A 57,671-nucleotide genomic window follows, 5' to 3' on the forward strand; every position below is an offset into this window, starting at 1 on the left:
TAAAGATCACATCATTCATGGCGCTGGCTGGCGTTTTAGTAACGAGCGTTGCGGTTGCTGAGCCAGAACGGTTTGTATTGGATGAAAGCCATCTGAGCATTGGTTTTATTGTGGGTCATGCGCAATATGCGGGTGTGTTAGGGCAGTTTACCGAGGCCGAAGGTGAATTTGTGTATGACGAAACAAATCAGGTATTACATTCAGGGCGCGTAGTGGTTGATGCCGCCAGCGTGTTTAGTGGGCATAAACGGCGTGATGAACATGTACGCAATGCCGATTTTCTACATGTTGATGAACACCCGCAGATTGTTTTTGAAGCCACCGAGTTTCGACCGGCCTCAGCAAACACCGGCGAGTTGGTAGGGGAGCTCACGATGCTGGGCGTCACTCAGCCCTTAACCCTGGATGTCGTGATTAATCAGCGTGCCCCTCACCCAATTGGTGGTGCCGATACCTTAGGTGTTTCGGCCCGCGGTGCACTGCTGAGGAGCGAATTCGGCATGGATTATGCGCTTGAGGGCGAGCTGGTGGGTGACGAGGTAGAGCTTATTATCGAATTGGAAGCGATTCACGATGACTGATGCACCGCGTATCGGACTAGCGCTGGGCGGCGGTGCTGCCAGAGGATGGGCGCATATCGGCGTGATTCGGGGCCTTGAGGCCCAGGGTATTCGCCCGGATTTAATTGCCGGCACTTCGGTGGGTGCCATTGTGGGGGCAATGGCATGCAATGGGCATTTTGACGACTTTGAGGCTTGGGTGCGCAAATTAACGCGTCGTGATGTGCTGGCCCATATGGACTTTGCGCTTGGCAATGGAGGTTTTATTCAGGGAGAGCGACTACTCGAGCGGTTTCGAGAGACCTTTGGCCTAAAAACCTTTAAAGACCTTCAGCAGCCGCTAGGCGTGGTAGCAACCTCGTTATACACCGGCCAAGAGCGCTGGCTTCGTGACGGTGATGTGGTAACGGCCATGCGCGCTTCCATGGCTTTGCCCGGTATGTTCACCCCAGTCCATCACGAAGGGGAATGGCTAGTGGATGGGGGGTTGGTTAATCCCGTGCCGGTGTCGCTGTGCCATGCCATGGGCGCGGACTTTGTGATTGCGGTCAATTTGAGTGATGGCTTGATCGGTCGGCATTTTATAGAGCGTGAGCATCGCTCGGCCGTGGCAGATTCTGTGGAGAGTGGAGATGCTAAAAGCTGGATCGAGCGGCTGAGTATGGGCTTTAAAGAAGGCTTTAAGGATGGTGCTGATTTGCTCCAACGACAGTTTGAGCGAGGGGATCATGAAACCTCACCCGGTGTATTTGATGTAATCGCTTCGTCGGTCACGATTATGCAGGATCGTATTACCCGCAGCCGTATGGCGGGCGACCCCCCCGATGTTTTAATTGCGCCGCAATTGGCCCATATCGGTTTACTGGAGCTTTATCGTGGATCAGACGCGATTGAAGAGGGCTATCAAGCCGTTGAGCGGATCAAACCGGCGCTTGAGTCCTTTAAACAGCGTTTGTAGGTGTGGCCAAATGGCCTAAAAACGGCCACGCCACCAGCATTTGGGCAAATCGAATGGTAGGGGGTAGTGCTTGTGACGCGGTGGTTGTGGCAGGTGCTGCGGGCTTGCCAATAAATTGCCGAATTTCATTTTCTAGTGTGTCTAGCGCGGCCAGTGGCATGTGCCCATCGACGTGTAGCACGTTCACACCATGCCCCTGAAAACGACTGGGTATCATCGCCAGCATAAATGGCAGCGCTTCTTGTCGCGTCATCGTGCTTAAATCAACGGGAAAATACAGCGAGCCCTGACTTAACTGATTAGGGGTGACGATGACCTCGATGTGGTAGCAAGTATCATTGCAGTCATCTTCCACACCATCGAGTGCTAAGGTGCCAAGCGTGCTCGGATGGATGCGCACAACCACATCCGCCGCGTATTGTTGATCAGCCAGCCATTTTTCAAACTCATCAGCTCGTGAAGCAATCTGTGATTCTGCCTCGGTATCGGCATAACCTCGCTCTTGAGTGTCGCGCGTAAATTTCCACTCACGCTTCACGCGCACATCAGAATCCACAAAGATCCGAAAATCTAGCAACGATTGAAACTCTGGATACAGGGTATGCAATCCCTCAATTAGGATGACGGGGGTTGGGGTGTGACGCCTTGGTGGTAAAAACTGCCCCTGCCGATGATCATAACGCGGGATATCAACGGCAATGCCTTGTTGTAATTGCGCTAAATCTGCCGCTGCTTGGGCTAGATGATTCGCGTTAGGGTCTAAGGGCGAAGCACCAGATTGACGCCGCGTAGCACGATCTTCTTTATGATAACCATCGAGGCTGATTTGGCTGACCAGATCGGCACCCAAAAGCCACTCTATACCCTCGGTATAAGTGGTTTTGCCGCTGCCGCTATCGCCCGCTACACCCACCAGCAAAGGGCGTTGGCCGCGATCAAAACGATCGCGCAGCGCATGAGCAAGACTGCCCTCGGCAAAGCGTGGCGGTTGTGCGTTTTCCATTAGATACTCAAAGGCTGTTTAGGCGCTCTATTCTGCGCTCGCCAAAGGTGGTGTCAAATACAAAGCGCGAATGGGTTGCTAACCGCGCGGCGGAGGGTTAGCGTTATTCATTGATTTATAAAGGAGATATCGATGGCCATTAAGACCAGCGATTTATGCGATGAGCACGAAGATGAGCTGCAGATTTTAGCACCCCTATTTAGTAACTACGGGGGGCGGCATAACTTTTCTGGCATTATCGAAACGGTTAAGACATTTGAAGACAACACACAGGTTCGCGCGCTGCTTGAGCAGCCGGGAGACGGCCGGGTATTAGTTGTTGATGGGGCCGCTTCGCTGCGCTGTGCACTGCTGGGCGATCAACTCGGTGCGTTGGCACGGGATAATGGCTGGAGCGGCGTGGTTGTGTACGGCTGTGTGCGTGATGCCGCGGATTTGGCGGAAATCGACATTGGGGTTAAGGCACTCAACACACATCCGCGGCGCAGTATGAAGGGGGATGGCGGCGAAATCGGTGTGCCGGTGACGTTGGCGGGGGTAACACTCACCCCAGGGCAGTGGTTATGCGCCGATCGGGATGGGATTGTGGTTGCCGAGACGCCGCTAGGATGAATGCAGAGGTTTCGGTACGGCTTGATCGCTGGCTATGGGCCGCTCGGTTTTTTAAAACCCGGCGGCTAGCAGCCGATGCCATTCGCGCTGGCAAGGTGAGTGTTGATGGGGTGCGTGCCAAGCCAGCACGCGCCATTCGGGTAGGGCAACGTGTTGTGGTGGGCAAGGGCCCAGTGGTGTTTGAAGTGGATGTGCTGGGGTTAAGCGAGCAACGGGGGCCGGCGTCAGTTGCACAGCAGCTGTATGCAGAAACCGCAGAAAGTACGGCAAAAAGAGAGGAGCAGCGGCTAACGCAGCGGGCAAGCATGGCGGCGCAGCCCCGGCCCGAGCATCGACCTGAGCGCCGCGACCGCCGTGAGCTTGCCGCCTTTAAGCGTCAGTCTAATTAGTCGGGCGTATCGATACCTGACTGATAGCCTGCGGCCTGAATGCCAGCAACGGCGCATTCTTCATCTGCATCAGAGGTATCGCCACTGATGCCAACCGCACCAATCGCTACGCCATCTTCTAATACTAAGACGCCACCTGCTACGGGAATAAACTGCCCATCGGCAGCGGTTGCAAGCGCGGCTAAAAACGCTTCGCGACCTTGGTTACGCTCGCCAATCGTGCGGCTAGAAATGCCCAAGCCTAGAGCGCCACGCGCCTTGCCCTGTGCGATTTGCTGACGCACATTACCCGCGCCGTCTTCGCGCGCCATGGCAACAATATGCCCACCACTATCCATGACAACCACGGTTAGCGGCATAAAGCCGCGCTCCCGGCCTTTTGCCAGTGCAGACTCAATGATTTGGTTGGCTTTTGCTAGGGGTAGGTCGACCCGCACGGGAAAAATGGAACTTTTAGGCATATTGCTTTCCTTTACTAGTTAACGGTTTTGAAATTCTGCCAAGAGCCGGCCCGTTTGTGAGGCCGCTTTGCGCATGACTTGCTCAGGTGTGCCTTCAGCAACAATCTTGCCACCGGCATCGCCGCCCTCGGGGCCCAAATCAATGAGCCAATCGGCCTCGGCAATTAAATCGAGGTTGTGTTCGATAATGACCACACTATGGCCAGCATCCACCAGTCGATGCAGGATACGAATTAGACGTTCTACATCCGCAATATGCAAGCCGACGGTGGGTTCATCCAAAATATAAAGCGTTTTGGGTTGTTTGCCGCGGCTGCCGGCGGGCCGGGCCTTGGCAAGCTCGCTGACCAGTTTGATGCGCTGTGCCTCACCGCCCGATAAGGTGGGGCTGGGCTGGCCGAGTGTCAGATAGCCTAAGCCGGTATCACGTAGTAGCCCAAGGGCATGATGGAGCTTGGGTTGGGCGGCAAAAAAATCGACTGCCGTTTCAATATCCATGTTGAGCACATCACCAATGGAATGATCGCGCCAAGTAACCGCCAGCGTTTCTGCACTAAACCGCTGGCCATGGCAGACATCGCAGGGCAGGGTAACATCGGGCAGAAAACTCATTTCGATGCGTTTAACACCTTGGCCTTCGCACTCTGGGCATCGCCCCTCACGAGTGTTAAACGAAAATCGACTCGGGCCGTAGCCGCGAATGCGCGCTTCTTCGGTTTCGGCAAACAAGCGGCGAATATCATCATAAAGCCCAACATACGTGGCCGGGCAGGAGCGTGGTGTTTTGCCAATGGGCGTTTGGTCTACTTCAAGCACGCGATCAATTGGCTGCGCTTTGGCCGTTTCACGATCTGCCAGTCGACGTTTAAGCTCGCTATGCAGTACCTCGCGAATGAGCGTGCTTTTGCCAGATCCAGAGACACCGCTGACCACGGTCAGGCACTCCAGAGGAAGGCGAAGATTTACGTCTTTAAGGTTGTTGGCTTGCGCCTTGTTAATCACAATTGCCTCGGCATTGGCTGCATCTCGGCGTTTGCCAAGGCTTGGGTGGGCAAGCGGCTGCGCCAGCGCTCGCCCGGTTACCGAGTGGGGGTTAGCCAGTAGCTCATCAAGCGTACCCTCGGCAACCACCCGGCCGCCCCTGATGCCGGCGCCTGGGCCCAAGTCGATGACATGCGCGGCACGCCGAATCGTGTCTTCGTCATGCTCCACCACTAGCAGCGTGTTGCCCTTTTGCTCCAGTTTCTCGAGCGTATCGAGTAATAAACGATTATCCCGTGCGTGCAGACCTATCGTGGGTTCATCCAAAATGTAGCAGACCCCCTGTAGGTTAGAGCCCAGTTGAGCTGCCAGCCGAATTCGCTGCGCTTCGCCGCCGGATAGCGTGGGCGCGGCGCGATCAAGGGTGAGATAGCCTAGACCCACGTCTTGCAGAAAACCCAAACGGTTTTGCAGCTCGGGCAAGATGTCTCTGGCAATCGCGGCATCACGACCCTCTAAGGTGAGGTCAGCAAATAAGGCCTTGGCAGCGCTCACGGAAAGCGCACCATATTCTGCAATGCCGCGGCCAATAAACCGGACTGCTAGGGCCTCGGGCCGCAGACGATGTCCATTGCATAGCGGGCAGGTTTCTGGCTCCTCGGGGGGTTCAACTTGAGTGCGGCCCGTGCCCAAACAACCGGGGCACCAACCATGCGCGGTGTTGTAGGAAAAAAGCCGCGGATCCAGCGGGTTAAAGCTGCGTGCACAACCTGGGCAGGCGCGCTCGGTGGAGTACAGTGTTGAACTGCCGTTTGCCGTGGACACACGGACTTGCCCCTTGCCATAGGCGAGGGCTTGGTCAAGCGCGGCCAGCAGGCCAGCTTCATCCGCTGGGTTTGGGGTAAGAGTGATGACCGGCAGGTCAATATCATGCTCACGAAAGCGATCAAGCCGTGGCCACTGCTCAGTGGGCTGATCTTGGCCATCTACGCGGAGTTTTTCAAAGCCTTTGTTGGCGGCCCATTGTGCTAAATCGGTGTAATAGCCTTTGCGGGCAATAACCAGCGGTGCCAATAGCTCGATGGGCTGCCCCCGGTGTGTATTGAGTAAATGCTCGGCAATCGCCTCGCGGCTGCGCTCGGTAATGGGTAAATCACAATCAGGGCAATACTGGGTGCCGAGCTTAACAAACAGCAAACGTAAAAAGTGATGAAGCTCAGTGAGCGTGCCGACCGTGCTCTTATGGCCGCCACGACTGGTGCGCTGCTCAATGGCCACGGTAGGGGGTATGCCGGTAACCGCATCAACATCGGGTTTGGCGGCCGGTTGCACAAACTGCCGCGCATACGCATTAAGTGATTCTAAATACCGGCGCTGCCCTTCATTAAACACAATATCGAAAGCCACGGTGCTTTTGCCTGAGCCCGATAACCCGGTGATCACGCTCATGCGGTTGCGCGGGATGCGCAGATCAATGCCGCGCAGATTATGCTCACGCGCATTGTGAATCATAATGGCCTGATCGGGGTTGGCAGCTTGCCGGGCCGGAGGGGGTTCGGCCACTTGCAATGCTGCACTTGGCTCGAGGGCGGCCACATGGCGGCGCAAGGCAGCCCCCGTGGCGCTGTGCGCTGCGGCATCCATGAGTGCATCGGGTGAGCCCTGAGCGATAACCTGCCCGCCGGCATCGCCGCCTTCCGGGCCAAGGTCAATTAACCAGTCTGCGGCATGCATTACATCGAGGTTGTGCTCAATCACAATAATCGAATGCCCGGCATCAAGCAGCCTTTCCAGCGCGGTCAGTAATACGCGGATATCATCAAAATGCAGCCCGGTGGTCGGCTCATCAAATAAAAATAAAGTGTGACCCGCTTTTTTGCGCTTTGCCTTGGCCAAATGCCCGGCAAGTTTAAGGCGCTGGGCCTCACCGCCTGATAGTGTAGGCACGGGCTGACCGAGGCGCAGGTACCCCAAACCCACCGCTTCTAGTGGCTCGAGTCCACGCAGGATGTCGGGCTTGTTGGCAAAAAACACCTTCGCTTGGGCAACCGTCATCTCTAAACAATCTGCTATTGAGGCAGGCAGGGCATCGCAGCCGGGCGCAGGCGGCAATCGAACATCTAATACGGCATCACGGTAACGCCGCCCATCGCAGTCAACGCAGCGTAAATACACATCGGAGAGGAACTGCATTTCCACATGCTCAAAGCCATTACCCCCACAAGTGGGGCAGCGCCCATTGCCGCTATTAAAGCTAAAGGTGCTGGCGGTATAGCCGCGCTCAATGGCTAGTGGCTCACGCGCAAAGGCCTTGCGGAGTGGGTCGAGCACACCCACATGACTGGCGGGGTTAGATCGGGTGGTGCGCCCAATGGCGCTTTGATCTACCAGGATTACCTCATCAATCGACTCATGCCCGGTAAAGCCAGCAAAGGCACCGGGTGGGTCTACCGCTTCGCCCAAATGCTTGCGCAGGCCACGATAAAGAATCGATTCAAGCAGTGTGGATTTGCCAGACCCGGAGACACCCGTTAAGCAGACTAAACGCTGCAGCGGCAGCGCCACGTCAATATTTTGTAGGTTATGTTCGGTAGCGCCGAGTACGTTAAGCCACTGTTCTGGCGCAGGCCGGCGGGTGCGATGCTCAGCTTGAACGCGGGTTTCGCCACGCAGGTAAGCGCCGGTCAGGCTTTTTTGATCGGCCAGTAGTTCGGGGAGGGTGCCGTTAAAAACAATGTTTCCGCCGCGCTCTCCCGGGCCAGGGCCAATGTCTAAAACCCGATCGGCGGCACGGATTATGTCGGGATCATGCTCCACCACTAACAGCGTGTTGCCGGCATCGCGCAGCCGCTGCATGACGCCGGTAATTCGGTCGATATCCCGCGGATGTAAGCCAATGCTGGGCTCATCTAATACAAACAGCGTGTTGACCAGCGAGGTACCTAACGCCGTGGTGAGGTTAATGCGTTGCACCTCGCCACCCGAGAGGGTGCGAGATTGCCGATCAAGGGTCAGGTAACCCACGCCAACGGCCTCTAGAAAACCAAGCCGGTCGCGAATGGCCTCTAAGACCAGGGGCACCGCTTCATCAAGCGGCGGGGGTAGGGTGAGATGATTAAAAAAATCGGTGGCTCGGCTGAGCGGCAGGGTCATAATTTCGTGCAGATTGAGGGCCTGATCGCCCTCGCCAAGTCGCCAAAGTAGCGCTTCTGGTTTTAGCCGTGCGCCTTGGCAATCAGGGCAGAGGTCGTAGCTGCGGTACTTCGATAGCAGCACGCGCACATGCATTTTATAGCTTTTTGCCTCAAGCCAGTCGAAAAAACCCTTGATGCCATACCATTTGCCGCGGCCTTTGCCTTCGCCGTTGAGCACCCACTCCCGGTCTGCTTCGGGCAGGTCCTCCCACGGGATATCCATGGCGATGTTTTTTGCGGCGGCATGCCGGGCCAGATCTTTTTGACAATCTGCCGAGCGGCCTGACTGCCACGGCCGAATGGCACCGCCGGCCAGTGTTTTGCGCGGATCAGGGATGACCAACCCATAGTCGATGCCCATGACGCGGCCGAACCCGCGGCAGGTGTCGCAGGCGCCCATGGGTGAGTTAAAAGAAAATAAGCTTGGCAGTGGGTCTTGATAATGACGATTACAATCGGGGCAGTGTAAATCGCTAGAGAAACGATGCTCGGCGGTGGCTTCACGTTCGTCGTTGAGTGTTTCGATAACAACCTGCCCGCGGCCATGTCGCAGTGCGGCTTCAACGGCCTCAACCAGACGATCGCGGCGGCTTTCCTGCGCTTTGATGCGATCTTGAGTGACCCGCAGTTGGCCGGCTTTTAAGGTGGCGATGCGGGTATAGCCTTGGGCCTGAAGTAATTGACGAATTTCTGTTTCGTCATACGGCGCGGGCACGGGGATGTCAAAGTTGATGCTTAGTCTTTCGCCAGCGCAGCGGGTAAGCATGCGCTCGGCAATGCCATCTGGCGTGTCGCGACTAACCTGACGGCCGCAGCCGCCGCAATAGAGCCGTGCCGCCCGGGCAAAGAGCAGCTTAAGATGATCATTGAGTTCGGTCATCGTGCCAACGGTGGAGCGCGAGGTACGGACTGGGTTGGTTTGATCAATGGCAATGGCCGGTGGAATACCTTCGACCTTATCTGTGGCAGGCCGATCCATTCGGTCTAAAAACTGCCGAGCATAGGGCGAGAAGGTTTCTACATAGCGGCGTTGACCCTCGGCATAAATGGTATCGAAGGCCAGCGAAGACTTGCCGGAGCCGGAAACACCGGTCACCACAATCAGCTCACCAATCGGTAGATCAAGGTTAAGGTTGCGTAGGTTGTTTTGACGCGCCCCACGAATGCGAATGCATCCTGTATTCATCCCACTAGTTTAGCATTGTCGCCGCCCATTCACGCAGCGAATTTAGGTATTCGCGCTGGCCGGTAAAGCCATATTGCTTGGCGAGTGGGGCGAGCGCTTGGGGCTGCGCCAGTGCGGCGCTCACCCAATCAGGCGGTGGTGTCGCGGCTGTTGATAAACTGCGCTGCAGGGCGCCCACGCTATCCAGCCATGGCCGATGCCCGGTAGCAAACGCAATGCGATCTTGGGTGTCGATGGCGGCAGGATCCGCTATAGGCAGGGCATGCTGCAAGCGTTGCAGTAAATCAGGCGGTAATGCGGGCTGGGCGTGTTTGATTTGATCGGGCAGATGCACGGCAAAGCGCTCACGAGCCTGAGTCATCAAGTGCTGGCCAGCTTTGCTTAAGCCTTTGAGCATAATCACCGCGCGGGCGCCCCCATGGGGGTCAAATCGTTGGCCTAAGCGCACCGGCATAAGCCCCGTAGACTGCCAAAAATCCAGCAATTCAGGGGTGGCCGAAAAACTGGTACCAAACCAATCGCAACCGTGAGATTGCGCATACGTTTGCATGGCGGCAATCAGTTGCTGACCAATGCCGCCTCGCCGATAGACGCTTTGAATGGCAATGCGTTGTAAGCGCAGACCAGACAGGTTGCTAGCGCCTTGAATGCCCGCATGAAAGGTTAAAGACTGCGCAATCAGATGCCCCATTGGCCGACGCTGCCCCAGCCAAATGGGTTGCGCTAGCGCCGGATCAAGCCCGCCCTCTAATTTTGCCATGGCAACACCCACCAGCAGATTAGCCCTGAACGCAGCCGCAATTTTGAGTGTGGGGTCTTCTAAAAGCTGCTGTAAATCACGCGGGCGGGTTTGATAATGGCTTTCAATCAGTAGGCTGAAAATCGCTGCTAGGCGGTCTGGATTATCGATGAGCTGTTGCTGGTCTATCCACTCGATGTTGACGGGCTGATCAGCATGGGGCTGATGGGTGGCTGGGCTGAGCGGTGGTGTTTTAAATAAAAGCAACTGATTAATCAACGCTTCAAGGGGGTCGTTCTCCGCCCAGCGTACGGGTTGCTGGAGGGTAACGCGGTTTGTTGGTATGCGTAATTCTAGCCCGCGCCCGCTGCCTTCATAGCCATGAATGGTGCCCGCTAGCACGCAGCAAGGGTTCTCGCGAATGAGCTTTTCCAGTAATCCGAGTGGTAAGGCGGCGGCCTCGTCAATAATTAGCGGATCAGTGGCTGGGGTAATGTCTTCGGGGGCTAGAAATTTGGGCGGATAATTCCCTGCATGCTTAATGACTTCAGCCACCGCTGCGCGTGAGGGGCCGGTCAGACGTGCGTTTGGGCAAATACCTGTGGCAAGGGCTAGGCCGAGCGCGGTGGATTTGCCCCGCCCGCGATCGGCGGTAATTAATAGTGGATGGGGTTGCGGTACGGATACCGCCGTTTGGCAGGCTTGAATGGCTTTTTGCTGATCAGCCGTGGGTTGAATTGCAGGCTCAGTTAGCACCGAGTTTGGCGTAATGGCCTCAGGTAGCGAATCATCAGCCAATACGGTTTCCACCCAAGAGCAGGCGGCAGCCAGTGTTAGCAAACGCTGCAAAAATCCCGCATGTGGCGGCGGAGGCACGAGTACGATGAGTGCGCCGCCCGCAATCAGGGTGCCGCTGATTGCGCCTAAATCTTCAGCGTTTAGCGAAGGATGTGCGTCGATAACCGCCGCTGCAAGCGTTTGCCCGAGGTGCTGCCGCCCGCGGCCGGGTTGATCAATCCATTGGGCTTGTTCAGGGGGTAAGGGGGCGAGCAGAGTTTGTGCGCGCGCCACCGCACGGGCGTGATCGCCGTGAATTAAAATCAGGCGACGTGGTTGCATGGCTACTGATATCCCGCGGCCTGTAATTCAAACAAGGTGGCGTATTTGCCACCCGCCGCCACTAAATCGGCATGGCTGCCCTGCTCGGTAATGCGGCCGTTTTCGAGCACTAAAATCTCATCGGCAATTCGTACGGTTGAGAAGCGATGCGAGATTAAAATGGCCATGCGATCTTTCGTGAGCTCGCTGAAATGCGCAAAGATTTCAGCTTCGGCGGCCGCATCCATGGCCGCAGTGGGTTCATCAAGCACCAAAATATCGGCACTCTCACGCATAAATGCCCGGGCCATCGCAATTTTTTGCCATTGCCCACCTGATAGCTCCCGGCCGTCTTTAAACCAGCGGCCCAGTTGGGCATGGTATTTGCCAGGAATCTCCTCAATAAAACGCTCCGCGAGGCCACGCTCGGCGGCCTTTTGCCAGCGTGCTTCATCGCTAAAGTGTTGGATATCGCCGCTTCCAATGTTCTCACCCACGGGTAGTTGGTAGCGCATAAAATCCTGAAAAATAATGCCGATGCGCCGTCGCAGCGCTTCTGGTTGCCAGTCTTGCAGAGAGCTACCGTCAAGCAACACGCGCCCTTCGTAAGGTTTATACAGACCGGCTAATAGCTTAATGAGTGTGGTTTTGCCGGAGCCGTTTTCGCCCACAAGCGCAAGGCTATGGCCGGGTTGTAAGTGAAAGCTGATTTGGCTAAGGGCATCCACTTCACTGCCGGGGTAGCGAAAGCTGACTTTCTCAAAACGCAGTCCATCACCGGGCGTCGTGCCCTGAGTAAGCGTGCCGGTGGATGCCTCAACGGGCTGCTCGAGATATTCATACAGGTTAGAAAGATAGAGGTTGTCTTCATACATGCCGCCAATGGCACTGAGGCTGGCGCTAACGGCTGCCTGGCCTTGCCGAAACACCACCAAATACATGGTCATTTGCCCCAGCGTGATGGCGCCCGCCACCGTGGTTGCGACAATCCAGCCGTAGGTTGCATAAAAGGCAAGGGTAGCAATTAAGCCTAAAATAAATCCCCATGTTTCACGGCGCAGTGTGAGGTTGCGGTCTTCTTTATACAGTCGCTCAAAAATGCCGCGGTACCGATCAAGCAATAGTGGGCCAAGCTCAAAGAGCTTGACCTCTTTAGCGCTATCTTCCCGAGCTAAAACGGTTTCAAGATACATTTGCTGACGGGTATCAGGGCTGCGCCAGCGAAAAAGCCGAAACGCATCGCCTGAGAATTTGGCTTCAGAAAAGAACTGCGGCAAGCCAGCCGCCAGTAAAATAACCACTGCCCACGGCGAGAATCCAATTAATAACCCCGCAAAACTGGCCAGCGAAATCCCGTTTTGCAAAAGGCCAAAGGTGCGGTTAACCAGGCTTAATGGCCGAGTTGATGCTTCACGCCGGGCCCGGGTGAGCTTGTCGTAAAATTCTGAGTCTTCAAAATCCACCAGCTGCAGCGTTTGAGCCTTGTCTAAAATCATGACATTGACGCGCTGGCCAAGCTGGGCGCGCAGCAAAGACTGAGCCGTTTGCAGCGCTCGCTGAGCCGCGGCAATGCCGGCAATGATGCCGCCTTCCAGCGCAACCAGCCAGAGCAGTGCGTTGGGTACACCGGCGTTTGCATCGATAGCGGCAACAACCCCATCTACGATGAGCTGACCCACCCAGGCCGCCGCGGCCGGCAATAACCCAGCCACCAGCGTTGCGCCCGCTAATACAAGCGTAAGCGGTTTAGAGGTTTGCCAAACTAAGCCGATGGCCCGTTGGCTGTAACGAAAAACGCCAAGATATTGGCGCCAAGATTGACTGTGCTCTGCCATTAGACCGCTAAGGGTAGCAGAAAAAACAAAGGCCCCTGACGGGGCCTTTGGATAACGTCATTTAAGACGCGGGGTGCTTAGAAGACCACCTGTACGCCGAAGCTAAGGATGTCTTCGCCGTCGTTGATGCCGTCATCAGACGAAGAGAAACCGGCAAAACCGGTAACACCGCTGCCGAAAGCGTAGGCAGCTTCTGCGGCCATGGAGCTATCGTCGCCAGCTTCTAAGTCACGATCGGTATAGGCGGCTTTGAGCGTAAGCTCTTCAGTCGCGCTAACCGTGGCAACCACCTCGTAAGGGGTACCGTTATCGTTGTAGGAGCCAACACCATCATTGTCAGACATGGAGCCTGCGAGGGTGAACATGCCGAAATCATAGCTAGCAGCAAATGCTGTTGCTTCGGAGCTGTTCTCGTCGTCAGCTTCCATATAGGTTGCGGACACATAGAGGTCGCCGAAGGAGTAACGGGCTGACACAGTCATTGTGTCGAACTCATCACTGCTATCGTCGGATGCCAGCATGTTGCCACCGACTGCGATGTCAAGACCGCCGAGGGAAGGTGCATAGTAGAAGATCGCACCGTCTTGCCGGAAGACAAAGTCTGTGGAACGGGCGCCAGTGTAAGCACCACTGGTGAACACGTCGGTGGTAGCGGTGGTCCAGAGGTAACCTGGGTTCCACTGACTACCGATGCGCACGGAACCAAAATCACCGCTCAGCGCAGCATTGGCCAAACGAATACCAGGACCTTCGCCCTGTGCCTTGGTGACACCGTACTCAAGCTGTGCATCGCCAGTCACGGCACCGAATTCACGGCTGCCACGAATGCCGAAGCGGCTTGGGGAGTTACCGTTTCCGGTGGCATCCCATTCAGTACCATTGTCCTGAACTTCAGCAGTGATCCAGCCGTAAACGGACATGGATGCGTGGTCGTCAGCCATGACAGGCGTGGCGGCTAGGGCCAGCGCGCTGGTTGCGGCTGCTGCAAGATAAACTTTCTTCATTTTTTAATCTCCCAATCAAATTTGATGGATCCGGTGTTTGGCCAATTGTTGCGAAAGTGCAACAGGTGTGGCGTTCAAACACTGTGGCAATTTTATGACAATTTTATGTAATTGCAAGTTTTTGGTGATGCGTGGATACAACAGGTGTTGTCTTTTGGTTACCGCGGCATTGGCAAAGTCGTCAGAGTTTCTAAAAATGCCGTGCCATATTTGGTTAACTTATGGGTACCAACGCCAGGCACGCTCGATAATTCATCCAGGCTTTGCGGGCGTTGCTCAAGCATGGCCAGCAGGGTGGCATCATGAAAAATCACGTAGGGCGGAACGCCTTCTGCTTCGGCCAAATGGCGCCGTTTGGCGCGCAGGGCGGCCCAGGCTTCTGGGTCAACGGCTACCTCGCTGGCCCTAACGCGCGGCGTGCGCTGAGTGGCGCCGCTGCTAGGCGGCAGGCTGTCTTTGCGCAAGGTAAGCTTATCCTCACCGCGCAACAGGGCTCGGCAGTCTGGTGATAGAGCTAAGCCACCATGCCCTGCGGGATCAGGTATGAGTAAACCTCGACCGAGTAACTGGCGAATAACAGAAAACCAAAGGGTGCGTGAATGTGCCTTGCCAATGCCAAAAGTGCTCAGCGTATGGTGTGAGCGAGCTGTTATGCGCTCATTTTGATGGCCAAGTAATACATCAACAATATGGGTGGCCCCAAAGCGCTGACCGGTGCGGTAAATACAAGATAGTGCGATGCGGGCCGCTTCAGTGGCATCCCATTGCTCGGGCGGTGCTAGGCAATTGTCGCAATGGTTGCAATGGCCGGGGTGGCTCTCATTAAAGTGCCTGAGCAAAAGGGCGCGGCGGCACTCAGTGGTTTCGCAAAACGCCAATAGGGCCTCTAGCCGGGCGCGTTCGTCTTGTTTATCAGTGGTCATTTGGCGCAGGCGATAAATATCTTGTAAGCCATAAACAAGCCAGGCTTCGGCGGGTAAGCCATCACGGCCGGCGCGGCCGGTTTCCTGATAATAGGCCTCTAGTGTTTTGGGCAGATCAAGATGTACCACAAAACGCACATCGGGCTTATCGATACCCATCCCGAATGCCACCGTGGCTACCATCACAAGGCCATCTTCACGAATAAATCGGGCTTGATGGTCTCGGCGTTGACTGGCCTCTAGGCCGGCGTGGTAAGCCAATGCGGGTATATCGCGTGCGTTTAGGTAATCGGCAATTTCTTCAGTGGCCCGGCGTGACATGCAATAAACGATGCCGGAATGGCCTACATGATTTTGCCGAATGAACTGTAAAAGCTGCTCACGCGGGCGTTGTTTTAAACCCACACGGTAACGAATGTTGGGTCGGTCAAAGCTGGAAACGAAGGTTTGTGCCGAGTTGGGTAGCAGGTGACGCTCAATTTCAGCGCGGGTGCGCTGATCGGCGGTGGCGGTAAGTGCAACGCGCGGTACATTAGGAAAGCGCTCGCCTAATACGCTGAGCTTTAAATACTCGGGCCGAAAGTCATGCCCCCATTGCGAAACGCAATGCGCCTCATCAATTGCAAATAGGGCAATATCGATTTGGGTAAGTCGCTGCATCAGATTGCCGCTGAGCAATCGCTCAGGTGCCACATAAAGCAGATCAAGCTGGCCTGTGTGTAAGTCGCGCTCTACCTGTTGGCGCTCTTCGGGTGTCAAGCCAGAATGCAAGCCGGCGGCGCGCGCACCTTGCTGACGCAACGCGGCCACTTGGTCTTCCATTAAAGCGATGAGTGGTGAGATAACAATACCCGTGCCAGAACGCACGATGGCTGGTATTTGGTAGCACAGCGATTTACCACCACCGGTGGGCATTAAGACCAGTGCGCTTTGCCCTTGAATCAGGCAATCAACAATCTTAGCTTGTTGATCGCGAAATTCTGGATAACCAAAAACGTCTTTAAGGGCAGCCCGTGCTTGCAGGCTGCCCATCTGTGTACTCGATGACACCGCCGCGCTTAGTTAGCGGGTTCGAGTTCCATTACCAATGTGGCGCGGCGATTGGGTGCTAGACACTCAATCAGCGCATCGCGCGACAAATCGCTATCACACTGCACAACCGGATCGCTCATGCCACGGCCAATGGCCGTAATCGATACATTCGCCATGCCGGGTTGGGCTTCTAAGTAGTTGGCAACCGCGGCTGCGCGCTCCTCAGAGAGGTTCTGGTTATAGGCCTGCGTACCAATTTGATCGGTATGACCGACAACCCGAACAGCCGTAATCACCCAGTCACTGCCAACCTCGGCAACGGCGTCGTCAATGGCGGCCTGCCCCTCTGCGGTCAGTACACTGCGATCAAAACCAAATAAGGCACGGGCCGATAGCTCTTTGCTTTCTTCAACCACTGGCTCTTCGGTGGTTTCGGCCACAGGCATAGGGTCTCCACAGGCCTCAACCGGGCCGCTGCTTCGTAAGTGGTTACGAACACACTCACCATCAGAGTTACGCACGATCACGCCATCGGGGTTAGTCCAAACGGCATCATAGTTCTGTTCAGCAGAGACGATGGCAGATGCCATAACCAAGCTGACCAAACCACTAAGCATTAAAATACGGGTTTTCATTGGAATCTCATCCCTATCAAAAATAAATCGTTGGCAGTAGTTTATCAGGTAATTTGATTTTCGAGATTACCTAAAAAAGGGTCTTCATTTTCAAAGCGCCCAGCAATTAGATGCTCAACATCGCCGCGGCGTTCCCAAATGCCGACTACACCCAGTAAACGCACTTGGTATAAAAGATGTTGGTGGCGCTCTGCCAGATTGCGCCACACCACCACATTCACAATGCCGGTTTCATCTTCAAGCGTTAAAAACATCACGCCCTTTGCTGCGCCGGGGCGCTGGCGGTTAATGACCAGACCAGCGGCACGCGCGATACGACGATGAGCTTTTTGTTTAAGCTCACTAGCTGGGCGATAGCCGCGTTTGCGCAGTGGCTCGCGTAGTAGGGCAATCGGGTGTCTGCCCAACGTTAGACCCATGCTGCGATAATCACCCACCACATCCTGTGCTTCGGTAGGCGGGTTAAGGGTGGGGATAGACTCCTTATTATGAGTGGCGCTAAATAAAGGCGTTGGGCGTTCAACCCCCAGCACCTGCCACCAGGCCTGATGACGATGCCCGGTAATACCGGCCAACGCGCCGGCATCGGCAAGTGCCCGCAAAGCACCGCGATCAAGTTGCGCGCGGTGGGTTAAATCCGCCACATTCGCAAATGCCGCGCCATGCTCACGGCTATGCATAATGCGCTGCCCTACGGCATGGCCGAGCCCTTTTATTAGACGCAGCCCCAGCCGCAGGGCAGGCTGACAGGAGTCGCTTGGCTCAAGCGTGCAGTCCCAATCGCTATAGCGCACATCTACCGGTAATACCTGAACCTGATGCGCGCGCACATCGGCAACAAGCTGGGCGGGGGCATAAAAGCCCATGGGCTGGCTATTGAGTAACGCACAGGTAAATGCAGCAGGGTAATGGCATTTAAGCCAGGCCGAGACGTAAACCAGCAAGGCAAAGCTGGCGGCATGTGATTCTGGAAAGCCGTAATCACCAAAGCCACAAATTTGATCATAAAGCCGTTCAGCAAACTCCGGTGCATAGCCGCGAGCCGCCATGCCATCGAGCAGACGTTTACGAAAATGCCCCAGCCCGCCGCGCTTTTTCCAGGCGGCCATGGCGCGGCGCACCTGATCGGCCTCGCCAGGGCTAAAGCCAGCAGCCACAATCACCAGCTGCATGACTTGCTCCTGAAAAATCGGCACCCCAAGCGTGCGCTCTAATACCGCTTTGACCTCTGCGCTGGGGTAGGTAACGGTTTCTTTGCCTTCTCGGCGGCGTAAATACGGATGCACCATATCCCCTTGTATGGGCCCGGGGCGCACAATCGATATTTGAATAATGAGGTCATAAAAGCTCCGTGGGCGCAGTCGCGGCAGCATCGACATTTGTGCGCGCGACTCCACTTGAAAAACGCCTACCGTATCGGCGCGACAAAGCATGTCGTACACCGTCTTATCATCGGCAGGCACCTGCGCAAGAGATAATGTGCGGCCATGATGGGCGGCAATCAGGTCAAAACAGCGATGAATGGCGCTCAACATGCCTAGCGCTAAACAGTCGACTTTGAGTAAACCCAGTGATTCAAGGTCATCCTTATCCCATTGAATAATGCTGCGCCCAGCCATGGCAGCGTTTTCTGTGGGTACCAACTCACTTAATGGCCCGCGGCTGATCACAAAGCCGCCCACATGTTGTGAAAGATGGCGAGGAAAGCCGATTAATGTTTGCGTTAATTGCTGGCATAGCGCTGAGTTTGGGTTGCCGCCTAGCGCTTTACTGACGTCACGCAGCGCGCTTTTCTCTCGATAGCAGATTACGGTAGCTGCTAAGGCGGCGCGATGCCGGCCGTATTTGCGATAAATGTATTGGATAACCTCTTCACGGCGGTCATGCTCAAAGTCGACGTCAATATCGGGTGGCTCATTACGCTCACGCGAAATAAATCGCTCAAATAACAAGCTAGCGCGGCTGGGGTCCACCGAGGTGATTCCTAAGCAAAAGCAAACCGCAGAATTAGCGGCAGAGCCGCGCCCTTGGCAAAGAATATTTTGCTGCCGAGCAAAGGCCACCACATCGTGAACGGTTAAAAAGTAAGGTTCGTAATTAAGGGCATGAATAAGCTCTAGCTCATGCTCAATCATTGCGGTGACTTTAGCGGGCACGCCGGCTGGCCAGTGTTGTGCCGCGCCGCGCTCAGTGAGCACACGCAACCAACTTGCTGGGGTGTGCCCAGCGGGGACAAGCTCGGCGGGGTATTCGTAGCGCAGTACATCAAGAGAAAATGTGCAGCGCTTAGCAATGGCAATTGTCTCTGCCAGCATGCTCTCGGGGTAGCTACGGGCTAGGCGCTGCCGGGGTTTTAAATGTCGCTCACCATTTGAGGCGAGTTGACGGCCTAATGTACTAACGGGGCAATTAAGCCGAATTGCGGTGAGTGTGTCTTGCAGCGCTCGGCGGCCTTGGCGATGCATGAGTACAGCGCCGCTGGCAACGGCAGGTAGGCTAAATCGCGCGGCTAGTGCTTGGCAGTGCGCTAAACGTGCGGTGTCTTGCCCATCTTGATGCAAGCTTGTAGTGAGCCAGGCCCGATGAGGGAAGGTGCTGGCTGCCCACTGAACTATTTCATCTGGGCTACTGGGTTCTACAACTAACAGCGCAAGGCAGTTGGGCACGCTACCTTGCAGGTCGCTGCGAGAAAGCTGATAACTGCCTTTTTTGGCTTGACTACGCGCCAGTGAAATTAGGGCGGAGAGTTGCCCGTAAGCGGCACGGTCAGGGGCAATTAAAATCAGTGATAATTGGGTGTCAATTTGAAAAAAACTACCGATAATCAGTTTGATGTGATGCGTTTTTGCGGCGCGATGCGCGCGGACTACACCAGCCAGCGAGCATTCATCGGTAATCGCAATGGCTTGATAACTCAGTGAGCCAGCCTGAATAACCAGCTCTTCAGGGTGCGAAGCGCCTTTAAGAAAACTAAAGTTACTCAGGCAATACAGCTCGGCATAATCAGGCAAAAAGGCCATGTAAATACCACCTGCCTGCCTTGCACCGATCACGGAAAATCCACAGCCGCTCGCCATGTGTATTGCTGGCTAAGTAGTAGTCTCGGCGGATGTCATGACCATCCCACCAGCCAGATTCGATACGCTCTGGGCCTTGTTCTAAAACAAGTTGGCCATGGTATTGCGGCTGCCCTTGCGGTGCGGCAAGTGGGCGCGGTTGCTCTAGCAGCCAAAGCGGGCGGGGCATGGGGGGTAGGCTGGTATCGCTTTGCTGCGCCGGCGCACTATATTGCCAAGCGTATTCTGGGCGGTGTTCATCACATAGTTGTAGCCCGCGTACACGGTCTTTGCTCAAGCGGCTGCTAAGATCCTCTACCAGCGTTTGCCAAGATGCTCGTTGTGTTTCTGCTGGGTCTAATGTGGCCAGTAAGTCAGTGGGGGCATCCTGACTCATGCTAAATGGGCCTGCGGTGCAGGCCACAGCGATGATGGGCGCTTTAAGGGTGAGGTTATCCAAATGCTGTGCCAGCAGCTCTTTAAGCCTTGGTGCATCTCGAGTGGGTGTGAGCACGCCAACGCTTAGCGCAGTAGGTGGGCGCTGACGATGCTGCAGCTCAATTACTAATGTGCTGACTTCAGCATGCAGGCGTTGTAGGCGCTGGCAGAGCTGATCAATCATTTTGCTGAGCATGGCGAGCGGGATGTGGGTCTGCCAGCTCTCATCTGTAAGATCTTCTTTTGCGGTAAACGTTGGCGAGGGTGCCCAGTATTCGCGAGGGTCAGCCCGCTCGCCAAAAGCGCATTGCAACTGCATGAGCAATGGGCGCCCAAGTCGGCGCGCCAAACCATCGGCCGGCATGCTGCGTAAGCCGTCAATACTTCGGCAGCCCAAGCCTTGCAGGGCCATAGCCTGTTTGTTGGAAAGCGCCAGTGTGTTCACTGATAAATGCCCTAAACGTGTGCCGAGTTCGGCGTGGTGAATGACCGGTGTTGAGTCATTTGCCCGTGCCAATAGCAAGGCTGCCGTTGGGGTAGGCGCAATGCCGGATTGGACGTGCCACATTTGTTGCGCAAGCGCGTTATCTATCTGCTGGCGTAATGCCTCAAGCCCACCGAAGTAGTGCAAGCTGCCACCAATTTCTAGCAGTACCGCTTGTGGCGGAGCTAGGCTAATTCGCGCCGTAAACTGCAACGCCCACTCGGCTGCATCTTCAAGTAAGTGGGCGTTTCCCTCTTTAAGTTGAGGAAAGTGAAGGCATAGCCACAACATCATCAGTAGTTGCCAATGCGGTTGGGGTGGTGGCGTTGGGGGTAGCCCAGGTGTCTAAAGTGATTGAGCCAGTGGGTGTGCCGCGGCATTTAAGAATGCGCACATCAAGCCGCTGGCCGGTGGTATGCCCCAGTGCAAGGCGTAATGCAGCGGGCGAGTGACTTTCTGCAGCCTGAGTATGGCGGAAAAGCAGCCCCAAACTATTGCCGGCTTCTGCGGCAAGCTGTAGCCGACGCAAGCTACGCTCATCACACTGTTTTGGCCATGCTAAAACAGCGGCGCAAGTGCCAGCGCGTAGGGCTTTTTCAATAGCCCACAGGGCTTGTTGGTTGCCATGAGGATGCACAATCATTACCCGTGACAAATCAAGCCCTTGAGCCGCTAGTGCAGGTGCATAAGGCAGAAATGGGGGTGCAATCATTGCAATCCACCGCCCCCCTCTAGAAAGCCGGGCCAGTGCGGGCATGGTTAAACGGAGTTCTCCAATGCCATGCCGTGCATGCAAAATTTCGCTGAGCGCCCCCGCAGGAAAGCCACCGCCAGGTAAGGCGGCATCTAAAGCTGAAAACCCCGTGGGGATGTGATGCGCGGCCTTATTAATGTTGGGAGAAGATGTATGGTTACCCCGCCAGATTTCAGGGCGCTGTAGTAGCTGTTCAATAGCTGTTTGCATGATTTGCCTCTTAAAATTCTTTGTTTGATGGGTTAAAGGCCAGCGCGAATAACGCCAACCCCAATGCCTTCAATCGTTAATTCATCTCGCCGCAGATCAAGCTCAAGCGGCTTAAAATCTGGGTTGTCAGGAATTAGCCAGACCTGATGGCCTTGTTTGGAAAACCGCTTAACGGTGACTTCATCAAGAATGCGAGCCACCACAATCTGCCCTTCTTTGGCTTCTTGAGTGCGATGCACTGCCAGCAAATCGCCATCGAGTATGCCGGCATCACGCATGCTCATACCGCGAACGCGCAGCAGATAATCGGCACCAGGAGAAAACAATGAGGCACTGACCGGAGAGTGACTTTCAACATGTGCTTCTGCCAGCAGCGGGCTGCCAGCAGCTACCCGACCAATAACAGGCAGGCCTGTTTCTGCGGGTTCAAGCTCAGCTTCTGGTTGCTCAACACAAAGTTGAATGCCGCGCGATGCCCCAGGTTGCAGCCGAATAACGCCTTTTTTAGCAAGGGCCCGTAGGTGCTGCTCGGCGGCATTAGCAGAGCGAAAGCCCAGCTCAGCCGCAATTTCGCTACGCGTGGGCGGGTAACCGGTTTGGTTTAAGAACCGCTGAATGAGTAGCAGAATTTCTTGTTGTCGATCAGTTAATGTTTCCATAACTGTTAATTTATACAGTACTGTATGGATATGCAATACCTACGGGCGATATACTAAGGAAATGGTAAAAACACAGGATCAAATCAGCGCACAGCGCCCTGGGGATTTAGCCTTTGAAGCTTGGCTTGAACGTTTGCCCGTTGCGTTTGATACCGCTGATCAAGCACGTCTTTTAAAAGCGTGGGAGTTAGCTCAGAGCCAATATGGGCAAACAACCCGTCAAACAGGTGATCGCTGCATTGATCACGCGCTTTTTGTTGCAGAAATATTGGCCGATTTACGGCTTGATGCGGATTCACTCATTGCCGCGCTGTTGTACGACATTCCGGAAGGGGTTGCGCAGCATGCGGGGGATACGGTTGCCAGCTTAATCGATGGCTGTTTGCGAATGCGGCAGGTTAGCCATTTACATAGTGCAGGCAGCCACGGGCGGGCCGGAGAGCGGGCCGAGGCATTACGCAAAATGTTGCTGGCCATGGCAAAAGACATTCGCGTGGTGTTTTTGGTGCTTGCAGAGCGTTTGCATGACATGCGCCTACTCCGTGAGCTGGATGATGCACAGCAAGTTGCGCTGGCTGCAGAAACGCTTGATCTTTATGCGCCGCTTGCTAATCGCTTGGGCATTTGGCAGATCAAATGGGAGCTAGAAGATCTCTCTTTTCGTTGCCTTGAGCCGACTGCCTACAAGCGAATTGCCAGTTTGCTGGCAGAAAAGCGAACGGATCGAGAGCGCTTTATTCAGGCAATGCAAACTCGGTTAGAACAAGCACTGGCAGAAGCCAACATTAAGGCTGAGGTCACGGGTCGACCAAAGCATCTCTTTAGTATTTGGCGAAAAATGCAGCGCAAGGGGCTCGATTTTGATCAGCTATTTGATTTACGTGCCTTTCGGATTTTGGTAGACGATGTGGCGCAGTGCTATGCCGCCTTGGGTGTAGTGCATAGTCAATGGCCGCCCATTGCGCGTGAGTTTGACGATTACATTGCAGCCCCAAAAGAAAACCAGTACCGCTCTTTGCACACCGCGGTGGTGGGCGAAGGCGGCCGGCCGGTAGAGGTGCAAATTCGCACCTACGAAATGCATCAACAAGCCGAGCTCGGTATTGCCGCCCATTGGCGGTACAAAGAGGGTAAACCTGCAGATCCTGCTTTCGATGCACGCGTTGCCTGGCTGCGCACCTTGTTGGAATCTTCGCCAGATGCCGATGGCGACAAAGATGATGACTTTATTGATCGCTTTAAGGCAGAAGTTTTTGAAGACCGTGTTTATGTCATGACCCCCAAAGGCGATGTGATTGATTTGCCCCGCGGCGCAACCGCATTGGATTTTGCCTATGCCGTGCACAGCGAAGTGGGGCATCGCTGCCGTGGCGCGAAGGTCAATGGTCAAATTGCGCCACTATCGCGGCCGTTAGGTAATGGTGATTATGTTGAGGTGCTCACAGCGCGCAATGCCCGACCCAGCCGCGATTGGCTGAACCCCTCATTGGGTTATTTGCGCACGCCACGTGCATTGGCGCGAGTGCGTAGTTGGTTTCGCCAGCAAGATTACGAACAAAACGTTAGCGATGGGCGCGGTTTGCTTGAGCGTGAACTGCATAGGCTGGGTGTAGAAGACGTCAATCTTGACACACTGGCTGCCCGTTCGGCACAGGGCAATCTGTCTGATTTTTTGGCGGCCATTGGTCGCGGCGATGTAACGGGTGGCCAGATTGCCTCTTTGCTAAGTGATCGATTGCTACCCCAGCGAGACTCAGAAGCCCATTTAGTTCGTCAGCGCCGTACGGGTGTTAAATCAGACAAAATTGCTGATGGCGATATACGCATCTACGGGGTTGGCAATTTACTTACGCGGTTGGCGCGCTGCTGTCAGCCTACACCAGGCGATGCGATTATTGGCTTTATTACCCGCGGCGAGGGTATCAGTATTCATCGGCAAGACTGCGCGAATGTCAGGCGGCTTGAAGAGGTTTCTCCAGAGCGTTTAATTGAGGTGAGCTGGTCAGGCGCAGGTCAGCAGCAGTATCCAGTTGATATTTTAGTAGAGGCGCATGATCGGCGGGGGCTGATTCGTGATATCTCATTGTTGCTAAACAATGAAGGCATCAATGTAACGGCCGTGAATACGCGAACAGATCCAGATCAGGAAGTGGCATTTATGACGTTAACGATCGAGGTGTCTGATGCCGATCAGCTAAGCCGTGTTATTGATCGGATTGCGGGTTTGCGCAATGTGCGTGAGGTACGCCGTGCAGGGTAAAAAAACGCTATTTGCTCTGCTTTTCTTTGTTTCGGTACTGGCAAACGCGGATTGCGGCCAGCCGGGTACAACAGCACTGCATAAGATCACCATTGGCGAGGCCGTCACGATAGAGGCAGTGGTAACCGGGGCCTTTCCTGGCGATGACGGTTTGCGAGGGTTTTATGTGGGCACCGAGTCAGCTGGGTTATTTGTTTATGCCCCCGAGCTAACCGCTGAGCAATCACCAAAGGCAGGAGAGCGCTGGCGCCTAAACGCCGTGGCGGGGCAATATCGCGGGCAAAAGCAGCTTCAGCAGGTTAAGCAGCTGCAATTTTGCGGCAAAGAGGCACTGCCGCCCGCGTTGCTGAGTTTTACACACGGCCTGCCGGATTTTGCTCAGTATAAAGATCGATTAGTGCATATTGAGCAGCCATTAACCATTGCCGATACCTACCTGTTGGGTCGTTACGGATCGCTTGGTTTAGCCTTAAACGGCCGAGCCTTTGCACCCAATACGGGTGTGCAAGGCGGGCAATTGCTGGATTTGGTACTCGATGATGGGCGGTATCAGCGCGATGCCCGCCCCGTACCCTTTCTCGATGCGCAGGGTGTAAGGCGTGCGGGCGATGAATTAACGGAAGTAACCGGTATTTTAACGCGCGCGTTTGGGCAATGGCGAATACATCCGATTGCACCCCCACAATTCCGGTCGACCAACCCGCGGCCTGAGCCTTTACCCGAATGGAGCGGTATTCGGGCTGTGAACTTCAACGTTAAGAATTATTTTATTGATCTTGGCAGTCGTGGTGCCAATACGAAGGCCGAATTCAATCGCCAAAAACAGCGTTTGGCCGAAAGCCTGCACTTGTTGGATGCCGACATCTTGGCGTTACACGAAATTCAAAACAAACCCGCAGCCGTTGATGATTTGTTGGCATTGCTTAATGCGAATCAATCCGCAGAGCAGCATTATGCAGCCGCCCGGCTTGATCGTCGGCCCGCCGCCATTCGGAGTGTGATTTTTTATCGGCCGGCGCGTTTAACCAAAGTGGCGGTGGAGCAACAAGTCGATAGCATTCACCCGCGAGATCCCATCGCCGCGATGTTCCATGATCAGCATGGCAACCCACTCTTAGTGATTGCCGCGCACTACAAGTCGCGGGGTGGATGTCCTGAGGTGGGTGATATTAATCGGGGTGAGGGTTGTTGGGCAGAGCGCCGTCATGGCCAAAGTCTGGCTTTAGTTGATTGGCTAACGCCATGGTTAGCGGAAGACGTCCCGTTACTGGTTTTGGCAGATTTCAATGCGCATGCACAGGAAACGGCCATCCGTTTATTGCAGGAAGCGGGGTTAATAGACCTACTTGCCGCACATGTGCCTGCCGAGCAACGCTATACCTATTCGTTTCGCGGGCAGGCGGCCTATTTAGATTATGCGCTGGCATCTCCAGCGCTCTTGGAGCAAATCAGCAACGTTGCATTGTGGCCAATTAATGCGGACGAGCCAGCCTACTTGGCAAAAGAGGGGCAGTCTGTTTGGCGCGCCTCCGATCATGATCCGATTGTGATTGACCTGCGTTGATGCGGGTAATGCTGATACCCTTTGACAACTCACGGTAGAAGAGACAGAACAATGAAGCAATTTTTTAGTGCAGTTTTACTCAGTGTTGCGTTAGCGACAACCGCTCAAGCTTCTGATATTCCAGAAAACCCAGCAGAAATCGAGCAAGAGCTCAGAACCCTACAGGAACGCTTATCAGCAGCGCGTGAACAGGCAATGACTGCCAATCCCAAGCTGCAAAAGCGTCAAGAAGCGCTGCAAGATGAAGTGATGTCACGAATGCGCGATGAGGGGGTATTCCCGCGTCGGCAGATTCGTGAAATTCAAGATATGGCGAGCGAGCTCTCTGGGGGTGAGTTGGCTGAGGAAGAGCGCGAAGTGCTTTTAGCCGAGTATCAGGTTGCCCGTGACGAATTGTTAGCTGCTCGACGAACTGCCCTTGAGGATGAGCGGATTATTGCCTCACAGCGCGCGTTTAGCGATGAGTTAATGAATGCCATGTTGGCGGTTGACCCGCAGGCTGACGAAATGGCAGAACGTTTTGAAGTGCTTCGAGAGGCACTGTCGGCGCTTCGTGCCCAATGACAACGCAGCGCTGGATAGGGGCGGTACTGCCCCTTGAAGATCCTCGGCAGGGGCTACGAGTCAGGCGATTTTTATTGGCTGCACTCGTTTATGCGTTAGCCATTGCAATGTTGGGGCTTTATGTTCGCCAAGGGCTGCTGTATCCCCATGAATGGCAGTTTCTAGCGCTTATCATCGTGTTATTTAACGGGGTGATCTATGCGCTGTTACGCAGTGGCAGAAATGAGCGCTTTGCGGATCCGAGCCTGACTGGCATTCAAATGATTTTGGTCTGCATTGTGATGGGTCTCACCATGTACCTGATTGACAGCGGGCGTGGCGGGATGCTGCTTGTGTATTTGGTGTTGCTGATGTTTGGCGTGTTGCGGCTCAATCCACGGCAGTTTACCGCCGTGGGTGGATTTGCGCTGGTTTGCTATGCCAGCGCGATGGCGGCGGTGTGGCAACAACGGCCCGAGGCATTTAATGCACAGGTTGAACTCCTGCATTTAGCAGCGCTAAGTACCTTGGTACCGTGTGGCGGTTTTTTTGCTAGCCATGTTAGTGGGTTACGTCGGCAACTACGTGAGCGGCAAATCGAGTTACAGCGCGCCCAAGAAAATGTGCATGATCTAACGGTGCTCGATAGCTTAACGCGGGTGAGTAATCGCAGTGCTATCGTGAATTTTTTAGAACAAGAACGCGCAAGGGCGGTTCGCTTAGATCAACCACTAGCGCTGGTGTTGGTTGATTTGGTGCGGTTTAAGCAAGTTAATCGGCAATTTGGTCATCCGGTTGGTGATGAGTTGTTGCGCCAAGTTGCCACGCAGCTCAGAAAAAACGTGCGTGACATCGACGGGGTGGGGCGATACGGAGGCGAGGAGTTTTTGCTGGTGCTCCCAGATACAGCGCAAACTGATGCCACTGCAATTGCCGCCCGAGTTAAAGAGTGTATACAACGGGTGCGAGCCGCCAGTGTGCCTGCTGATTTTGTAGTGCGTGCCCGAGTTGGTGTGGCCATGTTTGCTGGTGAAGAAAATATTTGGGAGTTTATTGAGCAGGCCCGCAGTGCTGCGACTCCGGAAATGGAGAGCTAGTGTGAGCGAAGAGGTAGCAGCCATTGATTTAGGCTCTAATAGCTTTCACATGATTGTGGCGCGTCAGGAAGGGGATGGCCTTAGGGTTGTCGATCGTCTTCGTGAGTCGGTGCGTTTAGCCGCCGGCCTAAATAAGAAAAAACAGCTAGATGATGATTGTCGAGAGCGAGCGTTGGCCTGCTTAGAGCGTTTTGGCCAACGGGTTGATGGCCTACCGCCAGCGAATGTTAGGGCAGTTGGCACAAATACCTTGCGCCAGCTGCGACGGGCTGGCGATTTTCTTGAACAAGCCGAACAGGCCCTTGGGCATTCCATTCAAGTGATTTCTGGCTACGAAGAAGCCCGACTTATCTATTTAGGTGTTGCGCATAGCATTGCGGATGAGGCAGGGCAGCGGCTAGTGATTGATATCGGCGGCGGCAGTACCGAGTTAATTATTGGTGAGCATTTTCAGCCGCGCGTTATGGAAAGTCTGCATATGGGCTGTGTGAGCACAACACAGCGCCATTTTGCGGATGGCCTGATCAATTCAGCACAGCTTCGGCGGGCGCGAATTGCTGCTGAACAAGAGCTTGAGCCCATAGCAGATCGGTATCGAAAACAGGGCTGGGACCGTGTTGTTGGTGCCTCGGGTACTATTCGGGCAATCGCCCGTTGCCTTGAGTTACAAGGATGGGCCGCCGGCGAAATTCACCTCGAGGGGCTTAAGCAGTTATCGGCAGCCCTACGTCAATTCGACAGCGTTAAAGCGATTGATCTCAAGGGGATTAGCCCTGCGCGTGCCGAAGTATTGCCCGGTGGGTTAGCGGTTTTAATGGGCATTTTTGAGCAGCTGGGCATTAAGCGCATGGAAGTGGCCGACGGTGCCCTGCGAGAAGGATTACTGTTTGATTTGGTGGGGCGAATTCATCACGAAGATGTACGCATGGCAAGCGTCGTTGCATTAGCGCGGCGTTATCATTGCGACCCGTTGCAGGCCGAGCGGGTGGGGCGTTCTGCAGAACATCTCCGGCAAAAAGCGGCCAAAGCCTGGGGCCTTGATAAGGGGCCGTTTGCTGATCTGTTGAGCTGGGCTGCGCAAATCCATGAAGTTGGGCTGGATATATCGCATAGCCAATTTCATAAACATGGCGCTTACATTGTGGCGCACACCGATCTGGCTGGATTTACGCGAGATGAGCAGCAAATGCTGGCGGCTCTGGTTCGTGTTCACCGCCGTAAGTTCTCGCAGAGTGTATTTAGTGAATTTGCTGAGCGCTGGCAAACGCCCTTGGCGCGGTTAGCCGTTATTCTGCGTCTTGCTGTTGCGCTGCATCGTGCCCGCGCCGTTGAGGTGCCTTCTACCCTGTCGTTACGTGTTGAGGGTAATGCTCTGCAGTTGCGGTTGCCCGCTGATTGGCTGGCTGGGCATCCACTGCTTGAGGCAGACCTTGCTGAAGAAGCAGATATGTTAGCGGCGGCTGGGTTTAATCTTTCTGTGCGTACGCGTTAAGCAAATCAGATTGCGCGCTCATTGGCTCTGCTCCCTCTGCGGGAGCGAGTCGGTGATAAGCACCCTCGCTATCCATTACCCATGCCTGAGTGTTGTCAGCAAGATAACAGGCAAGGTCATCTTCAACCCGCTGGCGCAGAATTGGATCTTTGATGGGAAAGCAGGTTTCTACGCGTCTAAAGAAGTTTCTTTCCATCCAATCGGCTGAGCTTAGGTAGAGTTCTGGCTCTCCCGCATTGGCAAAATAAAACACGCGAGTGTGTTCTAAGAATCGGCCAATTATCGAGCGCACACGAATGTTTTCACTCACCCCCTCTAGGCCGGGTTTTAGTGAACACATGCCCCGTACAATCAGATCGATTTGCACACCGGCCATCGAAGCCCGATACAGCGCGCGAATAATTCGCGGCTCAACCAGCGAGTTAATTTTTACGATAATCCGACCTTCACGGCCTGCCTCGGCATGGGCTTGTTCGCGCGCAATTTTATCGAGCATGCCCTGATGCAAAGTAAAGGGAGATTCTAATAAATCGTTGAGTGAGGAAACTTTGCCCAAGCTAGTCAGCTGCAGGAACACCCGATGGACATCCTCGCCAAGCACCGAGTCTGCGCTTAAAAGCCCATAGTCGGTATAGAGCCGCGCGGTGCGAGAGTGATAATTGCCTGTACCCAGATGCACATAGGGGCGTAATCGATCGCCTTCACGCCTAACGATCAGCATCATTTTGGCATGTGTTTTATGGCCAACAACACCATAAACCACATGCGCGCCTGCCTCTTGTAGTCGGTTTGCTAGGCCGATATTGGCTTCTTCATCAAAGCGTGCGCGCAGCTCGACCACCACGGTTACCTCTTTGCCGGCTCGGGCAGCGGTGACGAGGTGATCAACAATGGCAGAATCAGGCCCGGTGCGATAAAGCGTTTGTTTAATCGCAAGCACTTCAGGGTCTTGCGCTGCTTGGCGTAAAAACTCTGCAACGGGGGCAAACGAATCAAACGGATGATGAAGTAAAATATCGCGCCGGCGAACTGCTTCAAATAAATCACCGCTATGGCCCAGCTCGGTCGGTAGGGCGGGCGTAAAGCCTGGATATTTTAAATCCGGCCGATCTACCAAATCACAAACGGCCAGCAGCCGGTTAAGATTAACTGGGCCATTGACCTGATAGAGATCGCTATCGTCTAGTCCGTATTCCTGAAGCAGAAATTGCGCCATATGAGGTGGGCAATTGGCTGCAACCTCAAGCCGAACCGCCTCGCCATACCGCCGAGAGGGCAGTTCGCCTTCCATTGCGCGCAGAAGATCGTCAACTTCTTCTTCATCAACAAACAAATCACTGTTTCGCGTGACTCTGAATTGATAACAGCCCGTGGCATTCATGCCCGGAAATAGCGCGGTGACTTGGGCATGAATGATGGATGATAGGAAAACAAAATCAGTCTCGCCGTTACCCTCAGTACCAGCAGGCAGCTGAATGATGCGTGGAAGCGCGCGGGGTGCCTGCACAATCGCCATTCCGCTACTGCGCCCAAAGGCATCTTTGCCTTCTAGGGCCACAATAAAGTTGAGGCTTTTATTGAGCACCTGCGGGAATGGATGCGCCGGATCAAGCCCCATGGGGCTGAGAATTGGCAATAGCTCGGTTTCAAAGAAATCTTTAATCCAAGCTTTTTGTGCGGTTGTCCATTCATCTCGCCGTAAAAAGCGAATGCCTGTTTCGGCAAGTTCAGGCACGAGTACATCGTTAAGCAGCGCATATTGCTCTTCAACTAATGCATGTGTGCGTTGGCTGATTTCGCGCAGCAGCTGCTGTGGTGCTCGATTATCCGCGCCGGCCTGAGTGGCGCCTAGCGCACTTGCCTGCTTTAGCCCGGCCACCCGGATTTCAAAGAATTCATCTAAATTAGAGCTGGCAATACATAAAAACTTGAGCCGCTCTAATAACGGATTAGCATCATCCGCCGCTTGCGCCAGTACTCGGCGATTAAATTCTAATAAGCTGAGCTGGCGATTGACGTAGAGATCTGGATTTTTTAGCTCGGTAGACTCCATAACCCCTAATCGTACGGCAGTTTTATGACATAACGACGAAACTGTTCCTTGGCGGCGTCTGGAATAGCTTGGGGCGATCGGCTGTTGTAGTCAAAACACACCAGTCCGGTTTTAACCAGTGCGATTTCTACTTGATCGTGCATGCGCATTAGCCGGTACACGCAATCAAACCCTTTGCGATGAATAGCCGAAATGCCCAGGGCAACCTCAATTTGATCTCCGGCAAACGCCTCGGCCCGGTACTGGACAGCGGCATCAGCCAAAATAAGCCCGACGCCCTCAAGATCAATTTCGCTATAGCCGAGGGATTGCAGAAACGCGACGCGAGCTTCTTGGCAGTAAACCAACACCTGCTGATGGGCCAGATGCCCGCCATAATTTAGGTCGGTGGTGCGCACATTCAGTGAGAACGTAAATGGCAGCGCTTCGGGCAACGACAGACGAATACGGCGCATAGCAAACCTTTTAGCTGACTCGGTTGTACCCATTGAGGGCGGCCACTCGATAGCCTTCAGCCATGGTGGGGTAGTTGAACGTGGTATTCATAAAATAACGCAGTGTGTTGCCCGGTGCCGGTTGCGCCATAATCGCCTGGCCGATATGCACAATTTCTGCCGCCTGGTCACCAAAACAGTGGATGCCCAACAGTTCGAGTGTTTCGGTATGAAATAGCAACTTAAGCATTCCCACCGTTTGCCCTGAAATCTGTGCTCTGGCCAAGTCTTTAAAAAAGGCATGGCCTACCTCGTAGGGTACTTTCGCTTCGGTGAGCTCCTGTTCAGTTCGGCCGACAGAGCTAATTTCTGGAATGGTATAAATGCCGGTGGGTACATCATGCGCCAGTCGGTAATCGCAAGTCCCTTCTAAAATGTGGGTGGCGGCGTAGCGCCCCTGATCATAGGCGGCGCTCGCAAGGCTGGGGTATCCAATGACATCTCCAATCGCATAAATATGCGGCTGAGCCGTTTGAAAATGTTCATTCACTTTTACTTGCCCACGACCATCGGCCTGAAGGTCGATAGCGGCTAAATTTAGAGCATCGGTGTTACCTGTGCGGCCATTCGCCCATAAGAGCAAATCTGCGCGAATACGTTTTCCAGAGGCCAGTTCAAGCGTGACCGACTCATTATCGGCCTCGATTTTGGTGTACTCCTCACGATGCCGGATTAACACCCCATGCTCGCGCAAGTGGTAAGACAAGGCATCGGAGATTTCGTCATCCAAAAAAGCCAGCATTCGATCCCGTGTATTGATTAAATCAACCTTCACGCCAAGCCCGCGAAAGATGGAGGCATACTCACTGCCAATAACGCCCGCTCCATAAATAATGATGTTACGAGGCGTATGATCAATGCCTAAAATTTGATCGCTATCGCAGATGCGCGGATGGCTAAAATCCACATCGCTAGGGCGGTAAGGGCGTGAGCCTGTTGCCAGCACAAAATGTTGAGCGGTGATTTGCGTGTGCTCGCCATCTGGCATGATCAGCTCGATGGTATTGGGATCGATAAACCGCGCTTCACCACGTAAGACGGGTACATCATTGCGCAAGTAAAAACGGCTGCGCAGTCCGACTTGTTGGTCAATGACCTGTGCAGCGTGATTTAAAAGCGTGGGGAAGCCTAAATGCCTTGGCTCGCCGGCTTCGCGAAAAAGCGCGGAGCTGTTGTATTCCATTAACCGTCTAACATTATGACGAAGTGCCTTAGAAGGAATGGTGCCCCAGTGGGTGCAGCCGCCGCCGACTTTTTGGTGCCGTTCGATCATCGCAACAGACCGGCCACCCTTGGCCAGTTTCATGGCGGTACCCTCTCCGCCCGGGCCGCTGCCAAGCACAATTGCATCGTAATGTTGTTGGGTCATTCATTGCTCCTAGTCGCCCCGTGGTTTATTTTACCGCAGCTGTTAAAGAATAAGGACCAAAGCAATATGACCAAGCGTGTAGAAGTGGCAGGGCTGAAAGTAGCCGAGCCACTGCATGAATTAATCACCACACAAGCGATTCCTGGCACGGGTGTGTCCCCAGACCAGTTTTGGCAAGGATTGGCTGAGATTGTGGCTGAGCTAGGGCCGCGTAACAAAGCGCTATTGGCTGAGCGTGATGCGCTACAAGCAAAGATCGATCAATGGCATCGTGATAACCCCGGTCGTCATGCAGACCCCGCTTACCGAGCATTTTTAGAAGAAATCGGTTATCTGCTGCCGTCTGTTGAAGATTTTAAAGTCAGTACGGCGCAAGTCGATCCAGAAATTGGCGCTGTGGCTGGTCCGCAGCTCGTGGTGCCCGTTAACAATGCCCGTTATGCGCTCAATGCGGCGAATGCGCGCTGGGGCAGCTTGTACGATGCGCTGTATGGCACCGATGTGATTGCGGATGCCGACGGTGCAGAGCGCGGTGGTCAGTTTAATCCAGTTCGTGCCGAGCGTGTTGTGGCCTGGGCGGCGGGATTTTTGGATAACGCCGTGCCATTAGCCGCGGGAAGTCATGCCGATGCCACGGCTTATCGTGTGATTGAAGCGGATGGTGGCTATGCGCTACGTGTTGAGATTGCCGGCAAAGGTGAAACAGGGTTAGCTGATGCGGCCCAGTTTGTGGGTTTTGTGGGCGGCGAATCGCCAAGCGCTGTCTTGCTGCGCAACCATGGGTTGCATATTGAAATCAGCATTGATGCCAATGATCAGATTGGTAAAAACCATGCCGCCGGTGTGCGAGATGTGGTGATTGAATCGGCAGTTACCGCTATTCAGGACTGCGAAGATTCGGTTGCTGCGGTTGATGGAGAAGATAAAGCGCTGGTCTACGCCAACTGGCTGGGCCTGATGAAGGGCGATCTTAAAGAAGTCTTTTATAAGCAGGGCAAAAAAGTTGAGCGCACATTAAACCCAGATCGTGAATATACGGGTGCAAATGGCACGCCGCTGGTGTTGCCGGGCCGGTCCTTATTGCTCGTTCGCAACGTGGGCCACCTGATGACCACACCGGCGGTGTTGGATGCAACGGGTGCGGAGATTCCTGAGGGGATGCTTGATGCGCTTTGCACCTCGCTTATGGCCATGCATGATCTGAAAAAATCGGGTGGCAACTCCCGTGAGGGCAGTGTGTACATCGTTAAGCCGAAGATGCATGGTCCGGCAGAAGTTGAGCTAACGGTGGCTTTATTTGAGAAAGTAGAGTCAGTGCTCGGCCTGCCACGGAACACGCTGAAAGTCGGCATTATGGATGAAGAGCGACGCACAACGGTCAATCTTAAAGCCTGCATTCGCGCGGCGCGTGAGCGGTTGATTTTCATCAATACGGGCTTTCTTGATCGCACTGGCGATGAAATGCATACCTCCATGGAAGCTGGCCCGATGATTCGCAAGGCCGCGATGAAGCAATCGCGCTGGCTGACAGCGTATGAAGATTGGAATGTGGATATTGGACTTGCCTGTGGGTTACCGGGTCATGCCCAAATTGGTAAAGGCATGTGGGCCATGCCAGATCGGATGGCGGAGATGCTCGAGGCCAAGATTGGTCACCCTCGCTCTGGCGCAAACTGCGCGTGGGTGCCTTCGCCAACCGCGGCTACGTTGCATGCAACGCATTATCATCAAGTTGATGTGCAGGCAGAGCAGCAAAAATTGGTGGGCCAAAATCGTGCCACGCTCGATGATCTGCTGACATTGCCAGTCGCCGAATCTGCCGACTGGAGCGAAGAGGAGATTCGCGCGGAGCTGGAGAATAACTGTCAGGGTATTCTTGGGTATGTGGTGCGCTGGATTGATGCTGGCGTGGGTTGTTCTAAGGTTCCCGATATTAGCAATGTGGGGCTGATGGAGGATCGTGCAACCTTGCGTATCTCAAGTCAGCACATCGCCAATTGGCTCCATCATGGCGTGGTTGATGCCGATCAGGTGATGGCAGCCATGAAGCGAATGGCGGCGATTGTTGATCAGCAAAACGCGTGCGATCCCACGTATCATCCGATGGCGCCGAGCTTTGATGGCATTGCTTTTCAAGCCGCTTGCGACCTAGTCTTTAAGGGGCTGGAGCAGCCAAATGGCTATACAGAGCCGTTGCTGCATGCCCATCGGTTGGCGTTAAAAGCGCAGAGGTAGGCGTTCCTTTCACAAGACTGTTGCCTACACCGCTTTAATATGGTCTGATCTGCGGTCAGACCAATTGTTGATCCGATACAAATTCGGGCTGCTATGGTTTAAAGCGGCGGGTATAAGAGCCTGTCAGTTGTCTAGTATGAGGAGGAGCTCAGAATGACCGATTCCAAAGTGGAAACTAAAAATGTAGAAACCGTCGCGCAGACGGATTCTTCGCGTCGTAAATTCCTAAAAGGTAGCCTGCTGGCCGCTGGTGGTGTTGCCACTGGTAGCGCAATTGTTGGTGCCCCTTACGTCAACGCACAGGCCCCATTGGTGATGCGTATGCAGACCTCCTGGCCAGCCAGCAATGTGTGGCAGGATTTTGCCCGCAATTATGCTGACCGGGTCGAGGCCATGTCTGGTGGTCGGCTCCAGGTAGATCTGCTGCCTGCAGGTGCTGTTGTTGCCGCTTTCCAGGTGATGGATGCCTGTAGCGATGGCATTTTGGATGCCGCGCACTCGGTGACGGCCTATTGGTACGGAAAAAGTCAGGCTGCATCGCTATTTGGCACCGGTCCAGTCTATGGCGGTGATGCAATGAACCTGCTTTCCTGGTTCTACTATGGTGGCGGTGATGAGCTTTACCGTGAGCTTACCCAGGATATGCTCGGCCTGAACGTGGTTGGCCGGCTTGGATTTGCAATGCCAATGCAGCCTTTTGGCTGGTTCAAGGAGCCGATCAGCTCGGTTGATGACCTGCAGGGCTTCCGCTATCGCACCGTGGGCTTGGCCGCCGATGTGCTGCAGAAGATGGGCATGAGTGTTGCCCAGCTGCCAGGTGGTGAAATTGTCCCGGCCATGGAGCGTGGCGTTATTGATGCCTTTGAGTTCAATAACCCAACCTCTGATCGGCAGTTTGGTGCTCAGGATGTGGCTAAGAACTGGTACCTCGGTTCCTACCACCAGGCATCTGAGTCCATGGAGTACATCTTTAACAAAGACTTCATCGATGACCTCGATGAGGATCTTCGTGCAATCGTACTTCACGCAGTGGAAGCCGCAACGCTGAACAACATCTGCTACTCAATCGACCGCTACTCCGAAGATTTCCGCGGTCTTGTAGAGGAAGATGGTGTGACGCTGCATCGCACACCGAGCGACATTCTCGACGCTCAGCTTGATGCATGGACGGAGCTTGAGGCCGAGCTCTCAGAAGATCCGTTCTTGGCTAAAGTACTAGAAAGTCAGCGTAACTGGAATGAGCGGACTGCTTACTACCAGATCATGAACAACGGAGATGCAACGCAGGCACGTGCCTACGAGCATGCCTTCCCAGGGCGTCTTGTCTAAGCGTTCCTTGTTCTTATGATCGATCAGTGCCCGGCGGCATTGCCGCCGGGCTGCGTTTAGGGACTAGAGGCTCATAATGATTAGGTTTATCCGATTTGCTGACTCACTATCAGCATGGTTTGGTAAAACATTCGCATGGCTGGTTCTTTTTATGGCGTTTGGCACCGGTTATGAGGTGTTTGTTCGCTATGTCTTGAACAAACCAACCCCGTGGGCACTAGATGTGTCATTCATCATGTACGGATCGCTGTTCATGATTGGGGGAGCCTACACCCTCTCGCGCGGCGGTCATGTTCGCGGTGATTTTTTGTATCGACTTCTTCAGCCGAGAAATCAGGCTCGGTTAGATTTAACGCTCTATTTGCTTTTCTTTTTCCCGGGCGTGTCTGCGCTGATTTTGGCGGGTTGGAAATATGCCGCTCGGTCTTGGGCTTATGGTGAAGTATCCATCAACAGCCCTGCAGGTATTCCTGTTTACCAATTCAAAACGGTGATTGTGGTTACCGGGATTTTACTTTTTATCCAAGGTATCGCTCAGGTGATGCGCTGCATTATTGCCATGCGCACCAATGAGTGGATGATTGCCGAAGAAGATGTGGTCGAAACTGAAGAGCGGCTTCTCAGAGAAGCTGCCGAAACGGAGAAGGACGCCTCACAATGACGGACCCTCAAGTTGCCCTTGCGATGTTGGGCGTCTTTATTTTATTCGTATTTTTAGGTTTCCCGATTGCCTTTACCCTGATGGCGATGGGGATTGGTGTTGGTTACTACGCCTTTTTTGAACCTAATCGTATGTGGCGTGCCTACAATCGATTGACCGAAGATGCCGGTACTTGGGAGCAAATCAGCAACTATGTTGGCGGTTTTTTCAACAACCGGGTCTTCGATTTATTGGTTAACCAAACCTATACCGTTATGTCCAATGAGGTCTTAACGGCCATTCCGCTTTTCCTATTTATGGGGTACATCGTTGAGCGGGCCAATATTGTTGATAAGCTCTTCGACACACTCAACATTGCCGCGAAAAACGCGCCGGGATCAATGGGTGTGGCTGCGCTGATTACTTGTGCGTTGTTTGCAACCGCTACGGGCATTGTGGGCGCGGTGGTAACACTCATGGGGCTGCTTGCTTTGCCGGCAATGTTGAAAGCCCGGTACAGCCCGTCTTTTGCCTCCGGCATTATTTGTGCCGGCGGTACGCTGGGAATAATGATCCCCCCCTCTATTCTTTTGATTGTTTATGCGGCAGCCTCCAACGTGTCGATCGTGCGGCTGTATGCAGGCGCTTTGTTGCCCGGGCTGACGCTGGTCGGACTTTATTTGGTTTATGTGATTGGTCGGGCCATCTTGCAGCCAAGCGTTGCACCCAAGCCCAGCAAAGATGAAATTCCGGATATGCCGGCAATCAAAGTGATTTATCTGATAATCACCTCTTTTGTTCCGCTCGCCGTTTTGATTTTTGCCGTTCTTGGCTCGATTCTCTTTGGCCTTGCTACACCCACCGAAGCAGCATCAATCGGTGCTTTGGGTGGTATGGCGTTGGCGGTGGCCTATCGAGCCATGACCTGGCAGCGGCTGCGCGAGAGTGTGTATCTCACACTGCGAACAACGGCCATGGTGTGTTGGCTTTTTGTCGGTTCTTACATCTTCTCCTCCGTCTTTTCCTATCTCGGCGGAGAGCATGTAATTTCGGAGTTTGTTCAGGGCCTTGATCTTACGCCGCTGCAATTCCTGATTATGGCCCAGCTGATCATCTTCCTTTTGGGGTGGCCGCTGGAGTGGTCAGAGATCATTATTATCTTCGTGCCAATTTTCTTGCCACTGCTGGCGCTGTTTGATATCAGCCCATTGTTCTTTGGCATTTTGGTGGCGTTGAACCTGCAGACAAGCTTCTTGACACCGCCGATGGCGATGTCGGCCTACTACTTAAAAGGAATTGCGCCACCATCGGTCAAACTCACGCAAATATTCGCAGGCTGTATGCCATTTTTATTCTGCGTCCTCATTGCGATGGTTCTGATGTATGTGTTCCCGCAGATCGTCTTCTACCTGCCTGAGGTCTTCTATGGCCCCTAGGGTAGACCAATTGTTAACGCTTGATGTGGCAGGCATCCGTGATGGCATGCAGCGTGGATCACTCAAAGCCACGCAGTTGACAGAGGCTTATTTGGCGCAAATCGAAAAATGCGAAAACGATGTGCAAGCGTTCTCTTGGCATGATGCTGAATATGCGCGTGCACAGGCGGCCGACCTAGACCGCTATCGCAGTCTAGGTCTGCCGCTTGGTCCTTTGCATGGCGTACCTGTGGCGGTCAAAGACATCATCGATACCGCGGATATTCCAACAGAAAACGGCTGCGAGGCCGACTTGGGACGGGTGCCGACCAAGGATGCCTATGTCATCGAGCGGCTGAAGGCTGCGGGTGCCATTATGATCGGCAAAACCGTGACAACTGAGCTTGCGTTTATGCAGCCTGGCAAAACGCGCAATCCGCATAACCTGGCGCATACCCCTGGTGGTTCATCGCAGGGATCGGCGGCGGCAGTGGCTGCCGCTATGACGCCGCTTGCTATTGGCACCCAAACCGGTGGATCAGTAATCCGACCTGCCAGTTTTTGTGGCGTTACTGGATTTAAACCCACCTTTGGCCGGATTCCCCGCCGCGGTGTGTTGTCGCAATCGCCCTCGCTGGATACGGTGGGAGTGTTTGCACGCACCCCGCTGGATGCCGCGGCGCTGTCCGATGCGCTATTTGGTGCCGACGCAGAGGATACGGCGACGCGGTTCATGCCGCCGGCTCGACTGTTTGAGACGGCAGCCCAGCCATCGCCGTTGCCGCCCGTTTTTGCGTTGGTGCGCCCCCCGGGCTGGGAACAGGCCTCGGAAGAGGTTCATGAGGCGTTTGCAGAACTTGCTGAGGCCCTGGGGGAGCAGGTCTTCGAGGTGGATCTGCCGAGCCTGTTCAATGAAGCAGCGGAAGTACGCGAGCGCATCAACTATGCCGAAATGGCGCGCTGTTATTATCCGTACTGGCGAAAATCGGCTGCTGTGCTTAGCGAAAAGGTTTTGACTGCCATTGAAGCGGGCAATCAGATTTTGGCGCGTGATTATATTGCCGCCCTCGATGTGCCCAAGGTGTTGTCGGCTGCGCTTGAAGAGATTTTTGGTCGCTGTGATGCGATTATTTGCCCGGCCGCATTAGGCCCTGCCCCGGAAGGGTTGGATTCGACCGGTGATTCACTTTTTAATGGATTGTGGACACTGACCGGGCACCCCGCGGTAACACTACCTCTACTGCGCAGTAGCAATGATCTGCCCATGGGCGTGCAGTTAGTGGGGGAGCGGGGCAATGATGCCCGGCTGCTGCGAACCGCAAACTGGCTGGCGCATTGGTCAGCCACAGATCAAGACGGATAAAGGAGAGGACCCGCTATGGACCGATTAATGGCGTTGATTGCATTCCTCGCGATGTTGGCATTCCTCGGAATCCTCGTGGTGGAAGTGCAGCGGATCGATTTGAGCCTTGTGGCCGTTTTGGTTATTGGGTTTGTGGCCTATGATCTTTACGTCTCCACGGCGCCGGAGCATAAAAAAGGCCGGCACTAGGCCAGCCTTTTTTTGTAAGCGCCAGCAATAGGCTGGCGCGTGAATCTGCAAGCCGTCTTAGGCTGCTGCCTGAGACCGCTGCGCAAGACCTCTTAGTACGTAATGCAGAATGCCGCCATTGCGGAAGTATTCCCACTCTGTTGGCGTATCAATACGCACCCGCGCTTCAAAGCTCTTCACCTCGCCATCTGGCGTAACGGCACGAACTGTTACGGTGCTTGGTTCATCGTCCAAGTTACCGATGCTAAAGGTCTCTTCGCCAGTTAAGCCAAGGCTTTCCGCATTTTCGCCTTCAGGGAACTGCAGCGGCACAACGCCAAAGCCCACGAGGTTAGAACGATGAATTCGCTCATAGGTTTCGGCAATGACAACGCGTACGCCAAGCAGCGCCGTGCCTTTAGCGGCCCAGTCGCGGCTGGAGCCGGTGCCATATTCCTTGCCAGCGAGCACGACAAGCGGCGTGTCATCGCTCTTATAGCGCATGGCCGCATCGTAAATAGAGGTTTGCTCACCCGTGGGGAAGTAGGTGGTCCAGCTACCCTGAGTGCCGGGTGCTAGCTCATTTTTAAGCCGCACATTGGCAAACGTGCCGCGCATCATGACTTCATGGTTGCCGCGGCGTGAGCCATAGCTGTTGAAGTCTTGTGGCATGACGCCTAACGCCTGCAGGTATTGGCCTGCAGGGCTGTCGGGCTTAATTGCACCGGCAGGGGAGATATGGTCGGTAGTAATAGAGTCACCGACCTTCACTAAGCAACGGGCTTGTTTGATGTCCGTTGCCGCACCGGGCTCAAGCCCCATGCCTTCAAAGTAAGGGGGGTTGCGCACATAGGTGGAATCTGGCCATTCGTAAATCTCACCCTCAGGGGTAGGCAGGTCACGCCAAGTTTTGGAGCCTTCAAACACGTTGGCGTACTGCTTTTGGTACATCGCTGAGTTGATTTTGCTCTCAATGATGTCGTGAATTTCACGTTGAGTAGGCCAAATGTCTTTTAGGTACACCGGGTTGCCGTTTTTATCATTGCCCAGCGATTCGGTAGCCAAATCACAATTCACCGTACCGGCAATGGCATAGGCAACCACCAATGGCGGCGACGCCAAGTAGTTAGCCTGCACATCGGGATGGATGCGGCCTTCAAAGTTGCGGTTACCCGAGAGCACACCAGCAACAATCAGATCGCCCTCGCGAATGGCTTCGCTCAGGCTATCGGGCAACGGCCCGGAGTTACCGATGCAGGTGGTGCAGCCAAAGCCGACCACGTCAAAGCCAAGGGCTTCGAGCGGCTTCATCAGCCCAGCCTCATCCAAATAGGCCGGCACGACTTGCGAGCCGGGAGCGAATGAGGTTTTAACCCAAGGCTTGCTGGTTAGGCCCAGTGCGTGGGCCTTTTGCGCGACTAAGCCAGCGGCAACAAGAACCGCGGGGTTAGACGTGTTGGTGCAAGAGGTAATAGCGGCAATTACTACATCACCATGGGTAAGGGAGTGGGTTTGCCCGTCAAGCTCAACGGTAACCGACTTTTGCGGATCCGCATTGTCTGATCTTGCGGCAAGCTCACTTTGTAGATGTGAGGTAAACGACGCCTTAGCATCGGTAAGTGCAATGCGGTCTTGCGGGCGCTTTGGCCCGGCAATTGATGGCACCACGGTAGACAAATCAAGCGTAACCACTTGGGTGTAGTCTGCCTCGCGAGCGCCGGTTTCACGCCACATGCCTTGTGCGCGGGCATAGGCTTCGACTAGATCAATGGTTTCTTGATCGCGGCCGGATCCTTCCAGGTAACGCGTGGTTTCTTTATCGACCGGGAAGATGCCGCAGGTTGCGCCGTACTCAGGCGCCATGTTGCCAATGGTGGCCCGGTCTGCCAGTGGCAGATGATCTAAACCATCGCCAAAGAATTCGACAAACTTACCAACAACGCCCTGCTTACGCAGAATTTCGGTAACGGTTAGCACTAAATCAGTTGCGGTAGCGCCCTCAGGCAGCTCACCACTGAGTTTAAAGCCAATCACTTCTGGCAACAGCATTGTGACCGGCTGACCGAGCATTGCGGCCTCTGCCTCAATGCCGCCGACGCCCCAGCCGAGCACGCCCAAGCCATTCACCATCGTGGTATGCGAGTCGGTACCGACTAGTGTGTCAGGGTAAGCGAAGGTGCCTTCCTCTGTTTCTTTGGTAAAGACTACCTTAGAGAGATACTCCAGGTTGACCTGATGCACGATACCCGTGCCTGGGGGTACAACTCGGAAGTTAGAGAAAGCTTTTTGCCCCCAACGCAGGAATTTATAGCGCTCTTCATTACGCTGGAATTCAATGCGGGTGTTAAGATCAAGCGCATTGGCTGTGCCGTAGTGATCTACCATCACCGAATGGTCAATGACCAAGTCTGCAGGCTCTAGGGGATTAATCAGGTTGGGGTCTCCGCCCAATTCCTTCATCGCATCGCGCATGGCGGCAAGGTCAACAACCGCGGGTACGCCCGTAAAATCCTGCAAAACAACGCGAGCAGGCATAAAAGAAATTTGGTCACTGGGCTTTGCTTTGGCATCCCAATTGCACAGCGCTTCTATTTGCTCTGTGGTTACGTTAAGCCCATCTTCTTTACGCAAAAGATTCTCGAGCAGTATCTTTAACGAAAAGGGTAAACGATCAATATCGAAGCGATCCTTGAGCGCGTCTAGCCGGTAAATTTCGTATTGCCGGCCTTTGACATCCAACGTCGAGCGGGCGTTATAACTATTGCTCATGCTTCCTCCCCGGGTAGCCTTTTAACCAGTGTGAGCGCCGTATTTTACATGACTTAAGCGCTTATGCGTATCGCCTTGCGGCCTCAACAATCGCGCCGCGGCGTAAAACCAATTTAAAGCGGCTTCCGCCGGCCATCCGCCAAAGTCCGCAGGCGCGAATGGCAGAAAGCAGCAAACATCGAATGGTAGCGGCATTGCGTTCTTCTTGAAGATACTGCGCATGCCCCTGCACCATAATCCGTGGGGTGAGTCCGCTAACCTGTTCGGCATAGATTTCAGCAATGCCAAACATCACACTTTGGTGATCAATTTGATCGAAGTAACGTGCTTGTTCTCGCGTCCGTTCAAGGCCTGTGAGAATGCCTTGAAAACGATGAGGTTGTTTTTGTAGCTTCCGATCCAGCTGGATGACGCCCAGTAAATACTGTGTCAGCTGCATTGCCTGCGGCTGGCTCAAATGCTGGGCTAGGGCTTGCACGCCAGGTTTTAGTATTTCTGGGCCGCCGTAGAGGGCTCCAACAGAGTTGTCGTATTGCCCCAGCAAACCCTCAAGACAAGCTTTAATGGGCGTGGTGTTGTACTGCCCCCGCTCTGCGATTGCGCGAATTTCACTAAGGCATAAAAAAACAGCCCCAAGCCCCAGTATTTCCTCACGACTGACTGAAAGCACGGGTTGTCTCCTCATCCAAACGATTACGTGTATCGATAATTCCGCCGCCTAAACATTGCTCGCCGTTATAAATTACGACTGACTGGCCAGGCGCCACTGCACGCTGCGCATTATCGAAGGTAATACACCAACGACCCGCCTCCATCGGCTCTAGCAGAGCCGGCGCGTCGTTTTGACCATGCCGCAATCGGGCGCTGCAGCGCAGCGAGGTGGTTGGGCCGGCGCCGTCAACCCATTGTAGGTCAATGGCAGTCAGCCACTGGCTCAGCAGTGCCGGATGATCGTGCCCCTGAGTTACAATTAAGCGGTTGTGCGTTAGGTCTTTATCTACCACATACCAAGGCGCTGCGGCATGCCCACTGCGCCCCCCTAAATCAAGGCCACGGCGTTGACCGATGGTGTAAAAGGGCAGGCCAACATGCTCGCCAATAACCTCGCCAGTCAACGTCACCATTGGCCCGGGTGAGAAATCAATGTAGCGCCCTAAAAAAGACCGAAAATCACGCGGCCCAATAAAACAGATTCCGGTGCTATCCGGTTTGTCATGGTTAGCAAAGCCGGCTTGATCGGCAAGCTTGCGCACCTCCGTTTTCAGTAAATCAGCCAGCGGAAATAATGCTTTGGCGAGTTGTGCCTGACCGAGCGTGTAGAGAAAATAGGTTTGGTCTTTACGTCGATCGGTAGCGCGCTCGAGCGTGTAGCCATTCGGCCCATGGCCAATGCGCGCATAATGACCAGTGGCAACGGCATCGGCACCAAGCCGTTCGGCATGATGTAAAAAGGCACGAAATTTAATGCGTTGGTTACACAGAATATCGGGGTTGGGCGTGCGCCCCGCGCGAAATTCCTGCAAGCAGTGGGCAAAGACTTCTTCACGGTAATTGGCCGCAAAGTTGGCATGATGCAAAGGAATCCCCAGCGTATCAGCCACTTGCCGTGCATCTTGGTGATCAGCTTCCGAAGTACACGCGGTACTGGTATCGTCATCTTCCCAATTTTTCATGAACAAGCCTTCTACCTGATAGCCTTGTTCGATGAGTTGCTGGGCAGCGACGGCGGAATCCACACCGCCAGAAAGGCCTACAATAATCTTTTGCAATTTCGTCATCTGCTAAAGGATATCATTGGCGGATTCGTGTTGACCTCTTAGAATTAAAGTATGAGCGAAGAAAATAACCCACAGCACGATGATGGTCTGTCCGTACAAACGGCAGAGCCTAAAATTAAACAGCCCCCGCTATACCGGGTGGTTTTGTTAAATGATGACTACACGCCCATGGAGTTTGTGGTCGAGGTGCTGCAGGTATTCTTTAGAATGGACCGAGAGCAAGCAACGCAGGTGATGTTGCATGTTCATACCCGCGGAAAAGGGGTATGTGGGGTGTATACGCGGGATGTTGCAGAAAGTAAGGTAGATCAAGTTAATGACTACGCCCGCGAATGTGATCATCCGTTAATGTGTACATTAGAGCCAGAATAAGTGGAACCCGTTGCGTCGTGGCGGGTCGAACAAACATCGCAGTCAGGTGAGATCCCATGTTAAGTAAAGAGCTAGAGTTCACGTTGAACCTGGCCTTCAAAGAGGCCCGAGATAAGCGCCACGAATTTCTGACCGTCGAGCATCTATTGCTTGCGCTCACAGATAACCCGGCTGCGCTAGAGGTGTTGCGTGCCTGCGGCGCCGATCTAGATTCGTTGCGCAAGGATCTTGAGGCATTTCTCGACGAAACAACGCCGTTGCTGCCGCCAAATGACAACCGTGAAACGCAACCTACCCTTGGTTTCCAGCGGGTACTGCAGCGCGCGATTTTGCATGTTCAATCTTCTGGTAAAAAAGAAGTTAGCGGCGCGAATGTGGTGGTGGCCATTTTTAGTGAGCAAGAATCACAAGCGGTGTACTTCTTGCACCGGCAGAACATCTCACGCCTTGATGCGGTTAACTTTATCTCACACGGCATTTCACGCGTTTCAGGTGAGCAAGAAGGTGCTGATGGCGAATCGACGGCAAGCGAGGCCGAGGCGGGTGAAGATGGTAGCAATGCAAGCCCGCTGGAGAGCTTTGCGACCAACCTCAATACCCGTGCTCGTGAAGGGCGCATTGATCCGTTGATTGGGCGTCAGCATGAAGTAGAGCGCACCATTCAGATTTTATGCCGTCGGCGGAAGAACAACCCGCTGTATGTGGGCGAGGCTGGCGTTGGCAAAACGGCCATTGCTGAGGGTTTGGCTAAGCTGATTGTGGAGGGCGACGTTCCCGAGGTGCTCGCCGATGCCACGATCTACTCGCTGGATTTAGGCTCATTAGTGGCAGGCACCAAGTATCGGGGTGATTTTGAGAAGCGCCTGAAAGGGGTGCTTGCGCAACTTCGCAAAGAGCCGCATGCCATTTTGTTTATTGACGAAATCCATACGATTATTGGTGCTGGCTCTGCCTCTGGCGGCGTCATGGATGCCTCTAATTTGCTTAAGCCCATGTTGGCCAGCGGCGAGCTGAAGTGCATTGGCTCAACTACCTATCAGGAATACCGAGGGGTATTTGAAAAAGATCGAGCGCTTGCAAGGCGCTTCCAGAAAATTGATGTTCCAGAGCCAACGGTGGCGGAAACCGTACAGATTTTGCGTGGCCTCAAAGATCGCTTCGAGGCGCATCATGGTGTGCGCTATACCCAGCCTGCGCTTGAATCTGCAGCCGAGCTGGCGGCCAAGTACATCACCGATCGGCATTTGCCCGATAAGGCAATTGATGTGATTGATGAGGCAGGGGCTAACTCGCGATTACTGCCGCCGTCTAAGCGGAAAAAAACGGTTAGCGTGGGCGATGTAGAAACCATCGTGGCAAAAATTGCGCGGATTCCTCCAAAACGTGTGTCTACCTCAGATATGCGTTTGCTTGAGACAATGGAAAAAGACCTTAAGCGTGTGATTTATGGCCAGGATGAAGCCATAGACACCTTGGCAGCTACGATTAAGATGTCGCGTGCTGGACTGCGCGATACGGAAAAACCGGTGGGCAGTTTCCTGTTTGCCGGGCCAACCGGTGTGGGTAAAACCGAGGTTACCCGTCAGCTTGCAGAGATCATGGGAATCAACCTGATTCGCTTTGATATGTCGGAGTATATGGAGCGGCATACCGTCTCGCGGCTTATTGGTGCGCCGCCGGGATACGTGGGTTTTGATCAGGGTGGGCTGCTGACTGAAGAGGTGCTAAAGCATCCGCATTCGGTTGTTCTGCTCGATGAAATCGAAAAGGCGCATCCAGATGTCTTTAACCTGCTTTTACAGGTGATGGATCATGGTGCACTTACGGATAACAACGGGCGTAAGGCTGACTTCCGCAATGTGATTTTGGTGATGACCACCAATGCGGGTGCCGAAGAGCAAAGCCGTCGCTCCATTGGCTTTACGCCGCAAGATCAAAGCAGCGATGCGCTAGAGGTCATTCGTAAACAGTTCACGCCAGAGTTCCGCAATCGACTAGATGCGATTATTCAGTTCAATGGCCTTGCGCCGGCTGTCATTGAGCGTGTGGCCGAAAAGTTCATACGCGAGCTGCGGCATCAGTTGGCGGATAAGCGCGTGACGGTGGAGCTCAGCGATGAGGCAAAGGCATGGCTTGCTGAAAACGGGTACGACGTCAAAATGGGTGCAAGACCCATGGCCCGGTTAATTCAAGAGCGGGTTAAACGCCCACTGGCGGACGAACTGCTGTTCGGGCGCCTGACTAACGGCGGCCATGTGCGAGTGGAGCTTAATGAAACCGGTGATGAGCTATCTTTCACCATCGAGGCTGCAGACTCTGTCAGCCCCGCTAGTGCGGATTAGCGGGCTCGGTAAACGATACGCCCCTTATTGAGATCGTAAGGGGTGAGCTCCACAGTTACTGCATCTCCACGTAAAATCCGGATGTAGTGCTTGCGCATCTTTCCCGAAATATGGGCAGTAACGGTGTGACCGTTCTCCAATTCAACCCGAAACATGGTGTTTGGCATCACCTCAGTGATGGTGCCCTGCATGCGGATGTTTTCTTCTTTGGCCATTCAACCTCTCTCAAAATAACGTTAACCGCCGGATTCTACACGAACCCAGCCTTGCGCTGTTAACCTTTCGTGCGGGCAAAAACCGGTTTTGTAATCCATTTGTGCACATCCCGCAATGTTGTAGCCCAAATAAAGCCATTCATAGCCGCGTTGAATAGCCGTTTCTATCTGTTTGAGGATAGCAAACGTGCCGAGGCTGCGTGACGACAGGTCAGGGTCAAAAAACGTATAAACCGCCGATAATGAGATACCCGTGTCATCAACAATAGCAACGCCAAGGAGCTGATTGTTTAAGCGCATTTCAAAAAATTCCGTTGGACACCATTCTGCGGTAAAAAAGCGCCAATATTCATCTGGCTCGGCATCTGCCATACCCCCTGTGGGATGCCTTGCCTCCACATAGCGTTTGTATAACGCGTAGTGATCCTGACGAAAGCTTAGCCCTGCCGAACTCCATTGCAGGTCTTTGTTGCGCTGTAAGCAGCGACGATGACGGCGGCGGGCCGTAAATTCAGCCACCGGTATGCGCAAACTCTCACAGGCCTGACAGCCAGGGCAGGCGGGGCGATAGATATGCTCTCCGCCGCGCCGGAAGCCCTGCTGTAATAACTCATCATAGATGGGCCCTGTTAGCGGGTAATGAGGGTCAATATGAGCAAACCGCGCGGGCCTATCCTCAAAATAAGGGCAAGGCCCAAGCCCGGTCGAAAATAAGGCGATACGTTTGAGGGGTTCGTTATCACTCATAACCGCTTGCCGTAATGCTGAGTTGCCAACGTCCAATATGATCTGGCTGACGCTGGCTTTTGGCTAGCCAGTCAAGAAATTGTGCGCGAGGCAGGCACTTGGCGCCTAAGCTGAGCAAGTGTGGCGTTGGCATCTGGCAGTCAAGAAACGCAAAATCCCAAGCGGCAAGTTGCCCGCATAACCACGCCATGGCGATTTTACTGGCATTGGGTTGACGGCTAAACATCGATTCCCCAAAAAACGCGCCACCCAGAGATACGCCGTAAAGCCCGCCAATGAGCTGTCGGTTCTTCCAGACCTCGATGGAATGAGCCAAGCCCAACGTATGCAGCTGATCGTACGCGGCTTGCATTTCTTCGGTAATCCATGTGCCGGGTTGCCCTGTTCGTGGAGCAGCACAGGCGTGCATCACCGCAGAAAAAGCGGTGTCTAGGGTAATTGAATAATCGTGTTTTCGCAGTGTTTGGCGAAACCGTCGGCTTGCCTTGAATTGCGTTGGCACCAGAACAGCCCGCGGATCAGGGCTCCACCACAGAATGGGTTCATGTTCAGAAAACCAAGGGAAGATGCCGGCGCGATAAGCAGCCTCTAATCGGCGTGGCGAGAGCGTAGCGCCAATCGCCAGCAATCCGTTGGGGTCGGTTAAGGCGGTGGCCGGATGAGGAAGGGGAGTAGTTTCATCATCCGCGGCAAGCCAAGGCACCGGTAGTATCGGATGAGACGTCACGGTAGCGTTTCCAGAACCTCGATGCGAAAGGGTGCTTCAGCGCGCAGCGCTTCGGCATATCCCGCAACGGCAGGGCGTTCTCGATCTAAAAAATGATCCACGGCTTGTCTGAATTGTGGATCAACCAAGTAATGCGCTGAATGGGTCAGGGTGGGCAGAAAGCCCCGCGCAATTTTATGTTCACCCTGCGCACCGGGTTCAAAGCGGGTTAAACCGTGTTGAATGCAGTACTCGATGCCTTGGTAGTAGCAGGTCTCAAAATGCAGGCCATCGATTTCTTCATCCGCACCCCAGTAGCGTCCGTAAAGCGTATTGGCATCGCGAAAGCAAATAGCGCCGGCAACCGGCGTTTCTGCGCGCTTGGCAACGAATAAAATCATCTGATCGCCGAGGGCTTGAGCCATTTCCATAAAACATTCACGGCTGATCAACGGCAAATTACCGTGTGCCTCAAAGGTGTTGGAATAAAATCGATGCATCGCACTCCACAAAGCCCCATCCGTTTCATGCCCGTGAATCACCTCTAATATGATTCCAGCCGATGCCACTAAGCGGCGCTCGCGGCGTATATTTTTGCGTTTTTTTGCGCTCATGCCGCCCAGAAAGGCGTCAAAGTCGGTATAACCGGGGTTATGCCAGTGAAACTGGCACCCCGTTCGGTGTAGGTAGTCGTTGCGCAGCAGGGCTTTTTGATCAGCGGGCGAATGAAAAAGCCAGTGCGCGGAGCTTAAGCCAAGTTGTTCGGTTAAACGCATTGCCCCTGTTGCCAGGGCATTCCGGAGTTCACCCGCAGGTTTGTCGGGATGTAGCAGCATTCGTGGCCCGTTAACGGGGCTAAATGGTACGCCGATCACCAATTTCGGATAGTAATCGAGTCCATGTCGCTCGTAGGCTTGTGCCCAAGCAAAATCAAAAACAAATTCACCCCAAGAATGCTGTTTTAAATAAGCGGGTGCCGCGGCAATGAGTTGGTCGTCTTCCCATAACAAGAGGTGCTGCGGCAGCCAGCCGGTTTCTGGGGCTACCGCCTCATGCCGCTCAAGGGCGTGCAAAAATTCATAGCGCAGAAATGGATTATCTGCGCCTTGCAACTGATTCCACTGATCGGGATTAACAGCGGTGATTTGGTGGGCTGCACTTAGCTTCATGTGTTGTTTAGCGACCTGCGGTACAATCTACGTAATGAATTCGTTTAGGGTAAACAACAAGGCGTGGCAGGCAAAGCGACAACGCGCCAATTAGCGGCGCCAGTCACCCAGCAGATGGGGCGCATGATGCGCGAGGCAGCACTGCTACTGCTTATGGCCGTGGCGGGCTATTTGCTGCTGTCCCTTTTTACTTACGACCCGGCTGATCCGGGTTGGAGTCATGCGCGCCCGGTTGATCAGCCCAGTAATGCTGGTGGCATTGTCGGGGCTTATTGGGCCGACCTTAGTCTGTTTCTATTTGGCTACCTTGCCTACCTATTTCCCATTCTACTCGGTTTGCTGGCCACCTTGATTTATCGCTGGCAGCGTCGTGATGGCCGGGTGCATTGGGGCATTATTGGAGTTCGTGTGGCGGGCTTTTTCCTCACGCTGCTTTCAGGAGCGGCGCTCGCTTGGCTGCATATTGAGCCGGTGGCAGGCACTGTGCCGTTAAGCTCAGGTGGGGTGCTTGGAAATTTGGTTGGCAGCCAAGTAGAGCAAGCCTTTAGCTTTGCCGGGGCTACCATGCTTGCACTGGCGGTGTTTTTGGCAGGGGTTACCCTATTCACGGGGTTATCTTGGATTGCATTGATGGACACACTTGGCCGTTTTGCATTATCTCAAGGTCAGTACATTTTGCTGGTGCGGGGTTGGATTCAAGATTTTATGGAGGGCCGCAAGGCGCAGCGCGCCAGAGAAGTAGCCCGTAAGGAAGAAAAGAAACGCGCACGTAAGCGCAAAGTGCCAGCAATTAAGGCACCGGCCGCCGAGGCTAAGCCGGGCCCGCGTGCACGTGAAGAGCAACAAATTAAATTGTTTGACGATGAGCCGCCATTGCCCGGTGAGCATCCGCCGGTGGGTCTACTCGACCCGCCTCCAATAGAAAAGCCCGGTTATAGCGATGATGCGCTAGAAGCGATGTCGCGGCTGGTTGAGCATAAGCTGCGCGACTTTGGCATTGAAGTTGAAGTGGTGGCTGTGCAGCCCGGCCCGGTTATTACACGCTTTGAGCTTAAGCCAGCAGCGGGCATTAAGGTCAGCCAAATTACGAATTTGTCTAAAGACTTGGCACGGGCTTTGTCGGTAACTGCCGTGCGTGTGGTTGAGGTAATACCGGGTAAGTCAGTTGTTGGATTAGAAATTCCAAATGAACACCGACAGGTGATTGCGCTATCTGAAATTATTCGGGCAGAAGCGTTTGAAAAGGCGTCTTCGCCGCTGACCTTAGCGATTGGTAAGGATATTGGCGGTTACACCCAGGTGGTCGATTTAGCCAAAATGCCGCATCTATTAGTGGCCGGCACAACGGGCTCGGGTAAGTCAGTGGGCATTAACGCCATGATTTTGAGCCTGCTTTACAAAAATACGCCAGAGCAAGTGCGGTTAATCATGATCGATCCAAAAATGCTGGAGCTGTCGGTGTACGACGGTATTCCGCATTTGCTGGCCCCTGTGGTAACTGACATGAAAGAGGCGTCTAATGCGCTGCGCTGGTGTGTGGCCGAAATGGAGCGGCGTTATCGCGTGATGGCATCGTTAGGTGTGCGAAATATCGCAGGCGCTAATCGGCGTATTCGTGATGCGGCAGAGCAGGGAGAGCCAATCTTAGACCCTAGCGTTAATCCGCAATTAGTTGATGAGGTGCCAGCGCTTGAGCCGTTGCCGTATGTGGTTGTGGTGATTGATGAGTTTGCCGACATGATGATGATGGTGGGCAAAAAAGTTGAGGAGTTAATTGCCAGATTGGCGCAAAAGGCCCGGGCATCAGGTATCCATTTGATTTTGGCCACTCAGCGGCCGTCGGTTGATGTGATTACCGGTCTGATTAAAGCCAACATTCCCACTCGAATGGCCTTTCAGGTGTCTTCACGGGTAGATTCACGCACCATTCTCGACCAAATGGGGGCAGAGTCACTACTAGGCCATGGCGATATGCTGTACATGGGGCCGGGTGGGCGTGGTTTGCCAGAGCGCGTGCATGGCGCGTTTGTGTCCGATGCAGAAGTGCATCGGGTAGCGGAGCATCTTAAACGCAGCGGTACGCCTGAATATGTGGAAGGGGTGCTTGAAGGCCCATCGGGCAGTGACCCTGCTAATTTAAGCTTATTGCCCGGCGAAAAGGGGGATACCAGCGGAGAATCAGATCCGCTGTACGATGAGGCAGTACAGATCGTGACGGAAACCCGCAAAGCGTCTATCTCAGGCGTTCAGCGGCGTTTGCGAATTGGCTATAACCGGGCTGCGCGGCTCATCGAAGATATGGAAGCGGCAGGTGTGGTCGGGGCATTGCAGTCTAACGGAACGCGTGAGGTGCTTGCGCCGCCGCCACCTCGGGATTAATCCGCTATGTCATATCGGTTTTGCCTTTCTATTTTAATGGCCGTATGGGTGTTGTTTGCCACTGGTGCACAGGCGGATGCGCTGGAGGAGCTTGAGCGCTATTTCTCTGAGGTCAACACGCTGTCGGGGCAGTTCATTCAAGAAACCAGCGATTCGACGGGGGCCGTGGTAGAGACGGCCGAGGGCGAGTTTTTTATCGCACGCCCCGAGCGATTTGTTTGGGATTATTCGTTACCGTACGAGCAACAAATTGTGGCTGATGGTCAGCAGTTGTGGGTTTACGATGTAGACCTTGATCAGGTGGTGGTGCGCCCGCTTGGTGAGGCCCTTGGGGTGGGTGCGGCGCAACTGCTCAGTGGCGATATCGACTCGCTAAGCGCCAGCTTTGAGATTCAAATCGGTGATAATGATGATGTTTTACTCAAACCAACCGATCCAGCCTGGGCGTTTCAAGAAATTCGCCTGCAATTTAGCCAAGGTATTCCCCAGCGAATGGAGATTGCCGATGGCATGGATCAAACCGTAACGGTTGAGTTTGAAGAGGTGATTGTTAACCCATCGATTCCTGATCGTCGTTTTGAATTTGTTGTGCCAGATGGCGTTGATGTGATTGAGGGATCGTAATGCAGATTAATCAAAGGTGGCTCAATGCTTGATCAGAAACTTCTTCGTCAGGATCCAGAGGCCGTGCGAGACGCGCTGGCACGACGAGGGTATGTATTTGATGTGGAGGCGTTTGGCACGCTTGAGGCGCAACGGCGAGAGCTGCAATCGCAGACTGAAGCGTTGCAGCATGCGCGAAATTCACATTCTAAAGCCATTGGTCAGGCCAAAAAGGCAGGGGAGTCGGTGCAGCCGCTGCTTGATGAAATGGCTCAGGTGGGCCAGCAGCTCAAAGAGGCTGAAGAAAAGTTAGCTGCTACTCAGCAATCACTAACCGCACTGCTGGAGCAATTGCCCAATCTGCCGCATGAATCTGTGCCAATGGGCGCAACAGAGGCAGACAACGTGGAGGTGCGCCGCTGGAGTACGCCCCCGGAGTTCGACTTTAAGCCGCGTGATCATGTTGATTTAGGCGATATTAATGGTGGCCTAGACTTTGCCAGCGGAGCAAAGCTATCAGGTGCCAGATTTGTGGTGATGCGGCAGGGTATTGCGCGGCTGCACCGGGCACTCGCGCAGTTCATGTTAGATATCCATACCCAAAAGCATGGCTATCATGAAGTGTATGTCCCTTATCTGGTCAAGCCAGAGGCGCTTTATGGCACCGGGCAATTGCCAAAGTTTGCCGATGATTTGTTTAAGATCGAAAATCATGATCATCCGCTGCATTTAATTCCTACCGCTGAGGTGCCGTTAACTAATTTGGCGGCGGGCGAGATTCTTGAAGCAGACCAGCTGCCGCTGGGCTATGTGAGCCATTCGCCGTGCTTTCGTTCTGAAGCCGGGTCTTATGGTCGCGATACGCGGGGCATGATTCGTCAGCATCAATTCGACAAAGTGGAGCTGGTGCAGCTCACACGGCCGGATGATTCCTATGCCGCATTAGAGCGAATGACAGGCCATGCAGAATTTGTTTTACAACAGCTTGAGCTGCCCTATCGGGTGGTTACCTTGTGCGGAGGCGACATGGGGTTTGCCGCCGCTAAAACGTATGACATCGAAGTGTGGTTGCCGGGGCAGGACGCTTATCGAGAGATTTCTTCGTGTAGTAATACCGAAGGGTTTCAGGCGCGGCGAATGCAGGCCAGATGGCGTAATCCGGAAACTGGCAAGCCTGAGCCGCTGCATACCTTAAACGGCTCGGCCTTAGCGGTGGGACGCTGCTTGGTGGCTGTGCTGGAGAACGGGCAGCAGGCGGATGGCCGCATCGCAATTCCTCAAGCACTGCAACCTTACATGGATGGTAGAGAATGGTTATGAGTATGAATAATGTGCATGAGGCAATCCAAGCTTGGCTGGCGGCAACTCGCGCTGATGAAAGCGAGCCGGCGGATGCCACACTGCGTTATCGCTGGTTTGGTTCAACCCGCGCAGTGCTAGAAGCGGAATCGGCCTATTTGGTGTTGTGCCGCATAGAAACAGACCCGAATGCGCGCGGTCAGGGCCAGGCTAGCGAGTTATTGGAGTGGTTAAAAGCGGTTTGCGACAAGTATGGCGTGACCTTGCTGGGCCAAGCCACAGTCGATAATGCCGAGGGTTTAGATCAAGACGCCCTGCTGGCGTGGTATTCCCGCCACGGTTTTGAAATTGATAAACGGCCGCAGGGGCAGCCGTTAGTCTGGTACCCCGCCCGCCCGGCGATTAACGACTAGGCAGAGGCGAGTTTTACTCTGCCATCGGCGCCAAGAATATTACGCTGCAGCCAGCCCAGCAAAAGCCCGTAAGCGGGTAGGAAGAGCAGCAGCGAAATAATCAATTTGGAGGCATAATCCACCGCGGCAATTTCAGGCCAATTAGCGGCCATAAATGGATCGGGGCTTTGGTAGAAGGCAAGCCCAAAAAAGGCAATTGTGTCGGCAAGATTGCCAAAAATGGTTGATACCGCAGGCGCAATCCACCATCGCGCAGACTGGCGTAGCCGCTCAAAGATGTGAATGTCGAGCAACTGGCCTAGGGCATAAGCCATAAAGCTGGCCATAGCGATACGGCCAACAAATGCGTTGAGTTCAAGTAATGCTTGGGCACCCTGAAAACTGCCTTGCTGAAACAGTACGCCTAGCAAATACGAAATAATGAGCGCTGGGCCCATTGATAGGAAAATAATGCGCCGAGCCGCTACTTTACCGAAGGTACGTACGGTTAGATCAGTCGCAAGAAAGATAAAGGGGAAGGAAAACGCGCCCCAGGTGGTGTGTACACCCAAAAGGTTGATAGGGAGCTGAACCAAATAGTTGCTGGCCGCAATAATGCTGATATGAGCAGCAGCTAGAAGCAACAGGGCTTGACGGTATTGATAAGGGGTAATCGTTTTCATGGCGGCAGATTATAGCAGCAACCCGCGTCGGCAGGTGGCCCACCTTGCCTGGCCGCTGATTCTCTCCAATATCACCGTGCCGCTATTGGGATTAGTCGATACCGCCGTGATGGGGCATTTGCCAGATCCGCGTTATTTGGGCGGCGTAACCTTAGGGGCGGTTTTATTTAGTTTCCTGTTTTGGGGCTTTGGCTTTTTACGCATGGGCACAACAGGCCTAACCGCCCAAGCGCATGGCCGGGCTGATGAGCAAGCGGTATTACGTTTGTTTCTGCAGAGCTTGCTGCTAGCGGTGGGGATTGGGCTGGTTCTGGTGGTGCTGCATCCGGTGATCATTCCGCTGGGGTTGGCGCTTTTAAGCGGTAGCGAAGCGGTAACTGAGCAGGCGGATATTTACGCGCGTGTTCGTATTTTGAGTGCACCGGCTGTACTGGCAAATTATGTGCTGATTGGCTGGTTTTTAGGCCGAGGCGTGAGTCGGGTGACCTTGCTGTTAATGGTCGTCAATAACCTGATCAATATCGTGCTTGATTTGGTTTTTGTGCTCATGCTGGGAATGGCGACCGCCGGCGTGGCCGCGGCTAGCGTAATCGCAGAATATCTAACCACCGCGCTGGGTTTGTCACTAGCCCTTGGGGTGTGGCGTCAGGCCGGCTGGGTAAAAATACCCGGTGTGCTGAGAGACGCCGTTGGTTATCGACGACTATTATCCGTGAACAGCGCGCTCTTTATTCGTACGCTGTGTCTGCTTTTTGCCTTTGCGTTTTTTCACTCGCAGGGCGCACGTTTAGGCGATATTACCTTGGCGGGTAATGCGGTTTTACTGCAGTTTGTATTGCTTGCCTCGTATGGGTTAGACGGATTTGCGCATGCCATTGAGTCTTTAGTGGGTAGGGCAGTGGGCGCGGCTGATTCGCTGAACTATCGCCGAGTCATACGGGCTGGATTTGAGTGGTCGTTAGTCACCGCTTTAACTTTGAGTGCCGGGTTTTGGTTATTCGGTGAGGGGTTGATTGCCATACTCACCGATCTGCCGGCGGTGCGTGAGCAGGCTAGGCTGTATTTAGCGTGGATGGTGGTAATGCCGATTGTTGCGGCAATAGCCTATTTGCTTGATGGCATTTTTATTGGTGCCACCCGCACGCGCGAGATGCGCAATACGATGCTCTTATCAGTTGTGGTTGTGTATTTGCCGTTGTGGTGGGTCACCCAACCGCTAGGCAATCATGGGTTGTGGCTGTCTTTTATTGTTTTTAATGCCGCCCGCGGTGTTTTTTTGGGCACGATTTTTATTCGTGACTGGCGGCGTCTATCGCAGCAAGCAGACGAGCGTTCTGTTCCGCCGTTCCAATTGTAATGCGCAGGCAATTGTTAAGCGCAGGCGTGTCGAAATAGCGCACTAAGATGCCTGCCTCTTTAAGCGCTAAATACAGGGTATGAGCGCTTTGGGTGGCCTGATTCGGTACCCTCGCCAGACAGAAGTTGGTTTGACTATCCGGTACCGTAAATCCGCGTTTGCGTAATTCGCCAACAAGCTTTTCGCGATTTTCTCGAACCATCGCCCATCCCGCTGAAAAGCTCTCTCGGTGTGCTAGAGCGGTGGCACCCACTCGATCAGCAATTGCATCGACACTAAAGCTGTCGCGCGTTTTTGTTGCGATAGGGGTGATGAGGTTGGTTGGGCCAATGCCATAGCCCAGGCGCAACCCTGCTAACGAATATCCCTTCGACAATGTTCTTAAAATCAGCAAGTTGTTGTGCTGTTTAATAAGCGGCACGAGATTGTGGCTTGGGTCAGCAAAATCGACGTACGCCTCGTCAACCATCAGCACGCCATCTAGCGCATCGGCTAACGCCGCGATAGTGTCTTTTTTCAGCAGCTGACCGCTAGGCGCATGGGGGTTAACCACTAAAGTGAGTGCCACACCCGCTGCATTCATCTGCTGAGCAAAATCAGTCGGTAATTGCCAGTGATCGGTTAACT

General features: G+C 54.0%; 46 protein-coding genes (2 of these 46 running past the window's edge). 22 read left to right on the forward strand and 24 right to left on the reverse strand.

The features are described from left to right. A protein-coding gene (locus GH984_RS08990) for a YceI family protein (protein ID WP_153719863.1) crosses the window boundary here: on the forward strand, positions 1–581 show its 3' portion. The gene continues 4 nt to the left of window position 1, outside the view; only the last 581 of its 585 coding nucleotides appear in the window; the start codon falls outside the window, past its left edge; it ends in the stop codon at positions 579–581. Then, on the forward strand, positions 574–1,518 hold the full coding sequence (locus tag GH984_RS08995; protein WP_153719864.1) for a patatin-like phospholipase family protein: 945 nt from the start codon (positions 574–576) through the stop codon (positions 1,516–1,518). The genes GH984_RS08990 and GH984_RS08995 overlap by 8 nt, the downstream gene beginning before the upstream one ends. Here GH984_RS08995 and GH984_RS09000 read toward each other — a convergent pair. After that, positions 1,502–2,521, reverse strand: a complete 1,020-nt coding sequence (locus GH984_RS09000) for a phosphoribulokinase (RefSeq protein ID WP_153719865.1) — start codon at positions 2,519–2,521, stop codon at positions 1,502–1,504. The genes GH984_RS08995 and GH984_RS09000 overlap by 17 nt on opposite strands. Positions 2,522–2,653: 132 nt before the next feature. On the opposite strand from GH984_RS09000, the gene rraA reads away from it, so the two are divergent. Then, the gene (rraA, locus tag GH984_RS09005; RefSeq protein WP_153719866.1) at positions 2,654–3,133 is read left to right on the forward strand and encodes a ribonuclease E activity regulator RraA; all 480 of its coding nucleotides are present in this window, start codon (positions 2,654–2,656) and stop codon (positions 3,131–3,133) included. Beyond that, on the forward strand, positions 3,130–3,522 hold the full coding sequence (locus GH984_RS09010) for an RNA-binding S4 domain-containing protein (protein ID WP_153719867.1): 393 nt from the start codon (positions 3,130–3,132) through the stop codon (positions 3,520–3,522). Before rraA ends, GH984_RS09010 begins: the two co-directional genes overlap by 4 nt. Here the strand turns inward: GH984_RS09010 and GH984_RS09015 are convergent. The 11 genes from GH984_RS09015 to lexA all read right to left on the reverse strand — a co-directional run bounded on the left by GH984_RS09015 (position 3,519) and on the right by lexA (position 22,211). Next, positions 3,519–3,983 carry a GlcG/HbpS family heme-binding protein gene (locus GH984_RS09015; RefSeq protein WP_153719868.1) on the reverse strand — a complete coding sequence of 155 codons (465 nt, stop codon included), beginning with the start codon at positions 3,981–3,983 and terminating at the stop codon, positions 3,519–3,521. The two genes, GH984_RS09010 and GH984_RS09015, sit on opposite strands and share 4 nt — an antisense overlap. A gap of 18 nt (positions 3,984–4,001) precedes the next feature. Continuing rightward, on the reverse strand, positions 4,002–9,344 hold the full coding sequence (gene uvrA, locus GH984_RS09020; protein WP_153719869.1) for an excinuclease ABC subunit UvrA: 5,343 nt from the start codon (positions 9,342–9,344) through the stop codon (positions 4,002–4,004). 4 nt (positions 9,345–9,348) lie between these two features. Then, positions 9,349–11,202, reverse strand: coding sequence for a tRNA(Met) cytidine acetyltransferase TmcA domain-containing protein (locus GH984_RS09025; protein ID WP_153719870.1), 1,854 nt, complete (start codon positions 11,200–11,202; stop codon positions 9,349–9,351). A gap of 2 nt (positions 11,203–11,204) precedes the next feature. Beyond that, a complete protein-coding gene (locus GH984_RS09030; RefSeq protein WP_153719871.1) occupies positions 11,205–13,016 on the reverse strand; it encodes an ABC transporter ATP-binding protein in 1,812 nt (603 codons plus the stop codon). A 77-nt stretch (positions 13,017–13,093) separates the two neighbouring features. Next, on the reverse strand, positions 13,094–14,020 hold the full coding sequence (locus GH984_RS09035; protein WP_153719872.1) for a porin: 927 nt from the start codon (positions 14,018–14,020) through the stop codon (positions 13,094–13,096). A gap of 158 nt (positions 14,021–14,178) precedes the next feature. Next, on the reverse strand, positions 14,179–15,975 hold the full coding sequence (gene recQ / locus GH984_RS09040) for a DNA helicase RecQ (RefSeq protein ID WP_153719873.1): 1,797 nt from the start codon (positions 15,973–15,975) through the stop codon (positions 14,179–14,181). Between the two features lie 26 nt (positions 15,976–16,001). After that, positions 16,002–16,610 (reverse strand): OmpA family protein, encoded by a 609-nt coding sequence (locus GH984_RS09045; protein WP_153719874.1) that lies wholly within the window; start codon positions 16,608–16,610, stop codon positions 16,002–16,004. 44 nt (positions 16,611–16,654) lie between these two features. Beyond that, the gene (locus GH984_RS09050) at positions 16,655–19,630 is read right to left on the reverse strand and encodes an error-prone DNA polymerase (protein WP_153719875.1); all 2,976 of its coding nucleotides are present in this window, start codon (positions 19,628–19,630) and stop codon (positions 16,655–16,657) included. After that, positions 19,614–20,882: a Y-family DNA polymerase gene (locus GH984_RS09055; RefSeq protein ID WP_153719876.1), complete on the reverse strand. Its 1,269-nt coding sequence runs from the start codon at positions 20,880–20,882 to the stop codon at positions 19,614–19,616. Before GH984_RS09055 ends, GH984_RS09050 begins: the two co-directional genes overlap by 17 nt. Continuing rightward, positions 20,845–21,552, reverse strand: coding sequence for a translesion DNA synthesis-associated protein ImuA (gene imuA, locus GH984_RS09060; protein WP_153719877.1), 708 nt, complete (start codon positions 21,550–21,552; stop codon positions 20,845–20,847). The genes GH984_RS09055 and imuA overlap by 38 nt, the downstream gene beginning before the upstream one ends. Before the next feature lie 32 nt (positions 21,553–21,584). Beyond that, complete coding sequence (gene lexA, locus GH984_RS09065) at positions 21,585–22,211, reverse strand: transcriptional repressor LexA (RefSeq protein ID WP_153719878.1); 627 nt, start codon at positions 22,209–22,211, stop codon at positions 21,585–21,587. A 61-nt stretch (positions 22,212–22,272) separates the two neighbouring features. Between lexA and GH984_RS09070 the strand changes: the two genes are divergently transcribed. From GH984_RS09070 to ppx, 5 genes are read left to right on the forward strand one after another with little or no spacing between them, the layout of a single operon-like run. After that, positions 22,273–24,471 carry a RelA/SpoT family protein gene (locus tag GH984_RS09070; RefSeq protein ID WP_153719879.1) on the forward strand — a complete coding sequence of 733 codons (2,199 nt, stop codon included), beginning with the start codon at positions 22,273–22,275 and terminating at the stop codon, positions 24,469–24,471. Further along, positions 24,461–26,035, forward strand: a complete 1,575-nt coding sequence (locus GH984_RS09075) for an ExeM/NucH family extracellular endonuclease (RefSeq protein ID WP_172973207.1) — start codon at positions 24,461–24,463, stop codon at positions 26,033–26,035. Before GH984_RS09070 ends, GH984_RS09075 begins: the two co-directional genes overlap by 11 nt. Before the next feature lie 51 nt (positions 26,036–26,086). Continuing rightward, positions 26,087–26,599 (forward strand): hypothetical protein, encoded by a 513-nt coding sequence (locus GH984_RS09080; protein WP_153719881.1) that lies wholly within the window; start codon positions 26,087–26,089, stop codon positions 26,597–26,599. Further along, entirely contained in the window at positions 26,596–27,675 is a 1,080-nt protein-coding gene (locus GH984_RS09085; RefSeq protein WP_153719882.1) for a GGDEF domain-containing protein, read from the forward strand. The genes GH984_RS09080 and GH984_RS09085 overlap by 4 nt, the downstream gene beginning before the upstream one ends. 1 nt (position 27,676) lies before the next feature. Continuing rightward, positions 27,677–29,167, forward strand: a complete 1,491-nt coding sequence (gene ppx / locus GH984_RS09090) for an exopolyphosphatase (protein ID WP_369692028.1) — start codon at positions 27,677–27,679, stop codon at positions 29,165–29,167. Here the strand turns inward: ppx and ppk1 are convergent. From ppk1 to sthA, 3 genes are read right to left on the reverse strand one after another with little or no spacing between them, the layout of a single operon-like run. Then, entirely contained in the window at positions 29,142–31,220 is a 2,079-nt protein-coding gene (ppk1, locus tag GH984_RS09095; RefSeq protein WP_153719883.1) for a polyphosphate kinase 1, read from the reverse strand. The two genes, ppx and ppk1, sit on opposite strands and share 26 nt — an antisense overlap. Before the next feature lie 5 nt (positions 31,221–31,225). Next, positions 31,226–31,675: an acyl-CoA thioesterase gene (locus tag GH984_RS09100; RefSeq protein ID WP_153719884.1), complete on the reverse strand. Its 450-nt coding sequence runs from the start codon at positions 31,673–31,675 to the stop codon at positions 31,226–31,228. Positions 31,676–31,685: 10 nt separating this feature from the next. Next, positions 31,686–33,083 carry a Si-specific NAD(P)(+) transhydrogenase gene (gene sthA / locus GH984_RS09105; RefSeq protein ID WP_153719885.1) on the reverse strand — a complete coding sequence of 466 codons (1,398 nt, stop codon included), beginning with the start codon at positions 33,081–33,083 and terminating at the stop codon, positions 31,686–31,688. Positions 33,084–33,149: 66 nt separating this feature from the next. On the opposite strand from sthA, the gene GH984_RS09110 reads away from it, so the two are divergent. The 6 genes from GH984_RS09110 (at position 33,150) to GH984_RS09135 (ending at position 40,254) form a co-directional block, all read left to right on the forward strand. Beyond that, positions 33,150–35,318: a malate synthase G gene (locus GH984_RS09110; protein ID WP_153719886.1), complete on the forward strand. Its 2,169-nt coding sequence runs from the start codon at positions 33,150–33,152 to the stop codon at positions 35,316–35,318. Positions 35,319–35,471: 153 nt separating this feature from the next. Further along, positions 35,472–36,647, forward strand: coding sequence for a TRAP transporter substrate-binding protein (locus tag GH984_RS09115; RefSeq protein WP_153719887.1), 1,176 nt, complete (start codon positions 35,472–35,474; stop codon positions 36,645–36,647). 76 nt (positions 36,648–36,723) lie between these two features. Then, complete coding sequence (locus GH984_RS09120) at positions 36,724–37,308, forward strand: TRAP transporter small permease subunit (protein WP_153719888.1); 585 nt, start codon at positions 36,724–36,726, stop codon at positions 37,306–37,308. Continuing rightward, positions 37,305–38,723: a TRAP transporter large permease gene (locus GH984_RS09125; RefSeq protein ID WP_153719889.1), complete on the forward strand. Its 1,419-nt coding sequence runs from the start codon at positions 37,305–37,307 to the stop codon at positions 38,721–38,723. The genes GH984_RS09120 and GH984_RS09125 overlap by 4 nt, the downstream gene beginning before the upstream one ends. Then, a complete protein-coding gene (locus tag GH984_RS09130) occupies positions 38,713–40,065 on the forward strand; it encodes an amidase (protein WP_153719890.1) in 1,353 nt (450 codons plus the stop codon). The genes GH984_RS09125 and GH984_RS09130 overlap by 11 nt, the downstream gene beginning before the upstream one ends. 15 nt (positions 40,066–40,080) lie before the next feature. Next, positions 40,081–40,254 carry a hypothetical protein gene (locus GH984_RS09135; RefSeq protein ID WP_153719891.1) on the forward strand — a complete coding sequence of 58 codons (174 nt, stop codon included), beginning with the start codon at positions 40,081–40,083 and terminating at the stop codon, positions 40,252–40,254. A gap of 57 nt (positions 40,255–40,311) precedes the next feature. Here the strand turns inward: GH984_RS09135 and acnA are convergent, their stop codons facing one another. The 3 genes from acnA to mnmA all read right to left on the reverse strand — a co-directional run bounded on the left by acnA (position 40,312) and on the right by mnmA (position 44,780). Further along, the gene (acnA, locus tag GH984_RS09140) at positions 40,312–43,002 is read right to left on the reverse strand and encodes an aconitate hydratase AcnA (RefSeq protein ID WP_153719892.1); all 2,691 of its coding nucleotides are present in this window, start codon (positions 43,000–43,002) and stop codon (positions 40,312–40,314) included. Positions 43,003–43,063: 61 nt separating this feature from the next. Next, positions 43,064–43,672, reverse strand: coding sequence for a high frequency lysogenization protein HflD (hflD, locus tag GH984_RS09145; RefSeq protein ID WP_369692030.1), 609 nt, complete (start codon positions 43,670–43,672; stop codon positions 43,064–43,066). After that, positions 43,653–44,780, reverse strand: coding sequence for a tRNA 2-thiouridine(34) synthase MnmA (mnmA, locus tag GH984_RS09150; RefSeq protein WP_153719894.1), 1,128 nt, complete (start codon positions 44,778–44,780; stop codon positions 43,653–43,655). The genes hflD and mnmA overlap by 20 nt, the downstream gene beginning before the upstream one ends. A 51-nt stretch (positions 44,781–44,831) precedes the next feature. Here mnmA and clpS point away from each other — a divergent pair, with 51 nt between their 5' ends. Beyond that, positions 44,832–45,152 carry an ATP-dependent Clp protease adapter ClpS gene (gene clpS / locus GH984_RS09155; protein ID WP_153719895.1) on the forward strand — a complete coding sequence of 107 codons (321 nt, stop codon included), beginning with the start codon at positions 44,832–44,834 and terminating at the stop codon, positions 45,150–45,152. Positions 45,153–45,208: 56 nt separating this feature from the next. Next, positions 45,209–47,494 (forward strand): ATP-dependent Clp protease ATP-binding subunit ClpA, encoded by a 2,286-nt coding sequence (gene clpA / locus GH984_RS09160; RefSeq protein ID WP_153719896.1) that lies wholly within the window; start codon positions 45,209–45,211, stop codon positions 47,492–47,494. Here the strand turns inward: clpA and infA are convergent. From infA to GH984_RS09180, 4 genes are read right to left on the reverse strand one after another with little or no spacing between them, the layout of a single operon-like run. Beyond that, entirely contained in the window at positions 47,491–47,709 is a 219-nt protein-coding gene (gene infA / locus GH984_RS09165) for a translation initiation factor IF-1 (protein WP_153719897.1), read from the reverse strand. The genes clpA and infA overlap by 4 nt on opposite strands. Positions 47,710–47,730: 21 nt before the next feature. Further along, positions 47,731–48,456 (reverse strand): arginyltransferase, encoded by a 726-nt coding sequence (locus tag GH984_RS09170; protein ID WP_153719898.1) that lies wholly within the window; start codon positions 48,454–48,456, stop codon positions 47,731–47,733. After that, entirely contained in the window at positions 48,449–49,183 is a 735-nt protein-coding gene (gene aat / locus GH984_RS09175; protein WP_369692031.1) for a leucyl/phenylalanyl-tRNA--protein transferase, read from the reverse strand. Before aat ends, GH984_RS09170 begins: the two co-directional genes overlap by 8 nt. Then, positions 49,180–50,331, reverse strand: coding sequence for a GNAT family N-acetyltransferase (locus tag GH984_RS09180; RefSeq protein ID WP_153719899.1), 1,152 nt, complete (start codon positions 50,329–50,331; stop codon positions 49,180–49,182). The genes aat and GH984_RS09180 overlap by 4 nt, the downstream gene beginning before the upstream one ends. 114 nt (positions 50,332–50,445) lie before the next feature. Here GH984_RS09180 and GH984_RS09185 point away from each other — a divergent pair, with 114 nt between their 5' ends. Genes GH984_RS09185 through GH984_RS09200 form a run of 4 tightly spaced genes read left to right on the forward strand, consistent with a single transcriptional unit; the run spans position 50,446 to position 55,025 of the window. Next, positions 50,446–52,710 (forward strand): DNA translocase FtsK, encoded by a 2,265-nt coding sequence (locus GH984_RS09185; protein ID WP_153719957.1) that lies wholly within the window; start codon positions 50,446–50,448, stop codon positions 52,708–52,710. A gap of 6 nt (positions 52,711–52,716) precedes the next feature. Continuing rightward, positions 52,717–53,334, forward strand: a complete 618-nt coding sequence (gene lolA, locus GH984_RS09190) for an outer membrane lipoprotein periplasmic chaperone LolA (protein ID WP_153719900.1) — start codon at positions 52,717–52,719, stop codon at positions 53,332–53,334. A gap of 24 nt (positions 53,335–53,358) precedes the next feature. Beyond that, the gene (serS, locus tag GH984_RS09195) at positions 53,359–54,633 is read left to right on the forward strand and encodes a serine--tRNA ligase (protein ID WP_153719901.1); all 1,275 of its coding nucleotides are present in this window, start codon (positions 53,359–53,361) and stop codon (positions 54,631–54,633) included. Next, positions 54,630–55,025 (forward strand): GNAT family N-acetyltransferase, encoded by a 396-nt coding sequence (locus tag GH984_RS09200; protein WP_253939191.1) that lies wholly within the window; start codon positions 54,630–54,632, stop codon positions 55,023–55,025. Before serS ends, GH984_RS09200 begins: the two co-directional genes overlap by 4 nt. Here GH984_RS09200 and GH984_RS09205 read toward each other — a convergent pair. Next, positions 55,022–55,687 carry a 7-cyano-7-deazaguanine/7-aminomethyl-7-deazaguanine transporter gene (locus tag GH984_RS09205; RefSeq protein ID WP_153719903.1) on the reverse strand — a complete coding sequence of 222 codons (666 nt, stop codon included), beginning with the start codon at positions 55,685–55,687 and terminating at the stop codon, positions 55,022–55,024. The genes GH984_RS09200 and GH984_RS09205 overlap by 4 nt on opposite strands. On the opposite strand from GH984_RS09205, the gene GH984_RS09210 reads away from it, so the two are divergent. After that, positions 55,686–57,044, forward strand: coding sequence for an MATE family efflux transporter (locus GH984_RS09210; RefSeq protein ID WP_153719904.1), 1,359 nt, complete (start codon positions 55,686–55,688; stop codon positions 57,042–57,044). The genes GH984_RS09205 and GH984_RS09210 overlap by 2 nt on opposite strands. Here the strand turns inward: GH984_RS09210 and hisC are convergent. Next, positions 56,977–57,671, reverse strand: partial view of a histidinol-phosphate transaminase gene (gene hisC / locus GH984_RS09215; RefSeq protein WP_369692032.1) — the 3' portion only. The gene runs 481 nt beyond the window's last position; only the last 695 of its 1,176 coding nucleotides appear in the window; its start codon lies off the right edge, out of view; it ends in the stop codon at positions 56,977–56,979. The two genes, GH984_RS09210 and hisC, sit on opposite strands and share 68 nt — an antisense overlap.

Source organism: Spiribacter salilacus (assembly GCF_009649225.1).
GTDB lineage: Bacteria > Pseudomonadota > Gammaproteobacteria > Nitrococcales > Nitrococcaceae > Spiribacter > Spiribacter salilacus.

Bases quoted from the DNA above. Each gene is read 5' to 3' on its own strand.
- GH984_RS08995 (WP_153719864.1), top strand. From the start codon at position 574: ATGACTGATGCACCGCGTATCGGACTAGCGCTGGGCGGCGGTGCTGCC.
- GH984_RS09000 (WP_153719865.1), bottom strand. From the start codon at position 2,521: ATGGAAAACGCACAACCGCCACGCTTTGCCGAGGGCAGTCTTGCTCAT.
- rraA (WP_153719866.1), top strand. From the start codon at position 2,654: ATGGCCATTAAGACCAGCGATTTATGCGATGAGCACGAAGATGAGCTG.
- GH984_RS09010 (WP_153719867.1), top strand. From the start codon at position 3,130: ATGAATGCAGAGGTTTCGGTACGGCTTGATCGCTGGCTATGGGCCGCT.
- GH984_RS09015 (WP_153719868.1), bottom strand. From the start codon at position 3,983: ATGCCTAAAAGTTCCATTTTTCCCGTGCGGGTCGACCTACCCCTAGCA.
- uvrA (WP_153719869.1), bottom strand. From the start codon at position 9,344: ATGAATACAGGATGCATTCGCATTCGTGGGGCGCGTCAAAACAACCTA.
- GH984_RS09025 (WP_153719870.1), bottom strand. From the start codon at position 11,202: ATGCAACCACGTCGCCTGATTTTAATTCACGGCGATCACGCCCGTGCG.
- GH984_RS09030 (WP_153719871.1), bottom strand. From the start codon at position 13,016: ATGGCAGAGCACAGTCAATCTTGGCGCCAATATCTTGGCGTTTTTCGT.
- GH984_RS09035 (WP_153719872.1), bottom strand. From the start codon at position 14,020: ATGAAGAAAGTTTATCTTGCAGCAGCCGCAACCAGCGCGCTGGCCCTA.
- recQ (WP_153719873.1), bottom strand. From the start codon at position 15,975: ATGGGCAGCCTGCAAGCACGGGCTGCCCTTAAAGACGTTTTTGGTTAT.
- GH984_RS09045 (WP_153719874.1), bottom strand. From the start codon at position 16,610: ATGAAAACCCGTATTTTAATGCTTAGTGGTTTGGTCAGCTTGGTTATG.
- GH984_RS09050 (WP_153719875.1), bottom strand. From the start codon at position 19,630: ATGGCCTTTTTGCCTGATTATGCCGAGCTGTATTGCCTGAGTAACTTT.
- GH984_RS09055 (WP_153719876.1), bottom strand. From the start codon at position 20,882: ATGATGTTGTGGCTATGCCTTCACTTTCCTCAACTTAAAGAGGGAAAC.
- imuA (WP_153719877.1), bottom strand. From the start codon at position 21,552: ATGCAAACAGCTATTGAACAGCTACTACAGCGCCCTGAAATCTGGCGG.
- lexA (WP_153719878.1), bottom strand. From the start codon at position 22,211: ATGGAAACATTAACTGATCGACAACAAGAAATTCTGCTACTCATTCAG.
- GH984_RS09070 (WP_153719879.1), top strand. From the start codon at position 22,273: ATGGTAAAAACACAGGATCAAATCAGCGCACAGCGCCCTGGGGATTTA.
- GH984_RS09080 (WP_153719881.1), top strand. From the start codon at position 26,087: ATGAAGCAATTTTTTAGTGCAGTTTTACTCAGTGTTGCGTTAGCGACA.
- GH984_RS09085 (WP_153719882.1), top strand. From the start codon at position 26,596: ATGACAACGCAGCGCTGGATAGGGGCGGTACTGCCCCTTGAAGATCCT.
- ppk1 (WP_153719883.1), bottom strand. From the start codon at position 31,220: ATGGAGTCTACCGAGCTAAAAAATCCAGATCTCTACGTCAATCGCCAG.
- GH984_RS09100 (WP_153719884.1), bottom strand. From the start codon at position 31,675: ATGCGCCGTATTCGTCTGTCGTTGCCCGAAGCGCTGCCATTTACGTTC.
- sthA (WP_153719885.1), bottom strand. From the start codon at position 33,083: ATGACCCAACAACATTACGATGCAATTGTGCTTGGCAGCGGCCCGGGC.
- GH984_RS09110 (WP_153719886.1), top strand. From the start codon at position 33,150: ATGACCAAGCGTGTAGAAGTGGCAGGGCTGAAAGTAGCCGAGCCACTG.
- GH984_RS09115 (WP_153719887.1), top strand. From the start codon at position 35,472: ATGACCGATTCCAAAGTGGAAACTAAAAATGTAGAAACCGTCGCGCAG.
- GH984_RS09120 (WP_153719888.1), top strand. From the start codon at position 36,724: ATGATTAGGTTTATCCGATTTGCTGACTCACTATCAGCATGGTTTGGT.
- GH984_RS09125 (WP_153719889.1), top strand. From the start codon at position 37,305: ATGACGGACCCTCAAGTTGCCCTTGCGATGTTGGGCGTCTTTATTTTA.
- GH984_RS09130 (WP_153719890.1), top strand. From the start codon at position 38,713: ATGGCCCCTAGGGTAGACCAATTGTTAACGCTTGATGTGGCAGGCATC.
- GH984_RS09135 (WP_153719891.1), top strand. From the start codon at position 40,081: ATGGACCGATTAATGGCGTTGATTGCATTCCTCGCGATGTTGGCATTC.
- acnA (WP_153719892.1), bottom strand. From the start codon at position 43,002: ATGAGCAATAGTTATAACGCCCGCTCGACGTTGGATGTCAAAGGCCGG.
- mnmA (WP_153719894.1), bottom strand. From the start codon at position 44,780: ATGACGAAATTGCAAAAGATTATTGTAGGCCTTTCTGGCGGTGTGGAT.
- clpS (WP_153719895.1), top strand. From the start codon at position 44,832: ATGAGCGAAGAAAATAACCCACAGCACGATGATGGTCTGTCCGTACAA.
- clpA (WP_153719896.1), top strand. From the start codon at position 45,209: ATGTTAAGTAAAGAGCTAGAGTTCACGTTGAACCTGGCCTTCAAAGAG.
- infA (WP_153719897.1), bottom strand. From the start codon at position 47,709: ATGGCCAAAGAAGAAAACATCCGCATGCAGGGCACCATCACTGAGGTG.
- GH984_RS09170 (WP_153719898.1), bottom strand. From the start codon at position 48,456: ATGAGTGATAACGAACCCCTCAAACGTATCGCCTTATTTTCGACCGGG.
- GH984_RS09180 (WP_153719899.1), bottom strand. From the start codon at position 50,331: ATGAAGCTAAGTGCAGCCCACCAAATCACCGCTGTTAATCCCGATCAG.
- GH984_RS09185 (WP_153719957.1), top strand. From the start codon at position 50,446: ATGGGGCGCATGATGCGCGAGGCAGCACTGCTACTGCTTATGGCCGTG.
- lolA (WP_153719900.1), top strand. From the start codon at position 52,717: ATGTCATATCGGTTTTGCCTTTCTATTTTAATGGCCGTATGGGTGTTG.
- serS (WP_153719901.1), top strand. From the start codon at position 53,359: ATGCTTGATCAGAAACTTCTTCGTCAGGATCCAGAGGCCGTGCGAGAC.
- GH984_RS09200 (WP_253939191.1), top strand. From the start codon at position 54,630: ATGAGTATGAATAATGTGCATGAGGCAATCCAAGCTTGGCTGGCGGCA.
- GH984_RS09210 (WP_153719904.1), top strand. From the start codon at position 55,686: ATGGCGGCAGATTATAGCAGCAACCCGCGTCGGCAGGTGGCCCACCTT.
- GH984_RS09205 (WP_153719903.1), bottom strand. From the start codon at position 55,687: ATGAAAACGATTACCCCTTATCAATACCGTCAAGCCCTGTTGCTTCTA.